The organism is Heliomicrobium sulfidophilum (assembly GCF_057715735.1).
In genome coordinates this window covers 693014-750684 of the sequence record NZ_JBVTZZ010000005.1, presented here as the reverse complement: position 1 = coordinate 750684, position 57671 = coordinate 693014, and the positions used below count along the sequence as shown (strand labels likewise).

The window sequence follows — 57671 nt, the reverse complement described above, 5'->3', positions numbered from 1 at the left end:
TGGACAAAACGCTGGAGACGCTCGTTGAAGAGTACTTTCATTCCTCCGCCCGCCGCACCGAGGTCCGCAAGCGAATCCTCCTGCTCATGGGTCCCGTCTCAGGCGGCAAATCGACCATTGTCATGATGCTCAAGCGGGGCCTGGAGCGGTTCAGCCGCACCGAACTGGGCGCCCTCTACGCCATCAAGGGGTGCCCCATGCATGAAGAGCCTCTCCACCTGATCCCGAAAGAACTACGGGAGGATTTTCAACGAGAGTACAATGTCTACATCGAAGGCAGCCTCTGCCCGCATTGTCGCATGCGCCTGGAGACGGAGTGGAACGGTCGTATTGAGGATGTGCCTGTCGAACGGATCTTCTTCTCCGAAGAAAACCGCGTCGGCGTCGGCACCTTCAGCCCCTCCGACCCCAAAAGCCAGGACATCGCCGACCTCACCGGCTCCATCGACTTCTCCACCATCTCCGAGTACGGCTCAGAATCGGATCCCCGGGCGTACCGCTTTGACGGGGAACTGAACAAGGCCAACAGGGGAATGATGGAATTCCAGGAAATGTTAAAAGCGGACGAAAAATTCCTTTGGAACCTGCTGTCTCTCTCTCAGGAGGGCAACTTCAAGGCCGGCCGATTCGCCCTCATCTCCGCCGACGAACTGATCTGCGCCCACACGAACGAGAGCGAATACAAGGCCTTCGTATCGAACAAGAAAAACGAGGCCCTCATCTCGCGGATGATCGTCGTCCGGGTGCCCTACAACCTGAAGGTGAGCGACGAGGTCCGCATCTATGAAAAATTGATCTCCCAGTCCGACCTGCGCCACATCCATATTGCGCCTCATGCCTTGCGGGCAGCCGCCATTTTCTCTGTCCTGTCTCGGCTGAAGGAATCGAAGAAACAGGGCATGGACCTCGTGAAGAAGATGCGACTTTACGACGGCGAGGACGTGGAAGGGTTTAAGCAAAAAGACCTCGTCGAACTGCAAAACGAAGCCCTTGATGAGGGCATGAGCGGTGCCGACCCGCGCTATGTCATCAACCGCCTCTCGTCGGCTCTCATTCGCAAAGACACGGTCTGCATCAACGCCCTCGACGTGCTGCGCGCCATCAAAGACGGCCTTGACCAGCACCCCTCCATCTCCAAGGAGGAGCGAGACCGCCTGCTCAACTACATCGCGATCGCGCGCAAAGAGTTTGACGATATCGCCAAAAAAGAGGTCCAGAAGGCCTTCGTCTACGCCTACGAAGAGTCGGCCCGGACCATGCTGAACAACTACCTCGACAACGTGGAGGCCTTCTGCAACGGCACGAAGCTGAGGGATCCCATCACCGACGAGGAGATGGATCCCGATGAGAAGCTCATGCGCTCCATTGAAGAGCAGATCGGCATCAGCGAAAATGCTAAGAAAGCCTTCCGTGAAGAGATCCTCATCCGCCTCTCCACCTACGCCCGCAAGGGCAAGAGCTTCGACTACACCTCTCATGAGCGGCTCAAAGAGGCCATTGAGAAGAAACTCTTCGCCGACTTGAAGGATGTCGTCAAGATCACCACCTCCAGCCGCACGCCCAACGCCGAGCAGTTGAAGCGCATGAACGAAGTGACGGCCCGCCTGATCGAGGATCACGGCTACTGCCACGTCTGCGCCAACGAACTGCTGCGCTACACCGGCTCCCTCCTCAACCGCTAGGAGGTGGTCGGAATGTCCGGCGATTTCTCCATCAGCCGAGAGGACTGGTCGCTCCACCGCAAGGGCTTCATCGACCAGACCCGGCACCAGGAAAAGGTGCGCGAGGCGATCAAGAAAAACCTCCCCCAGATCATCAGCGAAGAAGCGCTGATCCTCAACGACGGCCAAAAGACGGTGAAGGTGCCCATCCGCTCCTTGGAGGAGTATCGCATCCGCTACGACCATAACAAGCAGAAGCATGTCGGCCAGGGCAACGGCGGCAGCAAGGTGGGTGATGTCCTCGGCCGGGAACTGCAGCCGGCGTCAGGGCAAGGCAACGGCGGCGCCGGCGCCGAGCCAGGCGTGGACTACTTTGAGGCGGAAGTCGACGTCGACGAACTGGAAGACATCCTTTTTACCGATCTCAACCTGCCCAACATGGAGGATAAAGCCGCCCCGGAATTGGAGACCGAGTCCTACCGTTTCACCGACATTCGCAAAAAAGGGCTCCAAGGCAACATCGACCGCAAGCGCACTCTGATCGAGGCGTTCAAGCGAAACGCATTGAAGGGTACCCCCGGCTTTTTCCCTGTCCTGCCGGAAGATCTCCGCTACAAGACCTGGGAGGTCCACCATGAGCGCCACTCCAACGCTGTCGTGCTGGCCATGATGGACACCTCCGGCTCGATGGGCAACTTTGAAAAGTACATCGCCCGCACCTTTTTCTTCTGGATGACCCGATTTCTGCGCAGCAAGTACCACGCTGTCCAGATCGTCTTCGTCGCCCACCACACAGAGGCGAAGGAGGTCACCGAGGAGGAGTTCTTCACCAAAGGCGAATCGGGCGGAACGCGCTGCTCCTCGGCCTACCAACTGGCCAACGAGATCATCGACAAGCGCTTCCCGCCCCAGGACTACAACATCTACGCCTTCCACTTCTCTGACGGCGACAACCTCTCCACCGACAACGAACAGTGCGTCCGCCTGGTCAACGAGTTGTTGGGCAAGTGCAACCAGTTCGGTTACGGCGAAATCGTCCGGTCTCATTTTTCCAGTACGTTAATGAACGCCTTCCGGAAGGTCCAGAGCTCGAAGTTCTCGACAGTGACGATTCGCGACAAGAGCGAGGTCTATGGGGCGTTGAAGACCTTTTTTAAGCCGACAGAAAAGTAGGCGGTCAATTACCCAATTTCCACTTTTTTTGTTAGAATAAAGAGGCAAAGAAATAATCGCCATTCCGCCTATTCGACCTCTTCCACTCCACCCACCAGCGGGTGGAGTTTTTATTTGCATTGGTGCTTGGGGAGGGAATAGAAAACCATAGATGGGTATCAGGAGGGGAAGGGAAGTTGGCGCTGCCGAAAGTGGTTCAAGTGGACAAAGAAAAGTGCACCCACTGTCTCGCTTGTTTGGAGGCCTGCCCGGTCAAGCTTTGCAATGTCGTCGAAGCGGACCAGGTTTCCATCATCGACGATCTGTGCATCGGCTGCGGGGAATGTGTCCGCATCTGCAACGCCAAGGGGCATCAGGCCCGGACCGGTGTTGACGATTTTCCGGAGTTTCTCGCCGACCTGCAAGAAGGTGTCTCCATCGGCGCGCTGATCGCGCCGGCGGCGGCTGTCAACTATCAGGGACGGCTCCCGCAGTTGCTTACAGCCTTGAAGCAGATGGGGGTGAAGGCGGTCATCGATGTCAGTTTCGGGGCCGAACTGACCACCTATCTCTACCTGAAGGCCTTGAAAGCGGGGGCGCGCAAACCGATCATCGCCCAACCCTGCCCGGCCATCGTCACCTTTATCGAGACCTACCACCCCGATCTGATCCCCTACCTGGCCCCCACACACTCGCCGGCACTCGATGCAGCCGTCTGGGTAAAAGGCCGGCCCGAATTTCGAGGCCTCAAGCTGGCCTTTGTCGGCCCCTGCCTGGCCAAGCGGCGCGAGTTTCACGACCCGAACACGAAAGGGGTCGTCGCCTATAATGTCACCTACGCCTCGCTGGAACGTTATTTTGCCGAAAAGGGAATCGACCTCGGCCGGCTGGCACCGTCCGGCTTCGACTCGCCGGAGGCGGAACGCGCCGTCATCTACTCCCAGCCGGGCGGACTGACGGAAACCTTTCAACGTTTCGGCGTGCCGGTGGAAAGAGCCGACATCCCCCGGGTCGAAGGCGCCGCTGAGGTCTACAGTGAGTACATCCCCATGCTGAAGGAGGATATCCGGCGCGGCCAGGCGCCCGTGCTGGTTGACATCCTCAACTGCCTCCACGGTTGCAATGTCGGTCCCGCCACGACCCACCACCTGACGCGCTACCAGGTCGACCGGCTTATGGATGAGCGCAAAAAAGGGCAAATCGAAAAACATAAGCAAAAAAAAGGCGGCCTTTTCAGTAAGGAAAAGGCGCCCTTTGATCAAATCTATGCCGAACTGGAGCGCAGCGGTCTCGACTTTTCCCGCCTTTACAGCGACCGCTCCGCCCTTTGCCGTTCTGCTGAACCGACGCGGGAAGAGGCGGAACGGATTTGGGAAAACCTGCATAAGCCTACGGAAGAGGAACGCAAAATCAACTGTCAGTGCTGCGGCTACGGCACTTGTGACGACATGATGCGGGCGATTTTTAACCAGCGAAACCGGGTGGACAGTTGTAAGTATTACCTGATCAAGGAGAACGAACTGAACCTGTTGCGAAAGACGCAGGAGGCTGCGGCGGCGGAGCAGTTGGCCAGCCAGAATGAATTGGAGAAGGTGCGGGTCCAGGAGACCTATGAACGGCTTATCGGGCTGAACAGGCAGGTGGCCGAAACGGTGGCCCACATCGGCGCCACCAACGAAGACCTTTCTCATAGCTTTCAATCGATCATTCAGGGCGCTACGGAGATGGTGAAGGAGATGACCCGGCTTTCAGAGGACTCGGTCCGTATCCGCGGCTTTAGCAAAGACTCGGCGAAAATCATCGATCAGATCCAAAACATCGCCGTTCAGACGAACCTGCTGGCCCTCAACGCGGCCATTGAGGCGGCCCGAGCCGGTGACAGCGGTCGCGGTTTTGCCGTCGTGGCCGACGAGGTAAAGAAGCTGGCCCACCAGTCGGCTTCCGGAACGGACCGGATCCGAGCGTTCATCAGCGCCATCGCCAATGAGTCCGGTTCACTCGATCAGAAGACAGCCAATGCCCTCGAGGTATCGCGCCGGATCACCGTCGCTATCGAGGAGACGGCCAACATCCTCAAGCGGCAGTCGCGGGAACTGGCCGACGAAGCCGACAAGCTGAAGTCGATGCGGGAGGAAAGCGGGAGGAAATCTTTTTCCTAATCTTCACTGACGGATGTCGGCGCCTCCTTATAATACGTGAGCAGGGCAATGTCATTACAAAAATCATTCCAAAATTCATTCCATAAAAAAAGCCGGCGATGCCGGCAGAAGTTTCCGGGGAGGTATCGCCTCCCCTTATTTATTGGTTGCGCTGTTGTGTTCCATTCGAAGATCCCTCACTCATCAGCCCGCCTTTGTTCAGCAAGGGCAAGCTTGAATTACAGGTCTTTCTTTTCAAAAACCCGGATCGCCAGCCAGAGGGAAAGGAGGATATAAAGCCCCACATAGGCCAGCATCAGGTTGCTCGGCGGCGCGGAGACGCCGAAGGGGCCTGCCGCCAGGGAGGCGAGCGGGTTGGTGTCGCCGCCGGCGACCATGTTCATCAGTTTGCGAAAGAGGGTGTCGCTGGGGATGACCAGGCTGACGCCGATGCCGATGTTGACGAGGTCGCTGCGGTTGATCAGGCCGCCGATCTGTTCGAGGAAACCGCCGACGACGGAGAGACCGTAGAGAAGGACTGACATGATCCCGGCGGTGAGGGTGCGAAAGAGGGTGCTGAAGAGCAAGGACACGGCCAGGAGCAGCAGCGGCTGGAGGACGAAGACGCCGGCGCCACCGATCAAGCCCGCCGCATTCAGCGCCGTGAGGGCGGAATGGTTGTAATGATTGTTCAAGAGCATGATGCCGGCGAAGAGGAGCAAGGCGTAGACCGTCAACAGCGTGCCATAGCCGAGAAATTTGCCCAGGACGATCTCTCTTCGCTGCATGGGCTTTGAAACGATGGCCTGGAGCAGTCCGTTTTCGATCTCCGAGGCGATGGAACCGACACTGGCCAATAGGGCCAGCAGCGCCAGGAGAAAGGAAGAGAAGTAGAGGCCGGCGCCCAAGATCTGCTGACCGATGACTTGGCGTGCCACCAGTTGTACTCCGCCAGGGGCCGTCTGGATTTTGACGAATTCCTTGGCGACCAGGTGAAGCGCGGCGCCGTAGAGGGCGAGAAAGATGGCCGAGAGCAGGAGGGTGAGCAGGAAGATCCGTTTTTTTGACGCCTCCTGGAAGGTGAGGCGGGCGATGGCGAACAGGGCTGATCCCTCCTAACCGTCGGCGATGGTTTCGAGAAAGAGTTCTTCCAGGGAGCCGGTCAGGGGGGCCACCTCGTGGACGGGAATGCCGGCGCGGACGAGGGCCTCCACGAGCCGGGGGATGTCGGGCGACTGTTCCGCCCAGGTGAAGATCCACTCTTTGCGGGGCTGCTTGTCCGGTCCATCGGGCAGCGTTGTCTCCCGCGTCAGGGCGACGCCGGGGAGGGCGAGCGTTTGCGCCAGGTCAGCAGGGGAACCACCGCTGCCGGCGATGTTGCTGCCTGCACTGTCCCTACCGTTGGCGCCGCGAACACCGCTGACATTGTTACCGCTAACAGCTCCGCCAACAGGGTTGACGCTGCAGCCTTCGGCGCCAACGACGACCCGCGCCTGCCGCAGCGGCCCGGCCAGCTCGCGCCAGTCGCCCTGAAAGAGCAACCGGCCCTGCTTGATGATGGCGATGCGGTCACAGACCGTCTCCAGTTCGCTCAAGAGGTGGCTGTTGAGAAAGACCGTCTTGCCCTGAGCGCGCAGTTGGACGAGGAGGTTCCGGACCTCCTTGCGACCGATGGGGTCGAGGGCCGATGTGGGTTCATCGAGGAAGATCAGTTCCGGGTCTGGCAGGAGGGCGCAGGCGAGGCCGATGCGCTGCTGCATGCCCTTGCTGTACTCGCCCACCCGTTTGTGTCCCTGTTCCCCTAGGCCGACCGTTTCCAGGACGACGGGGATGCGATCGGACGCCTCCCGTGCCGAGAGACCGTAGAGGGAGGCGTGAAAGCGGAGCAACTCTTCACCGCTGAGCCAGTCGTGGTAGCGGAAGACCTCCGGCAAAAAGCCGATTTTTTTGCGGACGGCCACCTCTTTGATGGGGCGGCCCAGCAAGTAAGCCTCGCCGGAGGTCGGCTTGAGCAGGCCTACGAGCATCTTGACGAGGGTGCTCTTCCCGGCGCCGTTGGGGCCGAGGAGGCCGAAGATGCAGCCGCGGGGGACGGCCAGGGAAATATCCCGGCAGCCCCCGTGACCTTGATAGGTTTTCGTCAATGCGAGCGTTTCGATGGCGGGCACAGGTTCACCCCATATCATTGTCGCGGCCAGGGAGGGTTATTTCAGCGAGCGGGCCACTTTCAGGAGCGTATCCTTGTCGACGGGGCCGTTCATCTGGTAGAGGACGCCCTGGTCCAGCCAGAAGAGGTTGCTGATGCCGCGCTTGTTGACACCGTAGACGCCCTCGGCGCCGTTGACATCGACTTTTTCAACGGATCCGTCCACATCGGGGATGACCATGGTATTCTGCCAGTCTTCGATACCGGCCAACTGGGTGCGCACGTCCTGGGGCAGGAGCGGGAAGTCGAGCAGGGCCGCCCGCAGGTCGAAGGGATTGACGCCGTCAGGGACGGTCAGTTCCGGGCTGGCGAACTGGTTCAGGTTGATGCGGCTGTGATTTTCCTCGTGGACGAAGGCGTTCCGAGCGCCGGCGGGGATGCGCAGGCCGAAGGCTTTGCCCTGCAAGCTGTCGGGCAGCAGGGTTGTCGCCCCCATCCCTTTCAGCAGGTTGTTGACTTGGGCCACATCGAGGCGGAACTCGGAACGTCCCTCGGAAGAGAGGGACACTTCGATGGGACGGTCGAATCCGTCAGGCAGGAAGTCGGGCTGCTTGAAGGCAAAGGGCAGCAGTTCCGCCGCTTTGGCGGGAGAAACCCGTTTCTCTTCCGGTTTTTGCAGGACCTCGACCTTGCCAAATTGCTGCAGATCCACCTGGCCAACCTTCGATTTGACGGCCTGGGCCATATCGTTGATCTGTTCCGGCGTCACCTGGACGATTTGCAGTTTCTGCACCCGGAAGAGGGACAGGAAATCGGCCACCGCCTGTTGCACCGGAGCGACCGTCAGGGCGCCTGTCACCAGGGCGGCGGCTGCGGCGGCGCTGACCCATTTTTTCCATTGCGTTGTCATCGGGATTCCTCCTCGTTTGTCTGTCGATAGGGGGGAGCGGAGCCTGTCGGGTTCAAAGGGCGGGAGGGACGACGGCGGGAAGGAGGACTCGGTTTCGATCGCCTTGGCGTAGGCGGTCACCCGCCGGTCGGACCATTGCTCCAGTTCGGTCAGTTCAGCCAGTGTGGCGGAACAAGGGGCGCAGGTGTCCAGGTGGCGTTGCAGTTCTGCTTTTTCATCAGCGGTTACTTCGTTGTCCAGATAAGCCTGCCAGGTTCCTTGATCACGGCAGTTCATCGGATCACCCCCCTTTGAGCGGCTGGTTGCGGAGTAGTTCATAGGCTTTTTTGAATCGCTCGCGGGCCCGGATGAGCACTGTTCCCACGGAACTGCGACCGATCTCGGCGGCAACGGCGATCTCGTCGTAACTGAATCCGGAGAACTTGAGCAGCAGGACGAGGCGGTCTCGTGGCTGCAAGCGGTCCAAGGCCAGGCGGGTGAGGCGCGCCTCCTCCCGTTCCAGGACCACCTGCTCGGCGGACAGGGCGGCTGTGGCCGCCGTCTCAGCAGAGGCTAGGAGAAAGACCTTTTCCTCGCGCTGCCGGCGGCTCCCTTCGCTGCGCAGGTGGCTATAGCAGAGGTTGCTGATCACCTTGCTCAGCCATGCGGCAGGGTGCTCCACCGTGTCAAGACCGGTTCGATGCAGCCGCAGGAAGGCTTCCTGGACGAGATCCTCTCCAGCGGCAGGGTCCCCCAAAAGGAAGGCGGCCTGGCGGCCCAGCTTGGGCGCCATCTCCCGATACAGTTGTTGAAAGCGCTGTTCCATATTTTCACCGTACATCGGAGTTGAAATGGCGATGGGATGGCCGTCGATGGTCTTCGCCCCCTTATAGCCGTTGCGCAACGGTCCCTTTTGGGTTTCCATCTTAGAGACGGCGCCGGGGGAGAAAAGGTGACAGGCCAGGCATTGTTTTTCTGAAGGGAAGGTTTTCGGGGCTCGGGGAAAAGTGTTTTATAATGAGGGGAACCTCGTTGGCAAGAGTTCGCGTCAAAGATTACAATAACAAGAAGCGGGGCAATCGGACAAGCCGGAAAGGTTTGGGATGATCACATAGGAACGGAGGATGGGCCATGCTGGAAAAAGAGATGCGGATGCGTTCGATCACGCGCAAGGAGTTGGGAGAAGCCCTGATCGAACTGGGCGGTGTGGAGCAGTCGCCGGGGCGCTTCGAGGGAGAGGGTTGGCGCGTTGATTTGGGGGCGGAACGGAAGGTCTCCATCGGCGCCTTCCGCCTGCCCGAGATCGTGGTGACCGTCCGGGCCGAACCGGATGTCTTTGAGCGTTTCTTGGCGAGGTTTCGGCTGAAGACGTTGCGGGGAGGGTAAAAAGCAACACCCGCAGCCTCTCTTTCACGGCGCGGGTGTTTATCTCAGATAAAGGTGACTATCTTATTGATTAATATCCCACGGGTTGTCATCACTCGCAGGCGAATTCTCGGTCAGCCCCCGTTGGCGGCAACCCGGACGGTCGACCGTCCCGCCTGCAACAGGCCGGCGCAGTATTCAATGATCTCACGACGACGAACGATACCGATGAAGACGCCGCGGTCATCAAGGACAGGGACAAAGTTCTGTTCACTGGCCAGGGAGATCAGTTCCTCCATCTCTGCATAGATGTGGACAGGCTTGATGTTCATCCGCTGCGGCACATCGATGAGGGAGACCTTGTGCATGGTGTCGAAGCTCAATCCAGGCGTATTCTTCAGCTTCCAGAGGAGATCGCCTTCGGTCAAGGTGCCCACGTAACGGCCCTGGCTGTCGATGAGGGGAACGGCGGTGTAGCGGTGGTATTCCATCTTCTCGGCAGCCTGCCGCATGGTAGAGTGGATGGGGAGGTGGATGACATCTTTTTTCGGGATGAGAAAAAATGCGATGTTCACGTCGGGTAATCTTCCTTTCTCCAGCGACGCTTACGAGGTTAGCTGTCGGGTTCGGGCGGCGGAGTTGCCCTACCTGAGCGTCGGAGGCCCAGGACTCACCCCAGAAGTGGCGGTGTTATCCGCTACGGTTGGTTCCCCCGCTTCCCTGCCCGGGAACTCAGCGATTTGTGAAAATTAAGACTATTTTCTGGATTCGCCTTGGAACCGTTCTTACAAAGGAATCATACACTGCCTCGCCCCCTTTGTAAAACCCCCGATTCGGGCGCAGGGGGGCGTTAGCAGGGAATTCTCTTATGATTGCTAACGTTTTTATGTTAAGGTTTTGTTTTTTATTTCAGAGGAAAATAAGGCGGCGCCGTCGAAAATTCATCGAATGAAAATGGGACTGAAATGGGGGCGGGCGTAATTGTTTTCGGCGCGATCGGGTAAAGTCTCCGAACAGTATGCCGTCGGGGATACGCTAGCTGACGACGTCTTCACCGTCGACGGGCGGCTGTTGATCCCCAAGGGTACGCTGCTCACCGACGCGATTTACCGGCAGATCCTCAAATGGGAAGAGATCGGCATCTTGACGGGACAGAAGCCGAAGGTTTCCGGCCTGGAGATGCAGTACGAATCTTTGAAAAAAGTGGGACAGGAACAGGTTCTGTTCCAACAGTCCATTGAGACGGTGCGCGATGTCTTTCTCGACATGCGCGAGGGACATGGCTTCAATGAAAACGCCATTCGCGACACCACGATGGAGATCGTCTCTGCCATCGCCCGTGATGAGAAGATCGGTCTGCGCCTGTCGCGACTGTGGGATACCGATGATTATACGCTCCATCATTCCGTCGACGTCTGCCTGCTCAGCACGATGATCGGCATGAGCCTGGGCCTCTCGAAAGCGGAGTTGGAGAGCCTGGCTGTCGGCGCCATCCTTCACGACATCGGCAAGATCTACATCCCCGACGCGATCCTGAACAAGCAGGGCAAGCTGACCGACGAAGAATTTACTCTCATCCGCTCCCACCCCGAGGCGGGGATGAAGGTCTTTCAGGAGAGCGGCGTCCGCCTGCCCGAGGAGCAGATGGCCTGCATCCTCCAGCACCAGGAGTGGTGCAACGGCAAAGGCTATCCCAACGGCCTGCGCTACGCCCAGATCCACCTCTTTGCCCGCATCGTCGCTGTCGCCGATGTCTACTCGGCTTTGACGACGAACCGTTCCTACCGGGGGCGGCTTGATCACATCAACGCCGTCAACATCATGAGTTCCAGCGCCCGGGACCACCTCGACAAGCACATCCTCTTCGTCTTCATCGACCGGCTCCGCGATCTGATGCTGAACACGCGGGTGCGTCTCTCCACCGGCGAGGAGGGCTATGTGGTGCAGTTCTACGAGGACTCGCCCATGCAGCCGACGGTGCTGGTGACAGAGACGATAGACGGGCGCAAATTGGTCAGCCCCCACCTGATTCATTTGAAGGAAAAAACTGACGTTTTTATTCAGCAAGTTTTGTTCGGCAAAATCTAAAAGTTAGTGCTATAATTAGAGCATATGTGGATTTTTTCGCAAGTGGGAGGCGATTGGACTGATACGTTTTGAAAAAGTGAACAAGTGGTTTGGGAAGCTGCACGTGCTTCGCGATATTGATTTACATATCCGCGAAGGGGAAGTCGTCGTCGTCATCGGTCCAAGCGGCTCCGGCAAAAGCACATTGCTCCGCTGCATCAACAAGTTGGAGACTGTCACCGAGGGGCGCCTGACTGTCGACGGTTTTCGCATCGACGATCCCAAGACAAACATCAACCTGCTCCGCCAGGAGATCGGCATGGTCTTTCAGCACTTCAATCTCTATCCCCATAAGACGGTCTTGGAAAACATCACCCTGGCGCCGATCAAGGTGCGCAAGGTTGCCAAAGAGGAAGCCGAGAAAACGGCCATGTTCTACCTGAAGAAGGTGGGCATTCCGGAAAAGGCCCAAGCCTTCCCCTCCCAACTCTCCGGCGGACAGCAACAGCGGGTCGCTATCGCTCGGGGCCTGGCCATGAAACCGAAGATCATGCTCTTTGACGAGCCCACTTCGGCCCTCGACCCGGAGATGATCAATGAGGTTCTTGACGTCATGAAGACCCTGGCCAAGGAAGGCATGACCATGGTCGTCGTCACCCATGAAATGGGCTTCGCCCGCGAGGTGGCCGACCGGGTCATCTTCATGGACAACGGCTCTATCATCGAAGAGGGAACGCCGGAGCACTTCTTCATCAACCCCCGGGAAGACCGGACCAAGCTGTTCTTGAGCAAGATCCTCACATCGGCCCACTAATTTTGGCTCGTTGATCGCGGCCCGGTGATCCTGAACGGCTTGATTCCTGTTGCTTGCGCGCTGATTTCGGCTCGCCCCAGGGGCAGCCGGAAGCATAAATAAAACGTATAAGAGGAGGATGTCCATGTTCAAGAAGTGGACCAAAGCAATCGCCCTTTGCTGCACGGCGGCACTCCTGGGCACATTGGCCGTTGGCTGCGGCGGCGGCAGCGCTCCGACTGGCGGCGAGAAGAAACCTGCCGAGACTCAAGCCTCTGGTGACTACATCCAGACCATCAAGAACCGCGGTTACCTGATCGCCGGCGTCAAAAACGACGTGCCCCTCTTCGGACAGTTGAAGTCTGGCGCGGACAAGCCCGAGGGCTTTGAAGTCGACATCATGAAGGAACTGGCCAAGAAGCTCTTCGGTGACGAGAGCAAGGTCAAGCTGGAGAAGGTCGAGTCCCAGACCCGCATCCCCATGCTGCAAAACGGCCAGATCGATATCGTCGCCGGCACGACGACGATCACAGAAGAACGGAAAAAGCAGATCGACTTCTCTGATGTCTACTTCATGGCCGGCCAGTCGCTGCTCGTGAAAAAAGACAGCCCCATCAAGAGCGTGACCGACCTGAAAGGCAAGTCGGTGTCGACGGCCCGTGGCTCCACGAGCGCCAAGAACATACGGGAAAAAGCGCCGGACGCCAAAGTGGATGAGTACGCCACCTACACGGAAGCCTTCCAGGCCTTGAAGCTGGGCCGGGCGGATGCCATGACGACGGACAACTCGATCCTGATGGGCTTTGCCACGGAAGATCCCAACTTTGTGCTCGTCGGTGGCCTCTTCACCGAAGAGCCCTATGGCTTCGGCTTCCAGAAGGGCCATCCCGAGTGGGTCAAGTATGTCAACGACTTCATCAAAGAGATGAAAGCCAACGGCAAGTACGACGAGCTGTATAAGAAGTGGTTCAAACAAGATCCGCCCAAGTAAGGAATCAGAGCTTGCGGGGAGTGGAGCGCGCTTCACTCCCCCTTTGTTGTGAAAGGGGGGTACGCCTGCATGGAGCAGTGGAATGACGTGTTATCTTATGGGCCGCAGTTTTTTTCCGGTCTGAAGGTGACCATCGAAGTGACCCTCTATTCCTTGCTGTTATCCATGGCCATCGGCGTCGTCATCGCTATCCTGCGCGTTTCCGCATCCAAGATCCTCAACGTCATCGGCGTGGCCTATGTGGAGTTCTTTCAAAACACCCCCTTGATCATTCAGGTCTTCTTCATCTATTTTGGCACGCCGGCCCTGGGCATCAAGTTGTCCGGCTTCGCCTGCGGCACCATCGGACTGGCCATGTATACGGGCGCCTATATCGGCGAGGTCTTCCGGGCCGGCATCCAGGCGGTGCCCAAGGGGCAGATGGAAGCGGCCCGTTCATCGGGGATGAGCTATCTCCAAGCCATGGGCTATGTTGTTTTACCCCAAGCGGTGAAGATCGTGTTGCCGCCACTGACGAACCAGGTTGTCAACATGGTGAAAAACTCGGCCATCCTGAGCACCATCGTTGTGGCCGATTTAATGTATGAGACGTACCGCATCGCCAGCGAGACCTTCATCATCTTCGAGGTCTTCATCTTCGCGGCGCTGCTTTACCTGGTCATCACCGTGCCGCTCAGTACGGTCGCCAACCTGCTCGAACAGCGGTTGCGCCGGAGTTCCTAGGGAGGAGGGGGAGTTTTGGACTGGTCGAAATGGACCGTACTCTTTGAACCGAAAAACATCAAGTTTTTGATGACAGGCTTGCAGTGGACCATCGAACTGGCCCTGATCAGCATCGCCCTCAGCCTCATTTTCGGGATCGTCATCTGCGCGCTGCGCATCTCCCAGTATCCCTTTTTGCGCTATCCCGCCTTTTTGTATGTGGAGTCTCTGCGCAACCTGCCTCTGATCTTGTTGATCTTCTTCACCTACTTTGCCTTGCCAAAAATCGGCCTGGGGTTGCCTAAGTTCTGGGCGGCTGTCGTGGCCTTCACCATCTTTACGTCGGCCCTGGTCGCCGAGATCATCCGCGGCGGCATCCAATCGGTGCCTAAGGGGCAGTGGGAAGCGGCCCGTGCTCAAGGTTTTTCCTACCTGGAGACGATGGTCTACATCATCCTCCCTCAGGCGCTCCGCAAGATGATCCCGCCCTTGATCAGCCAGTTCATCACCCTGACGAAGGACACCTCCTACGCTTCGATCATCGGGTTGACGGAGCTGACCGAGCATGGCAAACTGATCTTCATCGAGCACAACAACCCTGTCCAGGTCTTTTTCTTCGTCGCCTGCATCTACTTCGTCGTCAACTTCACCTTGTCCCGGATCGGCGTGTATATGGAAAAACGGATGGCCATGGGTTGAAAGGCGGCGACCGATGAATACAGAGTAAGGGGCTCTCTGTCCAATATGTGGACAGGGGGCCTTTCTGTTCCCTGTGACTAGGCATTGTGATATCTGATACAATAGAAGGGAAATGGGATACGGTATATCTTCTCTATAGCGGCGATAGCAGACAGAAAGACGCATGGAGCGATGAGTCTGAAAAGGAGGGCTTTTCCCGTGGATTGGCTGGCCTTGATTCCAGGTCCGGTTTTTCTGATCCTGTACCCTTTCCTCGCAGGCATCATCATCGTTGGTGCTCTGTTGTCCATCCAGGCCGAGGGCGTTGCCCGGAGTCCGCTGTCGCCGGGGGCGGAGGTGGACCCGGTCCATATGGCCTACCTGCGCGGCGGCTGGAAGGCGGTTGTGGAGGCCATCGTCTTTGATCTGCAGAACCGGGGGAGGATCGCTTTTATCAGGGATGGAAGCCGGCAGCGGCTCGTCGATGCTTCGCCGACAGAGGCTGCAACGCCGCTGGAGCGGGAAGTGATGATCGGGTTTGAACGCGAAGTCACGGCGCAGGTGTTATATAAAAATGACCGCTTCCGGTCACGGATGGAAAGTCTGCTGTCGCCGGTCCGGAGAAATCTGGAGCAGGCGGGCTTGCTGCGCAGTGCCGAGGAAGGAAGTCGTGTCACCAAAATCGCTCTGATGGCCGTGGCAGCCATTGTTCTCGCCGGGGCGGTCAGACTCGTTGCCGGTCTGAGTATCGACAGGCCCGTTGTTTTTCTTGTGGTGGAGATGATCGGCCTGCCGGTGGCAGCCTGGTTGATCTTGGCGCCCACCCGTCCGTTGACCGGCCTTGGCGTCGCCTATCTGAAGAACGCCAACGAGCGCTTTGAATGGGTCCGCCGGGAGTTTCGGCAGGCGAACAACCCGCTTGATGTGAACCCGGCCCTCTATGTGGCCCTCTTCGGCGCCGGTTTTGTGACGTCCGGCATGGGCTATGACCCCTATTATGAGATGTTTGCCCGTTACGGCGGGAAAAACGGTCCGCTTGGCGCCGGTTCCTCCGGTGGCTGCGGCGGCGGTTGCGGCGGCAGCGTCTCCGGTGGTGGCGGTGGCTGCGGCGGCAGCGACTCCGGTGGTGGCTGCGGTGGTGGCTGCGGTGGTGGCGGCGGTGGTGGCTGTGGCGGCGGCGGTTGTGGCGGGTGACGGGATCGATGCTGCTGCAGTGGCACATCACCGAGCGGTGCAACTGGCGCTGTAAACATTGCTACCAGGAGGACAGGGAGTCCGTTGGCGCCGGTGGCGTTGCTGATGATGCTGTCGAGGACGTGGCCGGTGCTGCCGGCGCTGCTGTGAGCGCGGGTATAGGCGGGGCTGTCGATAACGCTGAACTTCCTCCCTCCGAATGGCCCGGCGTGATCGAACAGTTCAAGGCATTGCTGGTGGAATTGTCACGCCGACAGGGGGAACTGGTTCGCGGTCAGATCACCGTCACCGGCGGCGAGCCCTTCATCCACCCGGACTTTATGGACCTGCTCGCTCTGCTGGCTGCGGAAAAGGCGCATTTTCGCTTTGCCATCCTGACGAACGGCAGTTGTATCGATGATGCTGTCGCCCGGGAACTGCGCCGGCTGGAACCCCGCTTCGTGCAGGTGAGCCTGGAAGGAAGCCGGGAGAGGCACGAAGCCATCCGGGGCGCCGGGACCTATGACCAGGCCGTGTCGGCGCTGGAGTCGCTCGTCCGGCAGGGGGTGCGCGCCTTCATCTCCTTTACAGCCCACCGGGAGAACTACCGGGACTTTCCCGAAGTGGCCCGGCTGGGGCGCAAGCTGAAGGTGGACAAGGTCTGGGCCGACCGGCTGATCCCCTTCGGTCGTGGGGAAGGCTTGGCAGGCGCGTCGCTGACGCCGGATGAGACGCGCGACTTTTTCGAGATCATGGCTCGGGCGCGGCGGGAGGTGGAGCGCTCCTGGTTTTGCTGGAACAGGAACAGGACACGGACCGTCATCGCTCTGGACCGGGCATTGCAGTTTTTGTGCGGAGGCGGGAAACCCTATCGCTGCACGGCGGGAAGAAGCCTGCTCTGTCTCCTGCCAGGAGGCGATGTCACGCCCTGTCGCCGGCTGCCCTTGATCGCCGGCAACGTCCGGCAAAAGCCATTGACCGATATCTATCTCCACGCGCCTTTGCTGGGGCAACTGCGGGATCGGGAGAACGGTCCGGCAGCCTGTACAGGCTGCCTCTACCGGCGCGCCTGTGGCGGCGGTTTGCGTTGCCTCGCCTATGCGGCGACGGGCGATCCCTTTCAGCGCGATCCGGGTTGCTCGATAGGGTGCTGAAGCGATTTCAAAAATAGAAGGGACAGAGCACCATGGCTTGTGAGGTAGTCATCGCCGTGATGAGCGGCAAAGGCGGGACAGGCAAATCGACGGTGGCGGCGCTTTTGGCCGCCGGCCTGGCGAAGGGCGGCCTGTCGGTCGGTGTGATCGATGGCGACATCGCCGGACCGGCGATCCCGGCGCTCTTCGGTTTGCAGGCACCCTTGCGCCGCCATGAGGGTCAGTGGATTCCGGCTGTGACCCGGCGGGGGATTGCGGTATTGTCGGCGGGATTGCTTCCTGACGAAGGGCAGTCCCTGCTCGCCGCTTCGCCCGACCAACGGCGTGAGACGATCGAGCAATGGCTCCGGTCGCCCGTCTGGGCGGAACGGGATGTGCTGATCATCGACATGCCATCTGGGATGGGGGAGGTCCACGAGGCGCTTGTAGAAACCTTTTACCCTTTTTCTGCTCAGCCAGACAGCGAGACCGCTTCGGGATGCATGACCGGATCGGCCTCAGAGAAGCCCGTCCTCGGGGCGCTCCTCGTCACCTCGCTCCGCGACTTGGATCGGCGCGTCGTGCGACGGACGGCAACCTGGCTGAAAGAAAAAGGGATCCCTATCGTCGGTGTCGTGGAAAACGGGGGAGAGATCGAATGCCCCCACTGCGAAAACCTGCTCCCCTTATCGGACGGCGATGAGGCGTGGACAGAAGAAGGGGAGGGCGTCATCGCCTGTTTTCCCTGGTCGGCCAAGCTGATCGACTTTGCCCGGGCAGGCAGACTGGAGGAGTACCACCATCCGCTCGTCTTTGAGATGGCCATAAACATTTGGGAAAGTACGCACAAAGATAGTTGACAGCGGGATTTTCTGGGTGTATGATAAACCCAAGAGGAGCAGCCAAGGCGCTGCAAAGTCTCTCTCCGACAAAGGTGAGAGGGGCTGGGAGGACGGCGGATCGGTTGGCTGGTCCTCATCATAAGGTCGGCCTGCCTGGCCGGCGAGCAGGGGTCTGCAATGTGCGCAGACCCCTCAATTTTTTTCGGAATTGTTTTTTACGCTCAGGTTTTACAGGGAAAAGGGAAACAGATAGCAGGGATTTCGACAGATAACGAGAATTACTTTTAGATGGAATTCCCCCGAGAGGTGAACCTCGTGTCAAGAGTGATGATTGTCAATGATTCTTCCCTAGAAGGACGCATCCTGCTGGATCTGCTCTCCCGGCGCGGCTACCAGGTGGGGATCGCCCGTGACGGCTGGGATGCTCTGAACATGGTGAAGACCTTCCAACCCGATGTGATCATCTCCGATATCGTGCTTCCACGGATGTCGGGGCTGGATATGGTCCGCCGGCTCAAGGAGTGGACCGATGGCTATGATATCCCGGTCATCTTCGCCTCCTCCAGCGATGCGAAGCACGATCGCCTAGAATGCTTAAAAGTGGGCGGCTCCGACTATATTCAAAAGCCGATCGATCATGAGGAACTGATCCTGCGCGTGGAGGTGGCCCTTCGCCACAAGACCTCCATCGACAGCTTGAAGCGGCGTGAGGGGATCCTGCGGGCCGGATCGCTGCGCGACCCCCTGACCGGTCTGTACAACCGGCGCTATTTTGACCAGAAGATGGCCGAGGAATTAGCTCGCGTCGATCGCTACGGCAGCATCCTGACACTGATCATGCTCGACATCGATCACTTCAAGCGGATCAACGACAACTACGGGCACCTCGTGGGCGATAAGATCCTGATCACCATGGCCGGACGTATGAAACTGAATGTGCGCGCCACCGACACGGTCTGCCGGTTCGGGGGCGAGGAATTTGCCATCATCGCCGCGGAAACAGACCTGAAGGGCGCTTTTTCCCTCGCCGAAAAGATGCGCGAGACGGTGGCTGGCGAACCTTTTGTCGTTTCTGACGACCTGGCGCTGACCATCACCTCCAGCTTCGGCATTTCCGAATGCAAGCGGATCAATGATACAGCTCAGACGCTGATCGATCGGGCAGACAAGGCCCTCTATGAGGCCAAGAAGAGCGGACGCAACCGCGTCGAGTGGCTGGGATAACACGAATGATGAGTGGAATGATCGTATAGAAGCGCCGCAGACCACTGTGGCGGTTTATTTTTTTGCCGGAAAAAAAAGCGCCTCCCGCCCATAGACTGTGAGGAGATGTTTAGGGGAGGGGAGGATTGCCGGTGGAACAGGGGCAGATCAAATCGGAATTGGACCGCCTGGGCCGGTCAATTCCCAAGCTGATCGAGATCGCCAAAGACTTCGGCCTCGACTTTTACGATATGCGCTTTGAGGTCGTACCGGCCGATGTGCTCTACACCTTCGGCGCTTATGGGATGCCGACGCGCTTCAGCCACTGGTCGTTTGGGAAAAGCTTTCATCGATTGAAGATGTCCTATGACTACAACTTGTCGCGCATCTATGAACTGGTGATCAACTCTTCGCCCTGCTACGCTTTTCTACTGGAGGGCAACACGCCGATTCAGAACGAACTCGTCGCCGCCCACGTGCTGGCCCACTGCGACTTTTTCAAAAACAACGCCGCCTTCCGGTGGACGTCCCGCCACATGGTCGAATCAATGGCCTCCTCGGCCGAACGCATCCGCGAGTACGAGATCCGCTATGGCCGGGAGAAGGTGGAGACGTTCCTCGACGCCGCCATGGCCGTCCAGGAGCACATCGACCCCCATATTCACACGATTAAAGACGCTGTGCCGAAAGAGCCGAAGGTGCAGCCGGACAGTCCCTTTGAGGATCTCTTTGAGTTGGATAACCTGCTCGCCGGGGGGAGCGGCGGCGCTGCCGGGAGTGGACCAGCTAACGGGTCAGCGAACGGATCAGCGAGTGGCGGCGCGTCGGGCGGAGGCGCCGGCGGTTCAGGGGGCTCCAGTGGGGGTTCGGGCAGCGGCGCCAGTAGAAGCGGCGGCTCGGGCGGCGGGAGCGGCAGCGGCGGCAGTTCCGGCAGTAGTTCTGGTAGCGGAAGCAGAGCGCTTCCGGCCGGAAGGGCTGCGGTTTCATCGACGGCGCAGACGGGGGCGAAATACCCAGGCGATGAGGGGCGAACGAACGGGGAAGAGCGGAAGATCCCGGAGCGGCCCCAAAAGGACCTGCTGTTGTTCATTATGGAGTATGGCCGCTTCCTCGATGACTGGCAGCGGGACATTCTGACCATCCTGCGCGAGGAGATGCTCTACTTCTGGCCCCAGATGCGCACCAAGATCATGAACGAGGGATGGGCCACCTTCTGGCACATGCGGATCATGCGGGAGATGGAGATGGAAGAGGACGACGCCTGGGAGTTTGCCAAGATGCACGCCCAGGTCGTCCAGCCGTCACGCAGTTCCATCAACCCCTACTACCTGGGGCTCAAGATCTTTGAAGATATCGAGAAGCGTTACGGACGCGACATGCTCTTCGAGGTGCGGGAAGTCGACACGGACCAGTCCTTCATTCGCAACTATTTAACAAAGGAACTGGTCGATTCAGCCGACCTGTACCTCTACAAAAAGGTGGGCAACCAGTGGCAGATCGTCGAAAAGAACTGGGAAGTCATCCGTGACGAGATGGTCCAACGCATGACCAACGGCGGCCTGCCGACGTTGTTTGTGGAAGACGGCGACTACAACCGTTCCGGTGAACTACTGGTCCGGCACGCCTATGAAGGGGTGGAGTTGGACATTCCTTATCTGGAGAAGACGTTGCCCCACCTGTATACACTTTGGGGCAGGGCGGTCTATATGGAGACGGTGGTGGACGGGAAGCGGATTCTGTTTAGTTATAATGGGGAGAAGGTGCAGAGGAAGTATTTGTAATAGGCTAAATGGAGAAGAAGTATTGATGGTGTGCCATCGACGTGTTGGTCGATGGTTTTTTGTTCATCTGTGGTGCCCATTACGCTTGAAACAATAATCTCCCAAAGAAGGAATCTCATTGAGGCTTTTCACTTTTCGACAAATGCATATTATCTAATCATATCTGTGAAATAGGTAAAGGGAAAAAAAGAAAGAGGCGACACCCAACTGAACGCTGGGCGTCGCCTCTCTTATTTTCATGTACTCAACCCGTATCTACAACCCGTTATCCCAAAACGCCGCTTATTCCGCAGCGCCCTGCCCGACAACCATTTCTTCGGCCATCTCGGGCATAACGTCGCCTTCGGGAACCATGGCGTCGTCCGCGTCAACCTCTTCAGCCGCGGTCAGAACGGGCAGTTCGCCTTCGTTCTTTCTGCGGTGGTACTCTTCGATCAGGGCGTTGATCCCCTGGAACATGGCGTCCTTGCCGTAGAGGAAACGCATCATGCTGGGGACTTCATCTTTGATGTTGGTGACGGTGATTTCCTTGCCCCGCTCTTCCAGGAGGCGGAGTTGTTCGAAGATGGTCGCCTTGATCTCGTCTTCGCTGCTGCCCCATCGGATGCGGGGCGGCTTCACAGCGACAGGCTCAGCCACTTTGCGGCGGCGGCCACGGCGGGGGGCTTCGTCGATCAACGCGATGGTGGTTTCGGCAACCTCGGCAGACTCCGCAGCAGCTTCGGCGGCCTGGGCTTGGCGTTCGCTCTCTTCTTTGATGGTGGTCTTGACTTCTTCCAGGGACTGGCGGACAGCGGCCAGTTCGTTCATGACCGGCTCGATGGCGCGGTTGACCAGGTCCTGAGCCAGTTGGAAGGCGAATTCAACGGATTGGCGATAACGTTGATAATCAGCGTCCAGTTGCAGCAACGCCTTGTCATGAGGGGAAAACTCGTTAATTTGACGCATGCACGTCCCATCCTTTACATTCGTTTTCGTAGTTCAGGTATATTATATATCAAATTTAACTGTTTTAAAACACCATTTTCAATATTTTTTTATAAATTTTAGTCGTAAAGAACAAAATGCATTCAGCCCAGGTACCCTTAATTCGGTTAATTCGGCGGGGTATGTTGTAGTTTGCCATGTCCGGTTAACGAAAAAAGGCGCAGCGAAAATTTCGCCACGCCAATATGTCTTTAATGCATGCGTTGTCCTACAAAGCCGCCTTGCTTCCAGCGGCCTCGATCTATCGGCGTTACTTCGCGCCGAAGTACTTGGTCGACAGTTCCTTGATCTTGCCGCTCTTTTCGAGCTTGTCCAGGGCGTCGTTGATCTGCTTTTGCAGTGCTGCGTCCCCTTTGCGGACGGCCAGGCCGAACTGTTCCTTTTCGAGGCTGTTGTCCTCCAGGACGATCAGATTGGCGTCGGGGTTGTTGACGAGGTAGTTCTGGGCCACCGGCTTGTCGGCAATGACCGCGTCCAGGCCGTCGATGCGCAGGGTGTTCAGCGCGTCAGGGCAGGTCTCAAAGCGCTTGATCTTGGTGCTGCGATCGCCCATCAGCTTTTCGGCGACGCCCATGCCGGTCGTGCCGTTTTGGACGCCCACGTTTTTGTCTTTCAAGTCAGCCAGGCTGGTGATGGCGGAGCCTTCCTTGACGATGATGGCTTGAACGGATTCATAGTAGGGTTTCGAGAAGTCGATGTTCTCTTTGCGCTTTTCCGTGATCGTCATGGCCGAGGCGATCATGTCGATGCTCTGGTTCTGCAACTCCGCGATGAGGCTCTCGAAGGGCGTATTTTTAATCTCCACTTCTACGCCGATCTCCTTACCGATCTCTCGGGCCAGGTCGACGTCGAAGCCGATGATTTCGCCTTTCTCATCTTTCCATTCAAAGGGGCGGTAGGTCGCTTCGGTACCGACGACGATTGTTTTCTTGGCCGGTGTTGTTGGGGCGGGGGTGCTGCCGCCGCAGCCGGTCAGGCTGACGAGCAGACCTGTAGCGAGCAGTGCGGCGCAGCTGATGCGCATCCATTTCTGCATGTGAGGGGTCCTCCGTTTCGCGTTGGATTTTAGCATACGAGCCTATTATATAGAGGTGAGTATAAAATCACAAGAACAAATTATCAGCAAGAGTTGGAGGCGATTGGATGGAATATGGCGGATGCTCAATTGGTGAGATGCGTAAATCGTACGTAAGAGTAAGCTATAGATACAAGCAGCAACCGGAACAACGCTCAAGTCCTTACCCATCTGCCGCTTAGTTTGAAGATCGTGAAAACAATGACAGGTTTTATGCCGGAAAGGCTAAACTCGCTTCCTTTGGTAGACGATAGTAACGGTGAGGGACTTGGGTAGGGATACCCGAAGGGAGAGATGGCCATGGATGGCATTCGCGTCGTCCCCGTTTTCCCTCCACAGTACTTTCCTCGTAAAGAGAGGGAACGGGCCAAGGAGATCCTCCCACCGACGAAAGGAAAAGAGAAAGTTTTTTCCCAGTTGTTGCTGGAGGCTATCCAGAAGGAGCAACGGAAGGCACACTGACGCCCGGGAGACTGCCCTAACGGAAGAGGAAACCCAAGAAGAGCCGTTCGGCCGCTGCCGGACGGCTTGCCAATGCAGCAACAGAGGAAGTGAGGGGGTAGCGCATGCGCATTGTTGTCGCACCGGATTCATACAAGGAATCCTTATCCGCCCTGAAGGTAGCCGAGATCATCGGACGGGCGGCCCGGCAGGTTTGGTCCTCGCCCGTCATCGATCTCGTTCCCCTAGCTGACGGTGGCGAGGGGTTCGTGGAAGCCATGGTCAAGGGCGCCGGCGGTCGTTTTGTGGAGCAAGAGGTGACTGGGCCGCTGGGCGAACCGGTCAACGCCCATTACGGCATCCTGGAAGACGGAAAAAGCGCCGTCATCGAGATGGCCGCCGCCTCGGGCTTGCACCTCGTCCCCCGGAACAAGCGGGACCCGCGGATTACGACGACTTTCGGCACCGGCGAACTGATCGCCGCTGCTCTCGCATCCGGCTGCCGGACCATCTACATCGGCATCGGCGGTTCTGCCACCAATGACGGGGGCGCCGGTATGGCCGAGGCGCTCGGCGTCAAATTGCTTGACGGGGAAGGAAAGGTCATCCCCCGGGGCGGCGCCGGTCTCGCCCAACTGAAGCGGATCGATCGGAGCGGGCTCCATCCCGCCATCGCCAGCGGCGAGGTTACGGTCGTTGCCGCCTGTGACGTCACCAACCCCCTCTGCGGGCCCACCGGCGCCTCGGCGGTCTTCGGTCCCCAGAAAAGCGCCACACCGGAGATGGTGGCCCAGTTGGACGCCAATCTCTCCCACCTGGCGGCGGTCGTCGAGCGGGATCTGGGCCGGCAGGTCGCCGATAAACCGGGCGCGGGCGCCGCCGGCGGCTTAGGGGCGGGATTGATGGCCTTTCTCGATGCCCGGCTGGAGCGCGGCTTCACCCTGGTCAGCGAGATCACCGGCTTGGAGGCGAAGGTGGCTGCCGCCGATCTGGTGGTGACGGGAGAGGGCAAGACGGACGCCCAGACGGCTTATGGCAAGGTCCCCTCGGGGGTGGCCAAGATCGCCGATGGCCATGGCAAGCCGGTCATCGTCATCTCCGGCGGCGTCGACGACCATGAGGAGTTGGAGAGGGCTTTTTCCGCCGTCGTCGCCTGCACCCGTCTTCCCGTCGATGTGACCCAGGCGATGGCCCAGGCGGAACCCTTTCTCTTCGCCACTGCCAAGGCGGTGTTTCGGCTCGTCAATGTAGGCCAAGGGGTAAACAGAACCTCTTAAATTCGCCTGGAAAGTGCCCATCCCCCGTATTCCCAATCGCCCGTTACTCCCTTATAATGATGTCGTGTGATAATGATTTCCGATAACGGGAAACGGGTGGGGGCGCCATTTGGCTGACAGAACCCCCCGGCAAACGACAGCATCAGGGAGGCGCCAAAGGGTATGATGCGATTATCCGTCGGTTTGGTGGAGCCGGGCGCCGTTTTGGCCAAACCGGTCTATGACGGTAAGGGCAGCGTCCTCTTGGCCAGGGGGATAGCACTCACCGACAACTATATCCGTCGGTTGAAGGACCTCGGCATTCAGGCCGTCTTCATCGAGAGTCCCTTCGGCGACCTGATCGACTACGAAACGGCCCTCTCTGAGCCGGTCTTCGTCGAGGTCATGAAGAACACGCGCCACCTGGTGAAGATGCTGGCGTCGCCGCGGACGGATACGGATCTGGCCAGCGCCAAAAAGAGCGTCGAGATGATTGTCGACGAGTTGATCCGCAACCGGGGCGTCCTGCTCGACGTGAGTACCCTTCACGACTATGACGAATACACCTTTTCCCATTCTGTTTCGGTCTGTGTTTTGTCGATCATCGTCGGCATGCATGCCGGCCTGACCCGAGAAGAACTGGCGGTCCTGGGGATGGGGGCGCTCTTGCATGATATCGGAAAGACCAAGATACCCGTGGAGATCACGAACAAGCCGGGAAAATTGACCACCGAAGAATATGCCCTCATGAAAGAGCACACTCGTTTCGGATATGATCTCTTGCGGAAAAACGCTAGCTTGCTCTCGGCCCATGTGGCCTTTCAGCATCAAGAGAAATTCGATGGCACCGGCTATCCCCGAGGCGTCAAGGGCACTGACATTCATCTTTTTGGCCGCATCTCCGCCGTGGCCGACGTCTATGACGCCTTGACGTCGCGGCGGCCTTATCGCCAGCCCCTTCCGGGGAATAAAGCTTATGAATACATCTGGTCCCAGTCCGGCAGCCATTTCGATCCCGCCATCGTGCGCCACTTCTGCGGGACCGTGGCGATCTACCCCAACGGCAGCCTCATCGAGTTGTGCAACGGGAAGAAAGGCCTGGTGGTCAAGCAAAACGCCGGCTGGCCGCTGCGCCCCGTCGTCTGTTTGCTTGAAGACCACCGCGTGTCCGAGATCATCGACCTGATGGATGAGGCGCGAACGGGACTGGTCATCGTGGAATAGCATCATCCAAAAAGCCCTCGCCTCGGCGAGGGCTTTTTTTCGAAGTATAGCAGGAAAATACCATCCGGGAAAGAATGGGATCATGTAAGCAATTGAAATTATTATAACTATTTATAGGTTCCAATGTTCGGGTCAGAATGCGAGGCCGAAAGGCGACCCGATCCTCCCTCGGAACGAGGGAAGTGAGAGCAGAATGTGGTTACCTCACCGGATGGCAGCCCCCGGGAATGAGGAGGCCGACACCGGATGGAAGCGAATCATTGTGACAACGAACAGCCCCTTTGGGTGCTGGCGATCGGCGCGTCGGCAGGCGGTTTGCGCGCCATTCAAGAGGTCCTCAACCGTCTGAGCCCCAATACAAACTTGGCCGTCTTCGTTGTCCAGCACCTGTCGCCCCACTACCCCTCCCACCTGACGGCCATCTTGAAGCGGACCTCCTTGATGGACGTGAAGGAAGCGGTCCAGGACGAAGTCATCTGCGGCGGCACGATCTATGTGGCCACGCCGAACCACCACCTCGTCCTGCACGGAAACCGGATTCACCTCGACGCCGAATCGGAGAAGGTGAAGTTCGCCCGGCCATCGATCGACGTGCTCTTTGAGTCCGCGGCAGAGGCCTTTGGATCGCGTGTAATCGGTGTCGTTCTCTCGGGCACCGGTTCGGACGGCAGCAACGGCATCATCAGCATCAAGGAGCACGGCGGCTTCACCATCGCCCAGGACTCCTCGAACAGCCACTACAACGCCATGCCCCAAAACGCCATCAACACCGGGGCCATCGACTTCGTCCTGCCTTTGAATGAGATCCCGAAAATCGTCTCCCAGATTCTGAAGGAACCCGATACAGTGCGCCGGGAGCTCACCCTGGACGAGCACATGGAGATCGCCGACATGCTGCGCCAGCGGCTGAATATCGACGTCGTCAATTACCGGCGTTCCACCTTCAAGCGGCGGGTGCGCAAGCGCATGTCCCAACTCCACTACACGTCGGTGCAGGAGTATATCGAGCATCTCAAGCAATACCCGGAAGAACTGGACGAGTTGCACGACGACCTCTTGATCAACGTCACCCAGTTTTTGCGCGACGAGGCCGCCTATGAATCGTTGCGTTCCAACTGTCTGGAGCCGCTCATCGCCCGGTTGAAGGACGGCGACACCCTGCGCGTCTGGTCGGTCGGCTGTTCCACCGGGGAAGAGGCCTATTCGGTGGCCTTCATGGTCGCCGATATGCTCGAAGAAGCCCAGAAAAAGGCGGAGTTGAAGATCTACGCCACCGACCTCGATGAGGCGGCCATCCTGGAGGCGCGGCGCGGCCTCTACAATGAGACCAAGGTGCGGAGCCTGCCGGAAGCCTACCGTGAAAAGTACATGATCGCCTGCGGCGATTTTTATAAGGTCAAAAAACATATCCGTTCCTGCGTCATCTTCGGCGTGCAGGATATCGTCCACTCGGCGCCGATCGCCAAGGTGGACCTGCTCATCTGCCGCAATCTGCTCATCTACTTCGAGAAGGAACTGCAGAAAAAAGTCCTGACCATGTTCCACTACGCCTTAAACCCCGGGGGCTTTCTCTTCCTGGGCAAGGCGGAGACCACCTCGGTCGTGCCGGAACTCTTCGACTTTGTCGACCGGCGCTGGAAGATCTACCGGGCCCGACCTGTCCCTACGCGGCGGGTGCCCTATGTGCGCCCGCGCAACAGTTGGATGCAGTTGTCTGAAAGCGACAACCGGCTCAACCGCCGCTTTGTGGCCGACAGCGTCTTGGAAAACCTGGCGGCGCCGGTCGTCGCCATCAACGAACAGATGAAGATCGTCCTCTTAAACCGCCGGGCTGACGAACTGCTCACGAACGACATTGCCGAAGCCGATAAGGCCGAGTTGGAGCGGGAACCGCTGCTCTTTCAACTGCTTGACGAGAAGCTGCAGGCGGAGATGCAGGAGTGTTTTCAAAGCGGTCTCGTCCCGCCCTCGCGAGACCTCAGCGCGGCCTGGCGGGAACTACCGCGCCACTATATCCTGTCCTTTCTCCTCGACGCCGACGAGGACCGCAAGCCGGTCTTGATCCTGATCTTCACGCCCGTCATCCGCCGGACGGCCGGCCCCGTCCTCTTGACGGAGCGGGAGATGGACAGCATGGAAAAAGAGCTCTCCGACGCCCTCTCGCTGGCCGAAGAGTTGCAGTCGACCAACGAGGAGTTGGAGACGACCAACGAGGAACTGCAGGCGGCCAATGAGGAGTTGGAGACGACCAACGAAGAGTTGGAATCGGCCAACGAGGAACTGGAGACAACGAACGAGGAGCTCGAGGCGGCCAACGAGGAACTGGAGACGATCAACGAGGAACTGGAGGTCCGCACGCTGGAGTTGCTGGCCGTGTCGGCCTTGAAAAACAGCGTGCTGACAAGCATCAATGTGGCCGTCATCGCCATCGATCTGGAAGGCCGGGTGCTGGAGTGGAACCCGGCGGCGACGAAGCTCTTCGACATCCCCAGTTACAAGGCCGTCAACCGCAACCTCTTCGGCTTGCAGGTGCCGCCCTTTTTTGAGGAACTGAAAACCCACCTGGAACGGCTGATTGAAGGGGAAAACGAGACCGTCAGCCGGAGCGTCATCCCCTGGCGGAAGAAGTCCTTCAACGTCGATTACGTGCCCCTCCATAACGAGGAACAGCAGATCGTCGGCCTCTTGATCGTCGCCTACGACATCACCGAGCAGTATGAACTGCAGCGGCAGTTGCAGGCGGCCCTTGATACGGAGCGCAACCTGGCCGAGGAACTGGCCATGGCCAAATCGGACGCCGAACGGGCCAACCATATGAAGACGCGCTTCATCGCCGAACTGTCCCATGACCTGCGCGGCTCCTTGAACGTGATCCTCGGCGTGACCCAACTGGGCGTGGAGACAACAAGCCAACCGCTCCAGGAGGGGAAAGCTCGTCAGGAAGGGAAAGCGCCTCAAGAGGGGAAAGGGTTTCCGGAGGGGGAAACGCTCCCAGAGCGGGAGGCGTTCCAGGAGGAGATCGCCACTTACTTCGATATGACCCGCAAAGCGGCCGACAACCTGAACAACCTGCTGACCCAGGTGCTGGAGCTCTCCTCCATCGAGTTGGGGAAAAAGGCCGTCGAGAACAAGGTCTTCTCCATCCCCCAACTGGCCGACCAGGTGAGCGCCGTCATCGCCTACAAGGCGCGCCGCGCCCGGGTGGACTACATCGTTGACAACCAGGTGCCGCCGCGGCTTTTGGTGGAGAGCGACTTCGGCAAGCTCTGCCAGATCCTGCTCAACCTGCTCGACAACGCCGTCAAGTACTCCCAATCCGGCGGCGAAGTGACCTTCCGCATCAGCCGCGACGGCGATCGTTTGCGCGTGACCATCACCGACCGGGGCATCGGGATGAGCCCCGAGACGGTGGCCCATATCTTCGACCCTTTCTACCGAGCCAAAGGCGTCACCAAGATCACCGGTTCCGGATTGGGCATGGCCATCACCCAACAGTTGGTCCATACGCTAAAAGGCGAGATCCAGGTAGAATCGCAAGAAGGCGTCGGCACGACGGCCACCGTGACGGCGCCCGTCCGCTACCTGGAGATGCCGGCCGAAGCCAACGCCCAGGGGCCCATCGACATGGAGCGGCTGAAAGGCAGCATGGCCGGCCGGCGGGTGCTGATCGTCGACGAAGACCCCACCTCGATCTTGCTCTTAAGCCGCGTCGTCACTGTCTTGGGCGGCGCCCCGGTGGTGGCTCGGGGGATGGAGGAGGCTATCGCTTCGGCGACGGTCGCGCCGCCTGACCTGATCCTGACCGAAGCGGAGCTTTCCGACGGCCCCGCCGCCGATATGATCAGCGCCATCGCCAAGACGATGGCCGCCTGCCCGCCGGTGATCCTGGTGACGAGCGATATTTTCCAGGTTAACCTGACCGGCCAGTGGCGGAGCTATGCTGATGAGCTGACGGCAAAACCGGTGGCATTGAACGAACTGTATGCATGTCTGTGGCGAGTGTTGGAGAAGCCGGCTGGGAACCGGATGGCGTAAATGTTAAGGTGAGGGGGAAGGGGATCAGGATGGGCGTCCTGATTCAGGGATGATATCAAAGATATTATTAGTCGTTATTATCCTGAGTCCCTAGATTTTAAAGATGAAACTAAGCAGGAAGGATGAAAAAAAGCCCGCCTGTTGTGGCGAGCTCTTTTTGATGAAGGTATGGGAAACTACAGTGGGACAACAGGGAATGTAACAGGGTTGATATATCCCCTACAACGTCTTCAGTTCCTTCTTCAGCACCTTGCCCGTAGCGTTCCTCGGCAAGGCCTCCAACTCGACAATCTCCCGTGGCAGCTTGTAGGAAGCCAGGTTCGTCCGCAGGTAAGCCATCAGTTCCTTCCGGTTCAGTTCCGCGCCTTCCCGGATGACGACAAAGGCGCGGACGGCCTCGCCGCGCGTCTTGTCGGGCGTCCCGATGACGGCGGCTTCCTTCACGGAGGGGTGGGAATAGAGGACCTCTTCGACCTCCCGTGGGTAGACGTTGAGACCGCCCACGATGATCAGGTCTTTTTTCCGGTCGACGATGAAGATGTAGCCCTCGTCATCTGTGTAAGCCAGGTCGCCCGTGTAGAGCCAGCCGTCGCGGATGGCCGTTGCCGTTTCCTGGGGAAGGCCGAAATAGCCCGACATGACGTTCGGTCCCTGGCAGATCAGTTCGCCTACTTCGCCGGGGGGAAGTTCCTGGCTGTCGGCGTCGACGATCTTGACGGAGACGGCGGGGAGGGGGAGGCCGATGGAGCCTGGCTTCGTTTTAAAGATGGGGTTGAAGGTGACGACCGGAGACGCTTCGGAAAGGCCGTAGCCCTCGACGATGGACTGGTCCGTTTTTTCTTTAAAACTATTGAGCGTCTCGACCGGCAAGGAAGCGCCGCCGGAGACGAAGAGGCGGACGCCGGCCAGATCCTCGGGCCGGGCGGCGGAGGTGTAAATCCCGTACATGGCCGGCACGCCGGTGACGACGTTGACGCTGTGCGCCTGAATCATCGCCAGCGCTTCCTTGGGCTGGAAGGCCTCCATGATTGTGATCGTCGCGCCGTTGAGCAGCGCCGTGGTGACGCAACAGGTCCAGGCGAAGCTGTGGAACAGGGGCAGCACACAGAGGTAATTGTCCGATTCGACGGCCTTGATCGTCTCCGTGTAGGAACGGGCGTTGCTGACCAGGTTGCGGTGGGAGAGAACGGCGCCCTTCGGCCGCCCCGTCGTCCCGGAAGTATAAAGGATGACACAAGGATCCTCCGGGGTGAGGTGGACGTCGGGAGCAGGGTGGTCGCGATAAGCGGGGGCCGCCTCCCGCAGTTCGGACAAGAGGTGCTGGGCCGGCAGATCGCTGTCGTTCAATTCGGCGCTGGCCAGTTCGAGGGCGCGATCGGTGACGACGTGGCGAGAACCGGCGTCGCTGAGGATGTAGGCGATCTCCCGGGGGCGGAACATGATGTTGAGGGGGATGACGACGGCGCCCAGGCTGGCGATGGCCATGTAGGCGAAGATGAAATCCGCCGAATTGCGGCAAAAGAGGCCGACTCGGTCTTGCGGGTTGACGCCTCGGGCGGAGAGGCATCGGCGGTAGCAGTCGACCGTTTCCTGGAGCGCCGCGTAGCTGTAGCATCCGCTTTTTTCGATGAGGGCCGTTTTTTCCGGCACACCTTGCCGGATCAGTTCGTGGACGAGCACGGTGGAAAGTCCTCCTTTTTTCGTATGATTCCCCTGAAGGCGGTTGCGGGCGCTATCGCTTGTCCGTGTTTTTCCTTATTCTCGAACCTTGCTTTGGAACACAGTCTGGTCTGTAACGCCGGAACGAATGCCAGTCAGCTTGTCCGGGTATGTATCCCTAACTGTATCATCCGTCCAATTGCGCTGCAATGTCCGGAAAGAGATTTTTTGCGCGATTGTGATCAAGATCACAGATCTATCGGCCAAGGCCCGTTAGTATATAACTAAGTTACTAAGTTATAAAAACGAAAGGGGACTTGCACATGTTCTGTTACCAGTGCTCGCAAACCGTCAAAGGCGGTTGCACGAAAGTCGGCGTCTGCGGCAAGAACGATGATATCGCCAGCCTCCAAGATACGATCATCTTCGGCCTCAAAGGCGTCGCCGCCTATGCGACCCACGCCCGGGAACTGGGCTACAGCGACCCTGAGGTGGACGCCATCACCCAGGAAGCCCTCTATTCCACGCTGACCAACTCCAACTTCAATCTCGGCGAGCATGTGGCCATGGCCTTGAAGGTGGGGACTGCCACCGTCAAGGTGATGGACCTGCTCGACCGCGCCCATACAGACAAGTTCGGCATCCCCGTCCCCATTGCCGTCTCCTCTGATAAAGTGGAGGGCAAGTGCATCCTTGTCACCGGCCACAACCTGCACGCTTTGCTGGAACTGCTCAAGCAGACGGAAGGCAAGGGCATCAACATCTACACCCACTCGGAGATGCTGCCGGCTCACGGCTATCCGGAACTGCAAAAATACCCTCACCTGAAGGGCAATGCGGGCAAAGCCTGGCACGACCAGCGCAAGCTCTTTGAGTCCTTCCCCGGCGCCATCCTGGGAACGACCAACTGTGTCATGCCGATTCGCGGTTCCTACAGCGACCGCATGTGGACCTACGGCTGCGCCGGCTTGGAAGGCGTGCCGAAGATCGTCAACGACGACTTCTCGGCGCTGATTGAAAAAGCCCTTTCCCTGCCGGAAGCCAACTGGGCGTCGGACAAGACGATGACGACCGGTTTCCACCATGAGAACGTGCTGGCCCTGGCGCCGCAGATCATCGAAGCCGTCAAGGCCGGCAAGATCCGCCGCTTCTTCGTCATCGCCGGTTGCGACGCCCCGATCAAGGAGCAGGAATACTACCGCGAACTTGCACTGGCGGTGCCCAAGGACTGCGTGATCATCACCACCTCCTGCGGCAAGTACCGCTTCAATGACATCGACTTCGGCGACATCGACGGCATCCCCCGCTACATCGATCTCGGTCAGTGCAACAACTCCGGTTCGGCTGTCAAGATCGCCCTGGCCCTGGCGGACGCCTTTGGCTGCAGCGTCAACGACCTGCCCCTGTCGATCGTGCTCAGTTGGTTTGAGCAGAAGGCTTGCGCCATCCTCCTCGGCCTCTTCAGCCTCGGCGTGAAAAACATCTACCTGGGCGGCCGGGCGCCCGAATTCCTGACGGCCAATGTGGTTGATGTGCTCGTGAAAAACTTCGGCCTGAACCTGATCGGCAACGTCGAAGAAGACCTCAAGAAGATGCTCGGCGAGTAAGTAGCATAGCGATTCAGATATTGTGCCCCAACTGGAACAAAAGCGGCCCTCTTGCCAAAAGGGGACGCTTTACCCTTTTTTGGGGAAAGTTGTGTACTTCCTTGGAAAACCTTGATATACTGTATACGATACAACAACATACGCCCACGAGAACGCTTAATTCCTGGCACCAGGGAGCGGGGGAACCAATTTTTGGGGTGAATCCGGCCGCCAGGCCGGTAGGGTGAGCAATCCACCCGAATCCGTCAGCTAACTTCGTCAGCGTGGATGGTACGTTGGGGCGCAACAGTCTGCATCATTTGTTCAGGCTCTTATTTCATTGCGCATTAAAGCCCCGGCTCTTCCAGGCCGAGGGCTTTTTTATCTTTAAAACTGACAACAAGGAGGAGAATGGCACGATGGATCACAGGGCTGCCTTGTGGCCCCCTGAAGTTGCCTGTAAGGGCAATTTCCTGCGGGCATTGGAGCGTTTTTGGGTGGCGAACCCGATTTTCTTCGAACTGCTCTGCCACAGCCGCACCCTCGAAGAGGCCAGGGAGAGGGCCTTTAACTACTTGGTCGACTTTGAACGAAAAGTGCTTCATTCCCGGGCGCTGGTGGCGCCAGTGGAACGGGCGCTCAGCCGCAAGGCGATCCAGGTATTGAAAAACATCTTTGCCCGCCGCAACGAGGAACTGACCCATGAAAGCGCTCTGAAAATCCTCCACCAGTTGGCCCACGGGGAGCCGGTTTCCGCCACAGAGGCTTTTGTGGAGGAGATGCGCCATCTCTTTTTGGCGATGAAGGAAAAGACGGGGCTCTATGAGTCGCAACCGACGCCAGCGCTGGGGCGGGACGCTCGCCTGAGCAGACTGGGCCTCATGGTGCAGGAACAGGTGGACCGGTTCGCCCACGGGTTGCGCGACGATGTGATCGAGCGGCGGCAAACCAACCGCCGTCGTTTCCTGGAGCATTTCGGGGCGACGATGGAGGAGTGGAATGACTGGCGCTGGCAGTGCCGTCAGGTCATCTGCGACGCCGCTTCTTTGCAGGATCTGGTCGATCTTACCGATGAGGAGCGGGCAGCCATCGAACAGGCGCGCGCCGAAGGGCTCGCCTTCGGGGTCACTCCTTACTACGTCATGCTGATGGACCGGGAACCGCACCGGCGTTTTGACCATGCCGTCCGGGCCCAGGTGCTGCCGCCAATGGATTATGTGGAGGGCATGCTGGCGGGGCGAGGGGATCCCTCGAAGAATTTTGACTTTATGGGGGAAGGCGACACGTCGCCGGAACGGCTCGTCACCCGCCGCTACCCCATGATCGCCATCCTGAAGCCCTACAACACCTGCGCCCAGATCTGCGTCTACTGCCAGCGCAACTGGGAGATCGATGATGTCCTCTCGCCGACGGCGGCCGCCCCGGACGACAAGATGAGCAAGGCCCTGGCCTGGTTCCGCCACCATCCGGAGGTGGAGGAGGTGCTGATCACCGGCGGCGATCCCGGCATCATGTCGGACGGGGCGCTCAAGCGGGTGCTCGACGCCGTCAGCGCCTTCGATCATGTCCGGCGCATCCGCATCGGCACCCGCACCCCCGTCGTCCTCCCCATGCGCATCACCGACGCCTTCGCTGATCTGCTGGTGTCATACCGGATCCCGGGGCGGCGGGAAGTGGTCGTCATGACCCACTTTGAACACCCCTACGAGGTGACGCCTGAGGCGGCCGAAGCCGTTCAGCGCTTGCGGCGGCGCGGCCTGCCCATCTACAACCAGGGCGTCTTTACGCTGGAAAACGCCCGGCGCTTTGAGATGGTGGCGCTGCGCCGGCTCTTGCGCCTGATCGGCGTCGACCCCTATTACACCTTCAACGCCAAGGGCAAAGAGGAAACGCGCGCTTACCGGGTCCCCATCGCCCGCCTCCTTCAGGAGCAGGCCGAAGAGGCGCGGCTCATGCCCGGCCTGGTCCGTTCCGACGAAGCCGTCTTCAACATCCCCCGCCTCGGCAAAAACTACCTGCGCGCCGGCCAGGACCATGAGGTGATCATGGTCGACAGCGAGGGGCGGCGGATCTACGAATTTTACCCTTGGGATATGCCCTCCGATCCGCAGCCCTTCCTCTTTACCGACGTGGCGATCCAGGATTTTTTGCACGCGATGGCCCAGCGCGGCGAGGATCCCCAGGCGTATCAGAGCATCTGGTATTACTATTAAGCCGCACTTGAATGACAGGCCCTCTAACGAGAGAGCCCCGGCGGATAACGCCGGGGCTCTTCGCTGTTTTCGTTATTTCGCTTCCTGGTAGTGGGGGGCCGTCAATTCCCGCACATGTTCTTCAAAGAGCACTTTGTCGACGAAGACGGTTAGGTGCCGGGTCAGGTCCATCTCATAGGGCCGCTTTAAGGGGATTCCGTCAGCGCCGTAGAGGAGACGGACGACAGGGCGGCTTTGGAACGCCTTATTCACGTCGACGACGACGCCGATATCGCCGGTGTTCAGTTGAACGGTGCTGCCGATGGGGTAGATGGCGATATTCTGCAAGAAGATCTGAGAGAGGTTGGGGTCCAGTTCACGGCAACTGGCGGCCAGAATGATCTCATGGGCCTGGTAGGGGAGGTAGCCCTTGCGGTAGACCCGGTCAGCCACGAGGGCGTCGTACATATCGGCGATGGCGACGATGCGGGCGTACTCGTGGATCTCTTCGCCTTTGAGCTGGCGCGGGTAACCTGAGCCGTCAAAGCGCTCCTGGTGCTGGTAGGCCACGTGGGCCGCCGCGAGGGAGAACTCCGACTGGTGGCGGATGATCTCAAAGCCGTATTCGCAGTGCCGGCGGATCTCGGTATACTCTTCCGGGGTTAGACGCCCGGGTTTGTTCAGGATCTCCAGGGGGATCAGCATCTTGCCGATATCGTGGAGGATGGCGCCGCAGGCAAGGTCGTAGAGCTCCAGTTCGTTATATCCCATCGCGATGCCCGTCAATACGGACAACACGCAGACGTTGACGGAATGACCGAAGGTGTAGTCGTCGAAGGTGCGGATGTCGGCCACGTGGTACATGACATGGCGGTTGCGCAGCACCTCGTCGATGATGGCCGAGGTGGCCGTTTTGACGGCAGTCGGTTCTAACCCTTTGTCGGCGTGCAGTTGAACACGGGCGAAGGAGTGGCGGATCGTCTGTACGGCAGCAAGGCGCACCTGCTCGCTGAGCAAGTCGGGAACGGTTAAATCGCCGATCACCTGGTCTTTGATCAGAACGGCAGGCACACCCAGTTCCTTTAGACGCCGGATGAAGGGGGGGGACAGGGTGATGCCGGCACCGAGCAGGGTTTTGCCTTCGGCGCTATAAATGCTGCGGGCCAGGATCATGCCCGGCTCAACAGATTCGATGGATACTTTTCTCAACCGGGCCGCCCCCTTCTGTCAAAGGCATCGATGCAAAACGGACGACAAAAGTCTCACACAAGCCAAACGGAAAGGAAGGATCGTGTAAAGACCTGAAAAAGTCGGGGAAAAAGGCTGAGAAACCTGTTAGTGGAACAATTATCAATGGTTCGCCTCGAACGGACAAAATTCCTGCCCATTTTGCCGGAACAGTATAGGAAAACGGGATCTTAACAGTCTTTTCGCTGGGGGTATTTATTGCTGATGATTCCATCGCTGTGCGCTTTCACGGGTCTTTGAACGGAAAAGGAATATCCCTGTTCTTGTCGAATAGAACCAATAGCAGGCAATCAAAAACTTCATTAGGTTTACCGCTAGGGGAGCCCGGACGATGCCCGGGCTGAGAGGGCGCCGGCGTGAGCGGCGCCGACCCTTTGCACCTGATCTGGAGGAATGCCAGCGGAGGAAAGCGGATAGGCGATTTTTAGCGCGCTATTCCCTTCCTGAATTCGGGGAGGGATTTCTTTATCCGCGCAGGGCAGAATCAAACAAGGAGGAGTATCAATGCAATTAGGCAGGCACTATGGAACTCAGATGGAAAGGGCTCTGCGAGGAGAAGTCACTCCCGAGATGGTCCAGGTGGCCGAATCGGAAGGTTGGCAGCCGGAGGCGCTGATGGCGGAGATCGCCGCCGGACGGATCGTCATTCCAGCCAACAACCGCCGTCCTCGCGAGTCTTACTGCGGTGTGGGCCGGGGCTTGCGGACCAAGGTCAACGCCAATATCGGCACCTCGAAGGGAACATCGGGCATCGAGTTTGAAAAACGCAAGCTCGATATCAGCATCGAGTGCGGCGCTGACGCCGTCATGGATCTGAGCACTGGCCCTGACATCGACGGTGTGCGCCGGGCGCTCATCGAAGGCTGCCCCATCGCCTTCGGCACCGTGCCGATCTACCAGGCCACGGTGGAGGCGCAAGAGATGAAGGGCGCCATCGTCAACATGACCGAGGAGGATATCCTGCGGGCTGTTCAGAAGCAGGCCGAAGATGGCGTCGATTTCATGACCATCCACTGTGGCTTGACGATGGAGGCTTTGGAGCGCCTGCGCAAGCACCCGCGCATCGCCGATATCGTTTCCCGGGGAGGTTCATTCCTGACCGGCTGGATGCTCCATCACCAGCGGCAGAACCCCTTTTACGCGCAGTTTGACCGCATCCTGGAGATCGCCCAGGAGTATGACATCACTTTGAGCCTTGGCGACGCGTTGCGCCCCGGTTGCATCGCCGACGCCACCGACCGAGGCCAGGTGCAGGAACTGATGGTCCTCGGCGAACTGGTTCAGCGCTGCCGCGCCGCCGGCGTGCAGGTCATCGTCGAGGGGCCCGGCCACGTGCCCATGGACCAGGTGGAGATGAACATCAAGCTGCAAAAGCGGCTCTGCGAAGAAGCGCCCTTCTATGTGCTTGGACCCCTTGTCACCGACGTGGCGCCTGGCTATGACCACATCACCTCGGCCATCGGCGGTGCCATTGCGGCTGCGGCTGGCGCTGACTTCCTCTGCTATGTAACCCCGGCGGAGCACCTGGGTCTGCCCAATGAACAGGACGTTCGCCAGGGCATCATCGCCTCCCGCATCGCCGGCCATGCCGCTGACATGGCCAAAGGGATCAAGGGCGCCATGGACTGGGATAAGGCGATGGGCAAGGCACGCAAAGACCTCGACTGGGGCGAGCAACGCCGTTTGGCGATGGACCCCACCGCTTTTGACAAACACCCGCACACGCGCGACAAGACCGGCTGCTCCATGTGCGGTCCCTACTGCGCTATGCGCATTGTGAGCGATTACCTGGGGAGACCGGCGGGGTCCTGCTAGGAGAGGAGGAATCGCCATGTCGGCTCAGGTTCGCCCTTGCTTAGCAGACAAACTGGCGATCATGCGGGAGACACGCCCGCTGATTCATCACCTGACAAACTACGTGACGGTCAATGACTGCGCGAATATGGTCCTGGCGACCGGGGCGTCGCCGGTGATGGCCCATGCGCCGGAAGAGGTGGCCGAACTGGCTTCCATCGCCGGGGCGCTCGTCCTCAACATCGGCACCTTGACCTTGCCTTGGATCGAGTTGATGATCGCAGCCGGGAAAGCGGCCAATGCCGCCGGCACGCCGGTCATCCTCGATCCGGTCGGCGCCGGCGCGACGCCTTTGCGCACGGAATCGTGCCTGCGCATCCTTGAATCCGTCAAGGTGGCCGTCGTGCGGGCCAATGCGGCGGAAGCGGCGGTGTTGGCTGGTCTGGATGGAGAAGTAAAAGGCGTCGACGCCGTCAGCGGCGATGCCCGCGCCGCCGCCCAGGCGCTGGCGCGGCGCTTCGGCGTCGTTGCCGCCGTCACTGGCGTCATCGATTACGTATCCGATGGGCAGCAGACGGTGAAGATCAAAAACGGCGATGCCTGGATGGCGCGCCTGACTGGGACAGGCTGTATGGCCTCATCGGTAACGGGATGCTTCTGCGCCGTTGAAAAAGATCCTTTGACCGCCGCCGCGTCGGCCCTCGCCTTCTATGGCGCGGCGGGGGAAATCGCTGCCGGACGGTCGCCTCTGGTCGAGGCGGGGCCAATCTGGCCAGAGCCGAGGGGGCCCATGAGCTTTAAAACCGCCTTCTTTGACGCCGTTTATTCCCTGGATGGGGAGTGGGCGGCGCGGTTGGCGCGGGTAGAAGCTGTGTAGCCGGTGGATCGCGAAGCATTGAGACGCTTTGATTCTAGGCCAAGGGGAACCTTGGCTCACTAAGTGAATTCTTGTATAGTGGAAAACGGAGGGACGATCCCGTGCCGAAGCAAGCCGGAGGGTCTGTTTTTCATCCGGTTTTTCATAAGGATATCCCCTGGATCTACCTGGTGACCGACCGGCGCGCCTGTGGCGGCCGGTCCTTTTTCCACCAGGTTGAGGCGGCGTTGCGCGGCGGGGTGAACCTGGTCCAGTACCGGGAGAAAGCGGCGGGAACGCGACAGATGGTGGATGAGGCGCGGGCGCTGCATGATCTCTGCCGCCGTTATGGCGCGCTTTTCGTCGTCAACGACCGGCTTGATGTGGCTTTAGCCGTCAATGCCCCGGCGGTCCATCTCGGACAGGATGATATGCCGCTGGCAGAGGCGCGGCGCATCCTCGGGTCGGATATCTGCATCGGCATCTCGGCTTCCTCGGTGGAGGAAGCTGTCGCTGCCGAGCAGGCCGGGGCTGACTACATCGGCGCCAGCGCCGTCTTCACGACGTCGACGAAGGAAGAGGCGCCGGGAATCGGTCTGGGGGGTTGGCGGCTATCTGCCGGTCTGTCTCCATCCCTGTCGTCGGCATCGGCGGCCTTCATGCCGGCAATGCCGCTGCGGTGGTGGCGGCGGGCGGTCGAGGGGTGGCGGTCGTTTCGGCGATCATGAGCGTCGATGAGCCGGAACAGGCCGCTAGGGAAATCGCCGTGGAAGTGACGAGAGCTTACAGGACTTTTTCGGGGCTTTTCGTGTTGTAGATGAAAGGCTTTTTCATAGGGGGCGAATCGCAAGATTGCCCCAAGACGGAAAGGGAGCAAGTGAAGGTGGACAGGCGACAAGAAGGGACGCCGTTGACATCCGTGGGCGAGTTCGGCCTGATTGAGCGGTTGGCTCGGGCCTGGCAGGGCGCCTCCTCCAGCGGAAAAGCCGCCGGCTGTAGCGCTGACAAACCTGGCTGCCTCTCTTTGGTGACGCCCGGTTTGCGGCTGGGAGTCGGCGATGACGCCGCTGTGATCGATGTGCCGGACGGAAAATCGCTGCTGGTGACGACAGACATGCTTGTCGAGAGCGTCCACTTCCTCTGGTCGTCGGAGCGGCGGCGCCTGCTCGGCCGCAAAGCGCTTGCCGTCAATATCAGCGACATTGCCGCCATGGGAGGGATTCCGGCCTGGGCCTTTCTCTCCATCGGCCTTCCCGCCTCTGCAACGGTGGAGGACGTGGAAGAGGTCTACGCCGGCATGGGCGAGTTGGCGTCCCGTTACGGCGTCTCGCTGGCTGGCGGCGACACGGTCCGCTCCGACCAGTGGGTGATCAATGTGACCCTGCTCGGGTTGGCGGCCAAAGCGCCCCTCCGCCGGAGCGGAGGCAAGCCGGGCGACCTGATTCTCGTCACCGGCACGGTGGGCGACTCGGCTGCGGGACTGCATCTCTTGCTATCGGAATGGTCGATGAAGGTTGAAGGAGAAAGGGCCGCCGAAAGTGGGAAAGCCCTAACGAGCGATAGTGAAACAGGTAATACAAAAATAAACGGGATGGAACTAAGTGCAGCGGACCGTCAGAGCCTCCTGACGCGGCACCTCGATCCCACGCCCCGTGTCGCGGAGGCGATGGCCCTCGTCGACCATGGCGGGGTGACGGCGATGATGGACATCAGTGATGGGGTGAGTAGCGAGGTTCACCACTTATGCCGGCACTCAGGCTGCGGCGCCCAGATTGATGTGGCGGCCTTGCCGCTCAGCCCGGCGGCGCGCCGGCTGGCTGAGCGGACTGGGCGGGATCCCCTGGTCTGGGCGCTTACGGGCGGTGAGGACTACGAATTGCTCTTCACGGCGACGGCGGAACAGGTTCCCGGGCTGATCGAAGGTGTTCGCAAAGTGACGGGAACCGAAGTCACCGTGATCGGACAACTGACCGAAGCCTCGGACGGGGTGATGGCTCTCTATCCTGATGAAGAGGGCGGCAAAAGGGTCCCTTTGGCGGCCAAGGGATACAATCATTTTTTATAATGTCGGCAGTTCGCTCCTTTGATGGCGCGCAAGCGGCACAGGAGCGTTAACCGAAAGATTTGGGGTTTAGGAATGGGAACGACCATGACATTGCCCAAGGTATTGACGATCGCCGGGTCGGATCCGAGCGGAGGCGCCGGCATCCAGGCAGACCTCAAAGTACTGACCCAGTTCGGCGTCTACGGCGGCGCCGCGATCACGGCGCTGACGCGGCAGACAAGCGCCGGTGTGCTCGGCCTTTTTCCGTTGCCTGCCGAATGGGTGCTAGAGCAGGTCCGCGATGTGCTATGGGATCTGCGTCCGACTGTGGTAAAGACGGGCATGTTACAACAGCCCGGCGTGATCAGCGGGCTGGGTCGGCTCTGGGGCGAGTATGTCCAGGAGCACCAAATGTCAGGAGAGCAGATTCCGCCCGTTCTGCCATCCCTTTCGCCTGCCCCGGCATTTTCGGCCACAGCTTCTTATCCTATGCTTGTCGTCGATCCGGTCCTTAGTTCGGGCACCGGCGTGAACCTATTGGCGGGAGGCGGGTTGGAGGCTTTTCGGGAGGAATTACTGCCTGTCACCACCGTGCTGACCCCGAATGTGCCGGAAGCAGAGGCGCTGTCCGGGGTGACCATTCGAGACCATGACGACATGATCGGCGCGGCGGAAAGACTTCTCCAATTCGGCGTACAGTGGGTGCTTCTGAAGAGTGGTCATCTGCCCGAGGCGGATCTGGAGAACGACCGGATTGCCGATCTGCTGATCAGCCGGGAGGAACGGCGCTGGTTGTGGGGACGACGGGTGCCGGGCGCCGACCTTCACGGCACTGGCTGTTCCCTTGCGTCAGCGGTAGCTGCCTGCCTTGCCCGGGGACTGCCTGTCCCGGCAGCGGCAGAAAGGGCGGTTGCATGGTTGCGCCAGGGAATCGCCAATCCGGCTTATGTTGGGCAGGGGCGAGGCGTAGTTTGCCAAAACCTATGGGAAAAAACTTCTGGATCGCCTACTTTGTCGTCATCAATACGATAGAGGCGATCCTCCGGACTTAATGATCCCGTTCCTTCCAGGCCTGCTCGATCGACTGGAGCAGGCTTTCCCGATCTAGCGGGATATCCGACCCTTTCGGAGCATTCGAGGTGGGGAGTATGGCCCGATCGACCAAGGCCTGATACATCTCCGTAGGCCAAGGAAGTTCCAGGCCGGCCTGCTTCAAGAGATCCCGCCGGGCGAAGAGTTCCCGGGGCGCGCCCTGGAAGAGCCGCTGTCCCTGATCCAGCAGGACGACTTCGTCTGACCAGCGGGCCACAATGTCCATCTGGTGCAGGGACATGACGATGGTGGCGCCCTCCCGGTTCAACTGTTCCAGCAGTTCGAGGATGCTTCTGGCGCCGGCAGGGTCGAGCCAGGCCAGCGGTTCGTCGAGGATGATCACGCTGGGGCGCATGGCCGCGACGCCGGCGATACAGACCCGCTTTTTTTGGCCGTAGCTGAGGGCGTGGACCGGTCGGTGGCGCAGTTCGGTGATCCCTGTGGCCCGCAGGGCCTCGTCGACGCGGCGGCGCACCTCTGCCTCGGGAAGGCCCATGTTGAGGGGACCGAAGGAGATGTCCTGTTCGACGGAAGCGGAGAACAGTTGGGCGTCAGGGTCCTGAAAGACGAGGCCCACTTGGCTGCGCAGTTCGCGCAAGCCCCGGCGGGAGTAATCGATGGGCCGGCCCTGGAAACGGACGACACCGCGGTGCGGCTTCAAAGCGCCGTTGAGATGAAGGAAAAGGGTTGACTTCCCGGCGCCGTTGGCGCCGACGACGGCGATCTTGCGTCCCGCCGGGAGGGAAAGATCAATACCCCGAAGGCCGCAGTTGCCGTCGGGGTAGCTGTATTCCACTTGTTCTGTTTCCAACAGGGCAGTCACGATGTAAACCATCCTCTTTTTCAGGGAGTGCGGCGTTGATTCGGCCAAAAAGATCAATCCCGGCTGCGCGGTAGCACGCGAAGCTCCTCTTCATACCCTCGGGCCGACAGAGCGATGTAGAGTTCCTTGGAACGGATGAGGGAACGGATGAAGAGGTTGGCGGCCAAGATGCCGAGGGAGCGAAGGCTGTTGGCTTTGGTGGCGTAGCCGAGGCGCGACGCCTGGGCGATCAGGATGGCCTGGGTTGTCTCCATGAGCACGAAAATGAAGCGATAGATGAGAAGCATCAGTTCTGTCACAATCTTGGGCGCCCGTATGCGGGTCGCCAGTTCGATCACATCGACCATTGGCGTGGTGAGCACCAGAAAATAGAGGCTGGCGGTGGCGCCGAGGGAACGAAAGAAGAGGATGCCGGCCTGTTGCAGACCGGCAGCCGATATTCCAGGGGAGTAGGGGCCGATGGTTACCTGGGCCACGGGGTCAAGGGGGGAGGGTGACAGCGCTACAGTCGCGCAGCCGGTGAGTAGGAAGAGACCCGGCACCGTCATCAGTTTCAGGAAGACCGATAAGGGGATGCGAGCCAAGAGGACGAGCAGTGCGCCGGAGAGCACCGTGATCGCTCCGGATAGGCAGGGCGTGGGCGCTATCAGGCTGACAAGCAACCCGGTGAGGGCGGCAAGTCCTTTCCATGCCGGTGATTTGTCTCGCAGCTTATTGGCCCAAGCCCACTGATCGATCGTGAAGAGCATATGTGTGACCCCGTTTAACAAGTTTCGGTAAGTCGATATCAGCGTTCCATCATCGTCAGTTCGCCTATCCGGTGTCTGCTGTTCGCCGGCGCGCTCATGATTTAGTGCGTCAGGCGTCGCCGAGAGGTTTGCGCCCCATGCCGGCGCCCATCCCTGAACCTGTGTGGACGTTAGAACCACTGTTGTTGCGGCGGCGCGCGAAGTAGTAGGCGATGAAGCTGGCGCCGGCGGCGGCTTGCAGGCCGAAGAGAAGCGGTTCGGCCTCTTCACTGGGTTCCCAGAGGGACTCGAACCAGGGTTCGTAATCGGGAGCGATCGTTTGGACCATTTCTCCTGCCTGATCATCAGCGCCAGCAAAATCGCCGGTAAAATGCATGATCAAGGGAACACCCGTCAGAAAAAGAGCTGCTGTGATCAGGACAAGCTTGTTCCGAAGCCCGTTCATGCTTTCACCTCTTTCGAGAAAATCTTCAGCGCCGACAACTCGGCAGTGGAGTATTTGGAGAGGGCGTTGAAGATGACGACGGTCAACAGTCCCTCTGCCAGGGCCAAGGGGACTTGCGTGATAAGGAAGACGGAGCCGAATTTGACGATGGAGCCCATGATTCCGGTAGCTGTATCGGGGAAAGCCAAGGCGAGTTGCAACGTGGTGGTGACATAGGTGGCCAGATCGCCGAAGGCGGCGGCGGCGAAGATGGAGAGATTAGAGGAAAGGTTAAGGCGCTGGCCTAACCGGTAGACGCCGTAGGCGGCGAAGGGGCCCACGATGCCCATGGAGAAGACGTTCGCGCCCAGGGTGGTGATCCCGCCGTGGGCGAGCAGCAGGGCTTGGAAGAGCAACACAATCGAGCCGAGCACCGTCATCACGGTGGGGCCGAAGAGGACGGCGCCCAGACCGGTTCCGGTCGGGTGGGAGGAGCTGCCGGTGACCGAGGGTAGCTTCAAGGCCGACAGCACGAAGGAGAAGGCGCCAGCGACGCCGAGGAGCATTTTGGCTTCCGGATTGGTCCGGACGGTTTTTTCGATGGCGCGCACGCCGTGGACGACGAAGGGCGCCGAGGCGGCGGTCCAGGCGGCGGCATGGCTAAGGGGCAGATAGCCCTCCATGATATGCATTCGCAGACACTCCTTTTTGCGTAGGGGTGGTTTCGTGCTTTCCTAATCTAAAGGCCAGCTTTTTTCATCGTGCCGTACTAGCGGCGATGCCGTGCCGGGGATTAGATAGTGATAAAAACAACAATCATATGTTCGCACGATCCTTAGAGCTGCTTCATCGCCTTCGATAAGACGGTAGATTGTCCGAGCCGGGTGGAGATTTCCCCATAGGCAACAAAATAAAGCCCTCCCTTCCTCCCGAAGTGGGTCTTTCGTTTGCTGCGGGCAGGTCTCCTGGCTCGGGCATCATCCGCTCCCGCCTCCTTCCCAGACCGAAGTCCAGTGGATCTGTGGCGGGTCGTCTTCCCTTACAGTAGCGGGGGCTGCTGAGGCTTTGCACCTCATTCCCTTTTCAGCCGCTAGGCGGCGCCTGCAACAAGGTCAACCTGTGTTCGATTTTTCAGATAGCTATGGAAAGCACTATCTATATGCAATCGTATCACGTCAGGGCGCGCGGGGCAAGGGTGTCGCAAGGTTCAGGCAATAAAATCCTCTTGAAAAAAAGTATTGATCTGGCCCGTCATTTATGATATTAATAAACACATTGTGGGAACCAGGATTCATCCAAATCGGGTTTGGATTGCTTCAACAGACCGACGTCCCTGTTAGGGCGGGTCAGACCCACCCCCGGATGAATCACGTAGGTCCCGGCATCCAATTTGCTGGGAAGGGGGCCGAAATGATGGATTACTCCACTTTCGGACGACATGTCACCATTGACACTTGGGGCGTTGACTTTAAAAAATTGAACGACGCCCGGTTCCTGGAGGAACAGATGATTGAAGCCGCCAAGGCGGCCGGCGCGACCGTTCTCTCGTCCCAGAAGCAGCAGTTTGAGCCGCAAGGCGCGACGGTCTTGGTCCTGTTGTCTGAGAGCCACATCTCCATTCACACCTATCCCGAGAAGGGCTTCGCCGCCCTCGACTGCTACACCTGCGGGGAGACGGTGGATCCGGAAGTGGCCATCAACCACATGATCAAGGTGCTGGTTCCCAAGAAGACGTCGGTAAAGCTGCTCAAGCGCGGCGACGGACCGATTGAGGTCCTGAAATAACGACGGCCCATGAAAAAAAGCCTGGTTCTCGCCAGGCTTTTTCTAATGGGCTGCATTCGTTCTAAAAAAAACAATCTTTTCCAGTGGCGTTACATGGTCCGCTTCAACTCTTCAAACTCTTCGTAATGGCTGCAGAGCAGTTCGGCCAGATCCCCGTCAATTGCCTTTTCCTGGACCATCTTGCGCAGGATCGACTCGACTTTTTCCTGGGGGAGGCCTTTCCGGTAAGGACGGTCTTCCACGAGGGCGGAGAAGATATCGGCCACGGCCACGATCCGGCTGCCGGCGCTGAGTTGCTCGCCTGGGATATGAAAGGGGTAGCCGCGGCCGTCAAGGCGCTCATGGTGGTAGGCGGCCCACTGGGCGATTTCCGAAAAGCCGGGAACCTGATTCAGAATGTGGTAGCTGTGATAGGTGTGCTGTTTGATGATCAGGTACTCCTCCGGTGTCAGGTGGGTCGGCTTTTCCAGAATCTCTTCAGGGATGCTCAGTTTGCCGATGTCGTGAAGGAGGCCAGCCACCTCCAGGCGGGCCATATCAGCGGGAGAGAAGCCGGCCAGTTTGCTCAGGTATGTGGCTGACGCCGACACAAGCCGCGAGTGGCGGAGGGTGAAGCGGCTCTTGCTGTCGATGATGCGGGCGAAGATGGACGCCAGGCCTTTCAACTCGCAGTAGGGGAGTTGGATGGTGTGTTCGTCAGAGCCGACGGCCTGCCGGGTCAGTTCGTCGATGAATGGGGAGTCCAGGTCGAGCCAAAAACTCTCTTTCCCAGCCAGTTCGGCCAGGGCAGGGGATAACTCGGGTCGGAAGACGGTTCCGAACAGGCCGTCGATGGCATCCATGACCTTGCGGCGCTGGGTGAGGACATGCTCTGGCGTCAGGAGGACTTCGATGCGGTCGGCCAGATGGATCAAGTCGCCCAACAGCAGTAATGTAGGATCAATGTCAGACTCGTCTCGGTTGGGCTCGTTCCAATGGTCATGGTGATGTTCGATGATGATGGCCACTTCTTTTAACTGAGGCGAACTCGCCAGCATCCGACGCCCCAGTTCGCAATGGCTCTTGGGGGATTGGATCTCAAAGCGGGAGAGGTCGGTCTTCTGGGCAAAGGTGACGGCGCCGATATCGTGGATGCTTGCTGCGCAATAAAGGGTCTTCAGTGTTTTGACCGGAAGCGCCATCTCCCGTCCGAGGGTAACTGCCAAGTAGGCAACCCGGCGGTGGTGGCGGGAGAGGCCATGGGCGGTGAAGTCCAAGGCCATGGCGAGGGCACCGAGCAGCCGGGGAAGGTCGACGGGGGTGTAGGATGCCATCCGGTTGCCTCCAATTGTTTACGGATTTTTTATGGGACCTTCATGAATCTATCATTCATCTTACCATAAGATAAAGTCGTGTTGCTTTTGTTTTTTCTGCGACGGCGAAGGAGGTGATAATGTGATCAAACGGTTTACGGCGGAATGCATTGAATGTGGCACCGTGCGCAACGTGATCGTTCCCGCCTGTTCCCAGGCGGAACTGGCTGTAGATATGCTGGGCGAAATCGAACGCACCCGCACCTGTCCTTATTGTGAACAGGAAGGCGTTCGCGAACTTCAGGACAGCGTGGCCTAATCAACAAGGCAATGACGCAGTGATGATGGAATTGAACATGACAGCGGTATGGTTAACGGACAGGGTCGGCAGCATGGTCGGCTCTCTTTTTTTAAGAGATTGAAAAGGATCCAGAAAAATGTAGCCACTGGACGCCAGTTCCGTTATCATAGAATTGTGGGCAAATGCGCGAGAAGAGGTGAATGGAATTGAACGTTTCCTATCCTACGGGCACGGAACTCCCTCATGTCGCTTACTTTTGCATGGAATACGGTTTGAGCGCTTCTATTCCTATCTACTCAGGCGGTTTGGGCATTCTAGCAGGGGATTACATCAAGGCAGCCCAGGAACTAGGACGACCGATGGTGGCCGTCGGTATCCTCTGGCGTCAGGGATATACGGAGCAGCATGTCGACGTCAACGGTCAGCCTTATGACGTGTACCGCGATTACGAGTTTCCCGATCTGCGGGATACCGGTGTGACCGTGTCGGTCCGCATCTGGGAGCATGATGTGATCTGCAAGGTCTGGGTCCTGGACAACCAGGGGAATGTCCCCCTCTACCTGCTGGACGCCGGTTTTCCCGGCAGTCCCCACGGCTGGATGACCCAGCGTCTCTATGGCGGTGGGCGGCAGGAGCGCATTGCGGCTGAGATGATCTTGGGCATCGGCGGGATCCGGGCGCTGCGCGCCCTCGGCCTGCCCATCGATGTCTATCACTTTAATGAAGGTCACGCCGTTTTTGCCGGGTTGGAACTGATCCGGGAGAAGATGAACCAGGGGCAATCCTTCGAGCGGGCTTGGCACAACACGCGCCAGGAGATCGTCTTTACGACCCATACGCCTGTCGCTGCTGGCAATGAGGTTCATGACCACGATACGCTCGGGCGGATGGGCGCCTACAACGGCCTCAACTACAACCAGATGCGCGACCTGGGCGGTGATCCCTTCAGCATGACTGTTGCCGGTTTGCGCCTCTCCTACATGGCCAACGGCGTTTCCAAGCTCCATGGCCGGACGGTCCACCGCATGTGGGGGCATCTGGAGTCGATCCCGCTAATCTTTTCCATCACCAACGGTGTCCATCCGGGCACCTGGCAGGATCCCCGGATCAAGCAGGCCTTTGAGACGCGGGGTGACCTGTGGTCGATTCATATGGACAATAAGCGCAAGTTGATTCAGTATGTCAAGGAAAAAGGGTTGGGGAACCTGCGGGAGGACACCCTCCTGATCGGGTTTGCCCGCCGGGCCGCCTCTTATAAGCGGGGAGACCTGATCTTCCGCAATCCCGAGGTTATCGATCCCTACCTGGCGACGGGCAAGATTCAGATCATCTTTTCGGCCAAAGCCCACCCGGCCGACATGATGGGCAAGGAGATCATCGCCCGGCTGGTGGAATTCCAGAAGCGCTACCCTGACAATGTGGTCTTTATCGAAGACTACAACATGGACATCGCTACGCTGATGGTGCGCGGCTGTGACATCTGGCTGAACAACCCCCGCAAGCCTCAGGAGGCCTCGGGGACGTCTGGGATGAAGGCGGCCATGAACGGCGTGCTGAACCTGAGCGTCGAAGACGGCTGGGTCGGCGAAGGGGTGCAGCACGGCATCAACGGCTGGTTGCTCGATTTCCATCCCGGCGAGAACCTTTCGCCGCAGGAGCAGGATGAGTTGGATATGAACTCTCTCTACCGGGTGCTGCTGCAGGAAGTGCTGCCCATGTACAACAACAACCGCAAGCACTGGGTGGAGATGATGATGCTCAGCATCGACATGTCGCGCTGGCAGTTCTCCTCCCACCGGATGTGCCGCGAGTACTATGACCTGATGTACACGCCGGTGACGACGAACAAGCGGCAGTTGTTGAGCCAGTCGATCTGAGGGAAGTTTTTTTGAAGTCTACATAAAACTGTAACCGCGGGGAAACCGGTCTTCCAGTCTCTCCGCGGTTGTTTAATCCGACGATGGTCCCATGCGTCATTCGGCGCAAACGGATATACTGGGATCGAAAAGACTGAGGTAAGAGGACAAGGCCGTAACGATGGAGGAACACCGCGAAGACAACAGAGACACTGGAGACACCGGAGGTAAGCGCCATGAACATATCTCAACTGCCTGCGCCGACGCTCGTCAATGCGGCGTCGAACGGTGACATTGTCCACATGTTGGTGTTGAAAAAAGCGATGGATGTGGCGAAACAACAAGGTTCCGCCGATATTCGGATGATGGAGCAGAGCGTCACCCCCCATCTGGGTCAGCGGATCGATGTCAGAGCATAGCTCGAAAAGGGGTTATGGTTACTGGTGCAGTGTCGCCCAAAGCGTTTTTTGTCCCTTGCGGGATAAGAGGCGCTTTTTGTCTTTTCAGGCAGGGGCAGTTGCCGTTTCCCTATGTGAGAGATTATGATACACTTTCTGGAGGATTTGACAGCAGCGTCAGAGTGGAAGGCGCATAGGAACTGATGTGGGAGGGAGAGCTTATCCTGTAAGGCGAGGCGATGAATGTTGAGGAAGGACTGCGGATGGTGCGCCGCTTGGTGAGAATGCGGCAAAAATGATCGGGAAGATCGACGGGAAGAAGGCAGAGGCGTAAAGCGGAAAGGATCGTGGCCGTGTCGAAGGAATGGTTGGCTCATCGCATTAAGCCGGAGGAAGAAGGGCGGCGGATCGGCAGCGTCCTGCAGTTCTGCCTGGGTTTTTCCCGGCGTCGCTTGCAGGTGTTGACCCGCACCGATGGTTTTCGTCTCAATGGAAAGCGAGCCCATCTCGACCGGCGGGTGAAAGAGGGCGATCTGCTGGAGGTCTGCGTCCACCAGGAGGAGGAAGGCAACCTGGCGCCGGTCGCCATGGACCTGAAGGTGCTCTTCGAAGACGCGGACCTGCTCATCCTCGACAAGCCGGCGGGGATCGAGGTGCACCCGCCGGAACAGCGGGCCCGCTTCCGGCCGACCTTGGCCCACGGCGTGGCTCATTATTTCGCTGAGCGGGGGATCAAGGCGAGGGTCCGGCCGCTGCACCGGCTTGACAAGGACACGACAGGCATTTGTGTCTTCGCGAAAAACGCCTTCGCCCACCAGGCGCTGGACCGGCAGCTCCGCGACGGGAGCTTGCAGCGTGGCTACCTGGCCATCCTGCGCGGCCTGCCGGCAGAACCAGTGGGGATCATCAACGGGCCGATCGGACGCGACCCGGACCACCATATGCGGCGCAGGGTCTGCGATGATGGGGAGACGGCGCTCACCCGGTACAGGGTGACGCAGGTGATCGAACCGAGCGCCTCGGGGACGAAGGAAACACTGGGACATGAGCCGCCTGTGCCGGAGAATGGGGGGGCAGAACCGCTCCTGGCGTTGGCGGAGGTCCTTCTGGAGACGGGACGAACTCACCAGATCCGGGTGCATTTCAGCCACCTTGGCACACCGCTGCTCGGGGACCGGCTATACGGGGGAGACTCTCCCCGTATCAGCCGCCAGGCCTTGCACTCGGCTTGGGTGACTCTTTTTCAGCCCCGCAGCGGGGAGGCGGTGAAGGTCACCTCTAACCTGCCGGAAGATATGGCCCGCCTGATCGACGGAATAGAGATGAGCGAAAATCAAAAGCAGCTATAGAGGAAATAGGTTGAAGAAGCAGATGACAGCGGAGTCAGTTAAAACGAATCTAGGATAACGAAGCAAAATTACGAAGCAAAAGATCGCTAGAGAGATGACGAGGTTATTATGCGGTTACGACGAATCCCGGGCACTCGGGAGAAGATTTTGCAGTACACCCCCTGGCTGGTGACCGATCCGACGGCATGGCAGGGCCGGTGGCAGGAATATATCGCCGGTCGGCTCGGCGAGCAGCGGCAGGCGCCCCTGGAGATCCACCTGGAACTCGGCACAGGCAGGGGACGGTTTATCAATGAGATGGCCCGGGAGTGTCCGGATCGCTTCTGGATCGGCGCCGAACTGCGCGAGGAGGTCCTCCTGGACGCGCTGGAACAGGCGAAAAAGTGGGAAGCGCCCAACTTGGCCTTTTTATGGATCAATGTGGAACAGACGGTCGATATCTTCGGAACTGGCGAGGTTGACGGCATCTACCTCAACTTCTCTGACCCTTGGCCCAAAGCGCGCCATGCCAAACGGCGATTGACCCACCGGCGCTTCCTGGAACGGTACCGGCGCTACCTCAAAACCGGCGGACGGATCCGCTTCAAGACGGACAATGACGATCTCTTCCGGTTCTCCTTGGAAGAGATCGCAGCCAATGGTTTTGCCCTCGAACAGGTGACTTTCGATTTGCACAAGGATCCGGCGCTGGCGTCGATGGAGCTGTCGGCCAGGGTTATGACTGAGTACGAGCGGCGCTTTTCCCGGCAGGGGATGCCGATCTATCGCTGTGAGGCGATGCTGTTGGCGCCGATGGAAAGGGATGGGGCTGCTTCCCGCTAAAGTTGCAGGCGGCGCTGTGTAGTAGATAGGATTCTACAAGGATTGACAGGCACTGCATCATGGTTTACCATAGACTTGCCTGAGGGGAGTAGTTTCACGGGCAAGGTCAACAAACTGGCGTTACCGCCTGGCCTTGCCAGCCTGGACAAGCTGTACCGGCTTGGATAAACGGCTTAACGAGACCTCGGACACGTTTTTTGGCGTGTCCGAGGTCTTTCTGTTTTGTTGGCCTGTTTTGCCGGTTCAACCGCTCTGGGAGAATGCTCGACACATCACGTCATCCGAGCAGATTTCATCGTATTGAGGGAGGAAACATCGTGGAAGCATTTTGGGCATCTACCATCTTCGTCGTGCTCGCCGAGATGGGTGACAAGACACAGTTGCTGGGGATGGCCTTTGCCACCCGCTACAAGGCGATGACGGTTCTGGCTGGTGTCTTCGTCGCTACGCTGCTCAACCATTTCCTGGCGGTGGCGCTGGGCGATTACCTGACCGCCTTTGTGCCCATGGAGACGATCCAACTGGCGGCGGCTATCTCCTTTATCTTCTTCGGCCTCTGGACGGTTCGCGGCGATGAGTTGGAAGGGGAGGACAAGAAGGAGTATTTTGGCCCTTTTCTGACAGTGACGATCGCCTTTTTTATGGCTGAGATGGGGGACAAGACCCAGTTGGCCAGCGTCGCCCTGGCGGCGAAGTATCACAACCTGATCCCAGTTTGGATGGGGACAACAGCAGGGATGATGATCTCCAACCTGATCGGCATCCTCATCGGGGTGGTTCTTGGCAAGCAGATCCCCGAGCGGGTCGTCAAATACGCCTCGGCGGCCATCTTCATCTTTTTCGGCTATGCCGGCATCATCGCTACCGTTCACGACCAGACGACACTCTATGCATTGTTGGGCGGGATTACGGTAATTACGGTTATCGCGCTTTACATGCTGACCCGAAGGGGAAATCAACCTGTTCGCTCAGAGTAATGCCCGGGGCATAATAGGAACAGCAAAGGTTCGTCTGTCTAAATCACCGTATCGGGTATGATACTAGTGAAAGTGATTCGAGGTGACGGAACTTGACTGTAAATGGCAAGGCAGTGGCGATTACGTCCTGCCGGAGTTACGAACGGGAAGAGATGGACGCCGCTGTCGGGCGCCTGTTGGAGCGCCTCGGCGGCCTTGGTTCTCTCGGCAGTCGGAAGTTCATCAGCGCTCAGGAAGGGCCGGATGCCCTGGAAAGCCCGGATGGCGTGGTCATTCCCGCCATCCCGATCCGCCCCGGCATGCGTGTTGCCCTTAAGCCCAACCTGGTCATGGGAAAAGATCCGGCTGCCGCCGTGACGACCCACCCGGCGCTGGTGGAGTCGGTGGCCCGGGCGGTCATCGCTTTGGGCGCGACACCTTTCATCGTCGACAGCCCCGGCGGTCCATCCGGAAACGCCCCTGGGTTGAAGATGGTCTATAAAAAGACGGGCATGGCCGCCGTCGCCGAGCGTCTGGGCATCGAAGTCAGCTACGATACGTCTGAAGTGGAACTGCCCCTCACGAACGGGAGCCCCCTGCGCAAAGTGTCCATCCTGAAGGTGCTCCACGAGGCCGACGCCATCATCAACCTGCCCAAGATCAAGACCCATGCCCAGACTGGCTACACGGGAGCGGTCAAAAATCTCTACGGCGCCATCCCGGGGATGCGCAAGGCGGAGTACCATTTCCGGGTGCAGGAGCGAAAGCCCTTCGGCGAACTGCTCGTGGAACTCAACCTAGCCCTCCGGCCGGCGCTCACCGTCATGGACGGCGTCATCGGCATGGAGGGTGACGGGCCGACGGCGGGGGAACCGAGACCTTTGGGCTACCTGCTGGCCTCCCGCTGCCCCTTCACCCTGGACAACTACGCCCTCTCGCTCATCCACCTCAAGGACATCGAGATGGATCGCGTCGCCCGGGCTCGGGGGCTCGTCGGACCGCTGATCCTGCGGGACGACGGTGAAAAAATCGAACCTGTCCCTTTCCGCCCCGCCTCGCACCGCCGGGTCAACTTCGTCGAAAACCACCTGCCTCCCTTTCTGGCCCGGCCCATCTCGAAGTCGCTCCGACCGCTGCCGGCCTTTGACCGGGACAAGTGCGTCGGTTGCCGCATCTGCCTGCAGAGCTGCCCCGCTGACGCCTTGCAGATGGACGGGATCCCTCAACTGGACAAGGACAAGTGCATCGGCTGCCTCTGCTGCCAGGAGATGTGCCCCGAGCGGGCTGTCGAGGTGCGCCAGACCGGGCTTAGCCGGTTCCTTTTCGGTTCTCGCCGCTGACTGAATTATCAGCGGCGTTTCTTTTTTATTGACAGGTTTTCGCATTCGTGAAAAAATGAAGGTCGCTAAATGAACGTTCATTTAGGAGGGCCTTGAGGCAAAACGATGTGGGAGGCGGTAGAGATTGACGACGGACCTTTGCGGTACCGAGCGGCGCAAGATGTTTATGGCGGCGGCCATGGAACTCGCCTGCCAGCACGGGTATGAAGGCGCCACCATCAAGCGCATCGCCCAGAAATGCGGCGTCACCGTAGGTTCTATCTATCATTACTTTGAGAACAAAGAAGACCTCTTTCGCGAGGCCTTGCGGGAACACACCTTTGCATCTGTCCTGGAGAGACTGATCGGCGAGATTGAAGATAAGCCGATCGAAGAGGGGTTATTCCTCGTCGCCACAGGGTTTATCGGTTTTTTGCGGGAACGGCGGAATTTGATCTCTATTCTCGTCAGCGAGGGCATGCACAACACGGAGTTTGGCGGTCTTTTTATCGACATGGTCCGCCGAAACACGGAGATCATGAGAGCCTATTTCGATGGGAAGATCGCCGAAGGCGAACTGGCGCCCATCGATTCCCGCATTGCCGTGCAGATGTTTTTCGGTCACTTCTTCAACGCCTATCTGCACAAGGAACGTATGCAGATGGAACATCTGCCGCCTGTAGACGAGGCCTTCGTTCGCGGCAGCATCCGGTTGCTCTTGCACAGTTGGAAACAGCCATAGTCGCAGACAGGAGGACGGACATGCAGAATCCACAACAACATAGGAAAACAGGTGTCAAAGCGATCGCCCTAGGATGCATCGTGGCGACGGCGCTGACCCTCACCGGTTGCGGCGCAGTCCCCGAAGCGAAGGTACATAGAGTCGTCGTCGAAACGGTGGGCGATCAGGGGCTGAGCAAGGCTCGCGTCGTCGCCGGACGGGTCATGGGCGATACGGAATCGGCCATCATGAGCAAGCTCAACGCCCGGATTGCCAAGGTCCTCGTCGATGTGGGACAAGAAGTCAACGCAGGCCAGCCGCTGATCCAACTGGATGACCGCGACTTCCGCGCCGCCCTCGCCCAGGCGGAAGCGAACTTACGCGCCGCCCAGGCCCGCTTGGCCGACACGGAAAACGGCGCGCGGCCTCAGGAACGGCAGCAGATGGAGCAACGGATCACCGCAGCGGCGGCGTCCCTCGACATCGCCAAGAAGACGATGGAGAGGACCCAGTCGCTCTTTGACGCCGGCGCCGCGTCGAAAAACCAATTGGAATCGGCGCAACTGGCTTTGACCCAGGCCCAGGCGACCTATGACCAGTTGTTGCAGCAACAGAGCCAGATGCTCGAAGGCGCCACCGCCCAGACGCTGGAGAGCCTGCGAGCCACTGTGGCCCAGATGAGCGCCATCGTCGACCAGGCCCGGTTGAACCTCGAAGCGACGGTCATCACGGCGCCGGTCAACGGCCGCATCGCCTCCAAAGCGGCTCACGAAGGAGAGATGGCCGCCACGGCGCCTGCCGCCAACACCCTGTTGACCATCGTCAGCAGCGAGCCAGTGGTGGAAGCGAGCGTTCCCGAGGAGTATATCAAGCAGATCCAGGTCGGACAGACGATGAAGGCGCGCATCGAGCAGGTCTCTTCGGAGGCTTTTGAGGCGAAAGTGGTCGCCGTCAGCCCCATCGCCAACAGCACCAGCAAAGAGTATCCTGTCAAACTGAGCCTGCCCCAGTCGGGACTCTGGAAATCGGGCATGTACGCCGAGGTCACCCTGCCGAGTGGCGAGAGCAAGGCGCCCATTGTGGTGCCGAAAGACGCTATTGTCAAGCGCGGTTTCGAGCGCGTCGTCATGGTGACCGACGGATCCACGGTGACTGTCCGCCCCGTCACGACGGGCCGTTCTGACGGCAGCAATATGGAGATCTTGAGCGGGCTCAAGGCTGGCGAAAAGATCATCACTGTCGGTCAGAATGAGTTGAAAGACGGCGACGCCATCCAGGTGATCGCCGAAAGGGGAGCGGCAAAATGAAGAAGAAAATCGCCAAAATCGCCGGCGCCGCTCTTTTAGTGTCTGCCCTCGGCTATGCCGGTTACAGCTACGTCGATTCCATCCGCTATGTGACGACCGATGACGCCCGCATCGATGCCGACATGATCAAGGTGGGACCGGAGATCGCCGGACGGGTCCTGGAGATCCGCGTCAAAGAGGGCGATCTCGTCCAGGCCGGCGAGACGATGGTCCGTCTGGAAGAGAAAAACACGACCTTGCAAAACCGCGATTCCGCCCTGGTGCGCGCGCCGGGGACCGGCCTGGTGATGAAAAAGAACGTCAACGACGGCGAACTGGTCTCGCCGGGACAGCGCCTCTTTTTGCTCGCTGACTTCGAGCACCTCTACGTGTCGGCCCGGATCGAAGAGACGAAGATCCACCGCTTGGCTGTCGGCGAGCCTGTCACCTTGACGGTGGACGCCTTCCCCGGACATAAATTGCAAGGCGTTGTGGAACAGGTGGGCTTTGCCGCCGACAGCGTCTTCTCCCTGTTGCCGAGCAGCAACGTGTCGGGCAACTTCATCAAGGTGACCCAACGGATCCCCATCAAAATCAAAATTCTTGACGATCAGGGGCTGCGCATTCTCCCTGGGATGAACGTCATCGCCAAGATCTCCACAGGGGGATGATGAGGTGAAGGCCAAAAAGCTGATCGTCCTCATCGTCGGCGTGTACCTCCTGGCGGCAGGACTGATTTCCGCCTATTACGGATACCAGCATGTCTATTTCGTCCAGACCGACGACGCCAAGGTCGCCATCGACCTGATGGTGGCGCGGGCGCCCATCGGCGGCCATATCACCGATCTGAAAATCCGTGAAAATGAGACCGTCGCCAAAGACGAGATCCTCGCGATCGTAGAGGGAAGCCCTGCGGCCGGCCAGCCAAAGTTGCGGGCGCCTGTATTCGTGCCGATCAGCGGACAAGTGTTGCGGCTTGACGCCCACGAGGGAGAAGCCGTCACCGCCGGCCAGCCGCTCGTCGCCGTAGCCGATCGCGCATCCGCCTATGTAGAGGCGCGATTTGAGGAAGTGGACTCAAGCCGCATCCAGGTGGGCCAGACCGTCGATGTGACCCTTGACGGCGCGGCGAGGCAGGTCTTTCCGGGGGTCGTGTCGTCGATCAACCGGAACACGGAACAGATCACCTGGCCGATCATCTCGCTGACGCCGGCCCAACAGCATCCGAAAGAAGATCAGTTGTTGAACGTGAAAATCCAGGTCCCCGGCGCGCCTCTGATCCCGGGCACAGGCGCTTCCGTCAAGATCCGGGTGAAGGAGTGAAGGCCCATGACTTCGCGTGAAAACGGACACCCTGGCGTGCTGGTGGTGACGATGGTCGTGGTCA

51 protein-coding genes, 1 pseudogene and 4 riboswitches (2 of these 56 running past the window's edge) are annotated in these 57671 nt (G+C 59.1%); of the genes and pseudogenes, 38 read left to right on the top strand and 14 right to left on the bottom strand.

Translation table 11 applies throughout. The features are described 5' to 3' along the window. The 3 genes from AC0CW1_RS09260 to AC0CW1_RS09250 all read left to right on the top strand — a co-directional run. Positions 1–1682, top strand: partial view of a PrkA family serine protein kinase gene (locus tag AC0CW1_RS09260; RefSeq protein WP_488182782.1) — the 3' portion only. The gene continues 214 nt to the left of window position 1, outside the view; 1682 of the gene's 1896 nt are visible here — the last part of the coding sequence; its start codon lies off the left edge, out of view; its stop codon occupies positions 1680–1682. A gap of 12 nt (positions 1683–1694) precedes the next feature. Beyond that, positions 1695–2834: a sporulation protein YhbH gene (gene yhbH, locus AC0CW1_RS09255; protein WP_488182781.1), complete on the top strand. Its 1140-nt coding sequence runs from the start codon at positions 1695–1697 to the stop codon at positions 2832–2834. A 176-nt stretch (positions 2835–3010) separates the two neighbouring features. Continuing rightward, a complete protein-coding gene (locus AC0CW1_RS09250) occupies positions 3011–4972 on the top strand; it encodes a [Fe-Fe] hydrogenase large subunit C-terminal domain-containing protein (RefSeq protein ID WP_488182780.1) in 1962 nt (653 codons plus the stop codon). A 218-nt stretch (positions 4973–5190) separates the two neighbouring features. On the opposite strand, the gene AC0CW1_RS09245 is transcribed toward AC0CW1_RS09250, so the two are convergent. Genes AC0CW1_RS09245 through AC0CW1_RS09230 form a run of 4 tightly spaced genes read right to left on the bottom strand, consistent with a single transcriptional unit; the run spans position 5191 to position 8911 of the window. Next, positions 5191–6045 (bottom strand): ABC transporter permease subunit, encoded by an 855-nt coding sequence (locus tag AC0CW1_RS09245; protein WP_488184122.1) that lies wholly within the window; start codon positions 6043–6045, stop codon positions 5191–5193. A gap of 21 nt (positions 6046–6066) precedes the next feature. Further along, positions 6067–7119, bottom strand: coding sequence for an ABC transporter ATP-binding protein (locus tag AC0CW1_RS09240; protein ID WP_488182779.1), 1053 nt, complete (start codon positions 7117–7119; stop codon positions 6067–6069). Positions 7120–7155: 36 nt separating this feature from the next. Next, positions 7156–8283 (bottom strand): zf-HC2 domain-containing protein, encoded by a 1128-nt coding sequence (locus tag AC0CW1_RS09235; protein WP_488182778.1) that lies wholly within the window; start codon positions 8281–8283, stop codon positions 7156–7158. A gap of 4 nt (positions 8284–8287) precedes the next feature. Beyond that, positions 8288–8911: a sigma-70 family RNA polymerase sigma factor gene (locus AC0CW1_RS09230; RefSeq protein ID WP_488182777.1), complete on the bottom strand. Its 624-nt coding sequence runs from the start codon at positions 8909–8911 to the stop codon at positions 8288–8290. Positions 8912–9117: 206 nt separating this feature from the next. Here AC0CW1_RS09230 and AC0CW1_RS09225 point away from each other — a divergent pair, with 206 nt between their 5' ends. Further along, positions 9118–9372 (top strand): MoaD-like domain-containing protein, encoded by a 255-nt coding sequence (locus AC0CW1_RS09225; RefSeq protein WP_488182776.1) that lies wholly within the window; start codon positions 9118–9120, stop codon positions 9370–9372. Positions 9373–9485: 113 nt separating this feature from the next. Here AC0CW1_RS09225 and AC0CW1_RS09220 read toward each other — a convergent pair whose 3' ends face one another. Then, complete coding sequence (locus AC0CW1_RS09220) at positions 9486–9926, bottom strand: CBS domain-containing protein (protein ID WP_488182775.1); 441 nt, start codon at positions 9924–9926, stop codon at positions 9486–9488. Positions 9927–9938: 12 nt separating this feature from the next. Then, positions 9939–10099: riboswitch (cyclic di-AMP (ydaO/yuaA leader) on the bottom strand. Between the two features lie 233 nt (positions 10100–10332). On the opposite strand from AC0CW1_RS09220, the gene AC0CW1_RS09215 reads away from it, so the two are divergent. The 10 genes from AC0CW1_RS09215 (at position 10333) to AC0CW1_RS09170 (ending at position 20714) form a co-directional block, all read left to right on the top strand. Beyond that, entirely contained in the window at positions 10333–11439 is a 1107-nt protein-coding gene (locus tag AC0CW1_RS09215) for an HD-GYP domain-containing protein (protein WP_488182774.1), read from the top strand. 58 nt (positions 11440–11497) lie between these two features. Further along, entirely contained in the window at positions 11498–12232 is a 735-nt protein-coding gene (locus tag AC0CW1_RS09210; protein ID WP_488184121.1) for an amino acid ABC transporter ATP-binding protein, read from the top strand. A 124-nt stretch (positions 12233–12356) separates the two neighbouring features. Beyond that, positions 12357–13202: an ABC transporter substrate-binding protein gene (locus AC0CW1_RS09205; RefSeq protein WP_488182773.1), complete on the top strand. Its 846-nt coding sequence runs from the start codon at positions 12357–12359 to the stop codon at positions 13200–13202. 69 nt (positions 13203–13271) lie between these two features. Continuing rightward, positions 13272–13925 (top strand): amino acid ABC transporter permease, encoded by a 654-nt coding sequence (locus AC0CW1_RS09200; protein ID WP_488182772.1) that lies wholly within the window; start codon positions 13272–13274, stop codon positions 13923–13925. A gap of 15 nt (positions 13926–13940) precedes the next feature. After that, positions 13941–14603, top strand: coding sequence for an amino acid ABC transporter permease (locus AC0CW1_RS09195; RefSeq protein WP_488182771.1), 663 nt, complete (start codon positions 13941–13943; stop codon positions 14601–14603). A gap of 198 nt (positions 14604–14801) precedes the next feature. Continuing rightward, positions 14802–15776: a TIGR04222 domain-containing membrane protein gene (locus tag AC0CW1_RS09190; protein ID WP_488182770.1), complete on the top strand. Its 975-nt coding sequence runs from the start codon at positions 14802–14804 to the stop codon at positions 15774–15776. Between the two features lie 8 nt (positions 15777–15784). Beyond that, positions 15785–16909 carry a radical SAM protein gene (locus tag AC0CW1_RS09185; protein WP_488184120.1) on the top strand — a complete coding sequence of 375 codons (1125 nt, stop codon included), beginning with the start codon at positions 15785–15787 and terminating at the stop codon, positions 16907–16909. 32 nt (positions 16910–16941) lie between these two features. Further along, positions 16942–17748, top strand: a complete 807-nt coding sequence (locus tag AC0CW1_RS09180) for a P-loop NTPase (protein ID WP_488182769.1) — start codon at positions 16942–16944, stop codon at positions 17746–17748. A gap of 297 nt (positions 17749–18045) precedes the next feature. Next, complete coding sequence (locus AC0CW1_RS09175; RefSeq protein WP_488182768.1) at positions 18046–18954, top strand: GGDEF domain-containing response regulator; 909 nt, start codon at positions 18046–18048, stop codon at positions 18952–18954. A gap of 131 nt (positions 18955–19085) precedes the next feature. Further along, positions 19086–20714, top strand: a complete 1629-nt coding sequence (locus AC0CW1_RS09170; protein WP_488182767.1) for a SpoVR family protein — start codon at positions 19086–19088, stop codon at positions 20712–20714. 282 nt (positions 20715–20996) lie between these two features. On the opposite strand, the gene AC0CW1_RS09165 is transcribed toward AC0CW1_RS09170, so the two are convergent. Together AC0CW1_RS09165 and AC0CW1_RS09160 are read right to left on the bottom strand one after the other, a co-directional pair. Further along, positions 20997–21662, bottom strand: a complete 666-nt coding sequence (locus tag AC0CW1_RS09165) for a hypothetical protein (RefSeq protein WP_488182766.1) — start codon at positions 21660–21662, stop codon at positions 20997–20999. 289 nt (positions 21663–21951) lie between these two features. After that, a complete protein-coding gene (locus AC0CW1_RS09160; protein ID WP_488182765.1) occupies positions 21952–22737 on the bottom strand; it encodes a basic amino acid ABC transporter substrate-binding protein in 786 nt (261 codons plus the stop codon). A gap of 339 nt (positions 22738–23076) precedes the next feature. Between AC0CW1_RS09160 and AC0CW1_RS09155 the strand changes: the two genes are divergently transcribed. The 4 genes from AC0CW1_RS09155 (at position 23077) to AC0CW1_RS09140 (ending at position 29732) form a co-directional block, all read left to right on the top strand. After that, the gene (locus AC0CW1_RS09155) at positions 23077–23238 is read left to right on the top strand and encodes a hypothetical protein (protein WP_488182764.1); all 162 of its coding nucleotides are present in this window, start codon (positions 23077–23079) and stop codon (positions 23236–23238) included. Positions 23239–23342: 104 nt separating this feature from the next. Continuing rightward, positions 23343–24494, top strand: coding sequence for a glycerate kinase (locus AC0CW1_RS09150; protein ID WP_488182763.1), 1152 nt, complete (start codon positions 23343–23345; stop codon positions 24492–24494). A gap of 162 nt (positions 24495–24656) precedes the next feature. Continuing rightward, entirely contained in the window at positions 24657–25697 is a 1041-nt protein-coding gene (locus AC0CW1_RS09145) for an HD-GYP domain-containing protein (RefSeq protein WP_488182762.1), read from the top strand. Between the two features lie 246 nt (positions 25698–25943). Then, positions 25944–29732: a chemotaxis protein CheB gene (locus tag AC0CW1_RS09140; protein ID WP_488182761.1), complete on the top strand. Its 3789-nt coding sequence runs from the start codon at positions 25944–25946 to the stop codon at positions 29730–29732. 219 nt (positions 29733–29951) lie between these two features. Here the strand turns inward: AC0CW1_RS09140 and AC0CW1_RS09135 are convergent, their stop codons facing one another. After that, positions 29952–31412: a long-chain-fatty-acid--CoA ligase gene (locus AC0CW1_RS09135; RefSeq protein WP_488182760.1), complete on the bottom strand. Its 1461-nt coding sequence runs from the start codon at positions 31410–31412 to the stop codon at positions 29952–29954. A gap of 302 nt (positions 31413–31714) precedes the next feature. On the opposite strand from AC0CW1_RS09135, the gene hcp reads away from it, so the two are divergent. Both hcp and AC0CW1_RS09125 read left to right on the top strand, forming a co-directional pair. After that, on the top strand, positions 31715–32998 hold the full coding sequence (gene hcp / locus AC0CW1_RS09130; RefSeq protein ID WP_488182759.1) for a hydroxylamine reductase: 1284 nt from the start codon (positions 31715–31717) through the stop codon (positions 32996–32998). Positions 32999–33141: 143 nt separating this feature from the next. After that, positions 33142–33277: riboswitch (cyclic di-AMP (ydaO/yuaA leader) on the top strand. Positions 33278–33474: 197 nt separating this feature from the next. After that, the gene (locus AC0CW1_RS09125; protein ID WP_488182758.1) at positions 33475–35190 is read left to right on the top strand and encodes a KamA family radical SAM protein; all 1716 of its coding nucleotides are present in this window, start codon (positions 33475–33477) and stop codon (positions 35188–35190) included. A gap of 72 nt (positions 35191–35262) precedes the next feature. On the opposite strand, the gene AC0CW1_RS09120 is transcribed toward AC0CW1_RS09125, so the two are convergent. Then, complete coding sequence (locus tag AC0CW1_RS09120; protein ID WP_488182757.1) at positions 35263–36378, bottom strand: HD-GYP domain-containing protein; 1116 nt, start codon at positions 36376–36378, stop codon at positions 35263–35265. 345 nt (positions 36379–36723) lie between these two features. Next, positions 36724–36842, top strand: a riboswitch (TPP riboswitch). Positions 36843–36921: 79 nt separating this feature from the next. Here AC0CW1_RS09120 and thiC point away from each other — a divergent pair. The 5 genes and pseudogenes from thiC (at position 36922) to thiD (ending at position 42143) form a co-directional block, all read left to right on the top strand. Then, on the top strand, positions 36922–38232 hold the full coding sequence (gene thiC / locus AC0CW1_RS09115; RefSeq protein ID WP_488182756.1) for a phosphomethylpyrimidine synthase ThiC: 1311 nt from the start codon (positions 36922–36924) through the stop codon (positions 38230–38232). Between the two features lie 16 nt (positions 38233–38248). Continuing rightward, a complete protein-coding gene (gene thiM, locus AC0CW1_RS09110; RefSeq protein ID WP_488182755.1) occupies positions 38249–39088 on the top strand; it encodes a hydroxyethylthiazole kinase in 840 nt (279 codons plus the stop codon). 101 nt (positions 39089–39189) lie between these two features. Further along, a pseudogene (thiE, locus tag AC0CW1_RS09105) lies at positions 39190–39884 on the top strand (thiamine phosphate synthase). Between the two features lie 66 nt (positions 39885–39950). After that, positions 39951–41132, top strand: a complete 1182-nt coding sequence (gene thiL, locus AC0CW1_RS09100) for a thiamine-phosphate kinase (protein ID WP_488182754.1) — start codon at positions 39951–39953, stop codon at positions 41130–41132. 72 nt (positions 41133–41204) lie between these two features. Next, positions 41205–42143 (top strand): bifunctional hydroxymethylpyrimidine kinase/phosphomethylpyrimidine kinase, encoded by a 939-nt coding sequence (gene thiD / locus AC0CW1_RS09095; protein WP_488182753.1) that lies wholly within the window; start codon positions 41205–41207, stop codon positions 42141–42143. A 16-nt stretch (positions 42144–42159) separates the two neighbouring features. Here the strand turns inward: thiD and AC0CW1_RS09090 are convergent, their stop codons facing one another. From AC0CW1_RS09090 to AC0CW1_RS09075, 4 genes are all read right to left on the bottom strand, one after another. Beyond that, positions 42160–43026 carry an energy-coupling factor ABC transporter ATP-binding protein gene (locus AC0CW1_RS09090; RefSeq protein ID WP_488182752.1) on the bottom strand — a complete coding sequence of 289 codons (867 nt, stop codon included), beginning with the start codon at positions 43024–43026 and terminating at the stop codon, positions 42160–42162. A 53-nt stretch (positions 43027–43079) separates the two neighbouring features. Next, positions 43080–43775, bottom strand: a complete 696-nt coding sequence (cbiQ, locus tag AC0CW1_RS09085; protein ID WP_488182751.1) for a cobalt ECF transporter T component CbiQ — start codon at positions 43773–43775, stop codon at positions 43080–43082. A gap of 109 nt (positions 43776–43884) precedes the next feature. After that, a complete protein-coding gene (locus AC0CW1_RS09080) occupies positions 43885–44220 on the bottom strand; it encodes an energy-coupling factor ABC transporter substrate-binding protein (protein WP_488182750.1) in 336 nt (111 codons plus the stop codon). Continuing rightward, a complete protein-coding gene (locus tag AC0CW1_RS09075) occupies positions 44217–44891 on the bottom strand; it encodes an energy-coupling factor ABC transporter permease (protein ID WP_488182749.1) in 675 nt (224 codons plus the stop codon). The genes AC0CW1_RS09080 and AC0CW1_RS09075 overlap by 4 nt, the downstream gene beginning before the upstream one ends. Positions 44892–45137: 246 nt before the next feature. Further along, positions 45138–45319, bottom strand: a riboswitch (cobalamin riboswitch). 293 nt (positions 45320–45612) lie between these two features. Here AC0CW1_RS09075 and speD point away from each other — a divergent pair. Then, entirely contained in the window at positions 45613–45984 is a 372-nt protein-coding gene (gene speD, locus AC0CW1_RS09070) for an adenosylmethionine decarboxylase (RefSeq protein ID WP_488182748.1), read from the top strand. Positions 45985–46073: 89 nt separating this feature from the next. Here speD and AC0CW1_RS09065 read toward each other — a convergent pair whose 3' ends face one another. Further along, complete coding sequence (locus AC0CW1_RS09065; protein ID WP_488182747.1) at positions 46074–47297, bottom strand: HD-GYP domain-containing protein; 1224 nt, start codon at positions 47295–47297, stop codon at positions 46074–46076. A 121-nt stretch (positions 47298–47418) separates the two neighbouring features. On the opposite strand from AC0CW1_RS09065, the gene AC0CW1_RS09060 reads away from it, so the two are divergent. The 12 genes from AC0CW1_RS09060 to AC0CW1_RS09005 form a co-directional block, all read left to right on the top strand. Then, positions 47419–47595: a hypothetical protein gene (locus AC0CW1_RS09060; RefSeq protein ID WP_488182746.1), complete on the top strand. Its 177-nt coding sequence runs from the start codon at positions 47419–47421 to the stop codon at positions 47593–47595. 188 nt (positions 47596–47783) lie between these two features. Next, positions 47784–49454, top strand: coding sequence for an alpha-glucan family phosphorylase (gene glgP / locus AC0CW1_RS09055; RefSeq protein ID WP_488182745.1), 1671 nt, complete (start codon positions 47784–47786; stop codon positions 49452–49454). Positions 49455–49669: 215 nt separating this feature from the next. Further along, positions 49670–49852, top strand: a complete 183-nt coding sequence (locus AC0CW1_RS09050) for a YjfB family protein (protein ID WP_488182744.1) — start codon at positions 49670–49672, stop codon at positions 49850–49852. A gap of 326 nt (positions 49853–50178) precedes the next feature. Continuing rightward, the gene (locus AC0CW1_RS09045) at positions 50179–51180 is read left to right on the top strand and encodes an RluA family pseudouridine synthase (protein ID WP_488182743.1); all 1002 of its coding nucleotides are present in this window, start codon (positions 50179–50181) and stop codon (positions 51178–51180) included. Between the two features lie 108 nt (positions 51181–51288). Beyond that, the gene (trmB, locus tag AC0CW1_RS09040) at positions 51289–52002 is read left to right on the top strand and encodes a tRNA (guanosine(46)-N7)-methyltransferase TrmB (protein WP_488182742.1); all 714 of its coding nucleotides are present in this window, start codon (positions 51289–51291) and stop codon (positions 52000–52002) included. A gap of 317 nt (positions 52003–52319) precedes the next feature. Continuing rightward, positions 52320–52979 carry a TMEM165/GDT1 family protein gene (locus AC0CW1_RS09035; protein WP_488182741.1) on the top strand — a complete coding sequence of 220 codons (660 nt, stop codon included), beginning with the start codon at positions 52320–52322 and terminating at the stop codon, positions 52977–52979. Between the two features lie 92 nt (positions 52980–53071). Then, positions 53072–54298, top strand: a complete 1227-nt coding sequence (locus tag AC0CW1_RS09030) for a DUF362 domain-containing protein (protein ID WP_488182740.1) — start codon at positions 53072–53074, stop codon at positions 54296–54298. A gap of 124 nt (positions 54299–54422) precedes the next feature. After that, positions 54423–55019 (top strand): TetR/AcrR family transcriptional regulator, encoded by a 597-nt coding sequence (locus AC0CW1_RS09025; protein ID WP_488182739.1) that lies wholly within the window; start codon positions 54423–54425, stop codon positions 55017–55019. A gap of 20 nt (positions 55020–55039) precedes the next feature. Next, complete coding sequence (locus tag AC0CW1_RS09020) at positions 55040–56305, top strand: efflux RND transporter periplasmic adaptor subunit (RefSeq protein ID WP_488182738.1); 1266 nt, start codon at positions 55040–55042, stop codon at positions 56303–56305. Beyond that, the gene (locus AC0CW1_RS09015) at positions 56302–56955 is read left to right on the top strand and encodes an HlyD family secretion protein (RefSeq protein WP_488182737.1); all 654 of its coding nucleotides are present in this window, start codon (positions 56302–56304) and stop codon (positions 56953–56955) included. Before AC0CW1_RS09020 ends, AC0CW1_RS09015 begins: the two co-directional genes overlap by 4 nt. 4 nt (positions 56956–56959) lie before the next feature. Further along, the gene (locus AC0CW1_RS09010; protein ID WP_488182736.1) at positions 56960–57607 is read left to right on the top strand and encodes a hypothetical protein; all 648 of its coding nucleotides are present in this window, start codon (positions 56960–56962) and stop codon (positions 57605–57607) included. A gap of 6 nt (positions 57608–57613) precedes the next feature. Next, positions 57614–57671 carry the 5' end (the start) of a DHA2 family efflux MFS transporter permease subunit gene (locus AC0CW1_RS09005; protein ID WP_488182735.1) on the top strand. The gene runs 1496 nt beyond the window's last position, so 58 of the gene's 1554 nt are visible here — the first part of the coding sequence; the start codon lies at positions 57614–57616; its stop codon lies off the right edge, out of view.

Excerpts from the sequence above, each read along its gene's own strand:
- yhbH (WP_488182781.1), top strand. The coding sequence starts at position 1,695 with ATGTCCGGCGATTTCTCCATCAGCCGAGAGGACTGGTCGCTCCACCGC.
- AC0CW1_RS09235 (WP_488182778.1), bottom strand. The coding sequence starts at position 8,283 with ATGAACTGCCGTGATCAAGGAACCTGGCAGGCTTATCTGGACAACGAA.
- AC0CW1_RS09230 (WP_488182777.1), bottom strand. The coding sequence starts at position 8,911 with ATGGAAACCCAAAAGGGACCGTTGCGCAACGGCTATAAGGGGGCGAAG.
- AC0CW1_RS09225 (WP_488182776.1), top strand. The coding sequence starts at position 9,118 with ATGCTGGAAAAAGAGATGCGGATGCGTTCGATCACGCGCAAGGAGTTG.
- AC0CW1_RS09205 (WP_488182773.1), top strand. The coding sequence starts at position 12,357 with ATGTTCAAGAAGTGGACCAAAGCAATCGCCCTTTGCTGCACGGCGGCA.
- AC0CW1_RS09200 (WP_488182772.1), top strand. The coding sequence starts at position 13,272 with ATGGAGCAGTGGAATGACGTGTTATCTTATGGGCCGCAGTTTTTTTCC.
- AC0CW1_RS09185 (WP_488184120.1), top strand. The coding sequence starts at position 15,785 with ATGCTGCTGCAGTGGCACATCACCGAGCGGTGCAACTGGCGCTGTAAA.
- AC0CW1_RS09180 (WP_488182769.1), top strand. The coding sequence starts at position 16,942 with ATGGCTTGTGAGGTAGTCATCGCCGTGATGAGCGGCAAAGGCGGGACA.
- AC0CW1_RS09165 (WP_488182766.1), bottom strand. The coding sequence starts at position 21,662 with ATGCGTCAAATTAACGAGTTTTCCCCTCATGACAAGGCGTTGCTGCAA.
- AC0CW1_RS09160 (WP_488182765.1), bottom strand. The coding sequence starts at position 22,737 with ATGCAGAAATGGATGCGCATCAGCTGCGCCGCACTGCTCGCTACAGGT.
- AC0CW1_RS09155 (WP_488182764.1), top strand. The coding sequence starts at position 23,077 with ATGGATGGCATTCGCGTCGTCCCCGTTTTCCCTCCACAGTACTTTCCT.
- AC0CW1_RS09150 (WP_488182763.1), top strand. The coding sequence starts at position 23,343 with ATGCGCATTGTTGTCGCACCGGATTCATACAAGGAATCCTTATCCGCC.
- AC0CW1_RS09145 (WP_488182762.1), top strand. The coding sequence starts at position 24,657 with ATGATGCGATTATCCGTCGGTTTGGTGGAGCCGGGCGCCGTTTTGGCC.
- AC0CW1_RS09140 (WP_488182761.1), top strand. The coding sequence starts at position 25,944 with ATGGAAGCGAATCATTGTGACAACGAACAGCCCCTTTGGGTGCTGGCG.
- hcp (WP_488182759.1), top strand. The coding sequence starts at position 31,715 with ATGTTCTGTTACCAGTGCTCGCAAACCGTCAAAGGCGGTTGCACGAAA.
- thiC (WP_488182756.1), top strand. The coding sequence starts at position 36,922 with ATGCAATTAGGCAGGCACTATGGAACTCAGATGGAAAGGGCTCTGCGA.
- thiM (WP_488182755.1), top strand. The coding sequence starts at position 38,249 with ATGTCGGCTCAGGTTCGCCCTTGCTTAGCAGACAAACTGGCGATCATG.
- thiD (WP_488182753.1), top strand. The coding sequence starts at position 41,205 with ATGGGAACGACCATGACATTGCCCAAGGTATTGACGATCGCCGGGTCG.
- cbiQ (WP_488182751.1), bottom strand. The coding sequence starts at position 43,775 with ATGCTCTTCACGATCGATCAGTGGGCTTGGGCCAATAAGCTGCGAGAC.
- AC0CW1_RS09080 (WP_488182750.1), bottom strand. The coding sequence starts at position 44,220 with ATGAACGGGCTTCGGAACAAGCTTGTCCTGATCACAGCAGCTCTTTTT.
- AC0CW1_RS09075 (WP_488182749.1), bottom strand. The coding sequence starts at position 44,891 with ATGCATATCATGGAGGGCTATCTGCCCCTTAGCCATGCCGCCGCCTGG.
- speD (WP_488182748.1), top strand. The coding sequence starts at position 45,613 with ATGGATTACTCCACTTTCGGACGACATGTCACCATTGACACTTGGGGC.
- AC0CW1_RS09065 (WP_488182747.1), bottom strand. The coding sequence starts at position 47,297 with ATGGCATCCTACACCCCCGTCGACCTTCCCCGGCTGCTCGGTGCCCTC.
- AC0CW1_RS09050 (WP_488182744.1), top strand. The coding sequence starts at position 49,670 with ATGAACATATCTCAACTGCCTGCGCCGACGCTCGTCAATGCGGCGTCG.
- trmB (WP_488182742.1), top strand. The coding sequence starts at position 51,289 with ATGCGGTTACGACGAATCCCGGGCACTCGGGAGAAGATTTTGCAGTAC.
- AC0CW1_RS09020 (WP_488182738.1), top strand. The coding sequence starts at position 55,040 with ATGCAGAATCCACAACAACATAGGAAAACAGGTGTCAAAGCGATCGCC.
- AC0CW1_RS09015 (WP_488182737.1), top strand. The coding sequence starts at position 56,302 with ATGAAGAAGAAAATCGCCAAAATCGCCGGCGCCGCTCTTTTAGTGTCT.